The 57671-nt window shown below is 58.0% G+C and carries 52 protein-coding genes (1 of these 52 running past the window's edge); 23 read left to right on the forward strand and 29 right to left on the reverse strand.

The window, feature by feature from the left end:
- The 3 genes from GRI41_RS09045 to GRI41_RS09055 all read right to left on the reverse strand — a co-directional run.
- A partial coding sequence (locus GRI41_RS09045; RefSeq protein ID WP_160604720.1) for a TrbC/VirB2 family protein occupies window positions 1-278 on the reverse strand: 278 nt, incomplete at its 3' end.
- Window positions 279-914, reverse strand: a complete 636-nt coding sequence (locus tag GRI41_RS09050) for a lytic transglycosylase domain-containing protein (protein WP_235901183.1) — start codon at window positions 912-914, stop codon at window positions 279-281. It abuts the gene before it with no gap.
- Window positions 915-1091: 177 nt separating this feature from the next.
- The gene (locus GRI41_RS09055) at window positions 1092-1463 is read right to left on the reverse strand and encodes a hypothetical protein (RefSeq protein ID WP_160604721.1); all 372 of its coding nucleotides are present in this window, start codon (window positions 1461-1463) and stop codon (window positions 1092-1094) included.
- A gap of 290 nt (window positions 1464-1753) precedes the next feature.
- Between GRI41_RS09055 and GRI41_RS09060 the strand changes: the two genes are divergently transcribed.
- Complete coding sequence (locus tag GRI41_RS09060) at window positions 1754-3340, forward strand: hypothetical protein (RefSeq protein WP_160604722.1); 1587 nt, start codon at window positions 1754-1756, stop codon at window positions 3338-3340.
- Window positions 3341-3453: 113 nt separating this feature from the next.
- Window positions 3454-6132 carry a TonB-dependent receptor domain-containing protein gene (locus tag GRI41_RS09065; RefSeq protein ID WP_160604723.1) on the forward strand — a complete coding sequence of 893 codons (2679 nt, stop codon included), beginning with the start codon at window positions 3454-3456 and terminating at the stop codon, window positions 6130-6132.
- A gap of 81 nt (window positions 6133-6213) precedes the next feature.
- Here the strand turns inward: GRI41_RS09065 and GRI41_RS09070 are convergent, their stop codons facing one another.
- Entirely contained in the window at window positions 6214-6882 is a 669-nt protein-coding gene (locus GRI41_RS09070; RefSeq protein WP_160604724.1) for a response regulator transcription factor, read from the reverse strand.
- A gap of 131 nt (window positions 6883-7013) precedes the next feature.
- Window positions 7014-8171 carry an acyl-CoA dehydrogenase family protein gene (locus tag GRI41_RS09075; protein ID WP_235901184.1) on the reverse strand — a complete coding sequence of 386 codons (1158 nt, stop codon included), beginning with the start codon at window positions 8169-8171 and terminating at the stop codon, window positions 7014-7016.
- 127 nt (window positions 8172-8298) lie between these two features.
- Here GRI41_RS09075 and GRI41_RS09080 point away from each other — a divergent pair, with 127 nt between their 5' ends.
- The 5 genes from GRI41_RS09080 (at window position 8299) to GRI41_RS09100 (ending at window position 13788) form a co-directional block, all read left to right on the forward strand.
- A complete protein-coding gene (locus tag GRI41_RS09080) occupies window positions 8299-9495 on the forward strand; it encodes an acyl-CoA dehydrogenase family protein (RefSeq protein WP_160604726.1) in 1197 nt (398 codons plus the stop codon).
- 34 nt (window positions 9496-9529) lie between these two features.
- Window positions 9530-10666, forward strand: coding sequence for an acyl-CoA dehydrogenase family protein (locus GRI41_RS09085; protein ID WP_160604727.1), 1137 nt, complete (start codon window positions 9530-9532; stop codon window positions 10664-10666).
- 66 nt (window positions 10667-10732) lie between these two features.
- Window positions 10733-12475 carry an ABC transporter ATP-binding protein gene (locus GRI41_RS09090; protein ID WP_160604728.1) on the forward strand — a complete coding sequence of 581 codons (1743 nt, stop codon included), beginning with the start codon at window positions 10733-10735 and terminating at the stop codon, window positions 12473-12475.
- A 95-nt stretch (window positions 12476-12570) separates the two neighbouring features.
- Window positions 12571-13263 (forward strand): response regulator transcription factor, encoded by a 693-nt coding sequence (locus tag GRI41_RS09095; protein WP_160604729.1) that lies wholly within the window; start codon window positions 12571-12573, stop codon window positions 13261-13263.
- A gap of 57 nt (window positions 13264-13320) precedes the next feature.
- A complete protein-coding gene (locus GRI41_RS09100; RefSeq protein WP_160604730.1) occupies window positions 13321-13788 on the forward strand; it encodes a hypothetical protein in 468 nt (155 codons plus the stop codon).
- An 18-nt stretch (window positions 13789-13806) separates the two neighbouring features.
- On the opposite strand, the gene GRI41_RS09105 is transcribed toward GRI41_RS09100, so the two are convergent.
- The 3 genes from GRI41_RS09105 to GRI41_RS09115 form a co-directional block, all read right to left on the reverse strand.
- Window positions 13807-15960, reverse strand: coding sequence for a CHASE2 domain-containing protein (locus GRI41_RS09105; protein ID WP_160604731.1), 2154 nt, complete (start codon window positions 15958-15960; stop codon window positions 13807-13809).
- An 87-nt stretch (window positions 15961-16047) separates the two neighbouring features.
- On the reverse strand, window positions 16048-17349 hold the full coding sequence (locus GRI41_RS09110) for a FecR family protein (protein ID WP_160604732.1): 1302 nt from the start codon (window positions 17347-17349) through the stop codon (window positions 16048-16050).
- Window positions 17350-17472: 123 nt separating this feature from the next.
- The gene (locus GRI41_RS09115; protein ID WP_160604733.1) at window positions 17473-18858 is read right to left on the reverse strand and encodes a lipopolysaccharide biosynthesis protein; all 1386 of its coding nucleotides are present in this window, start codon (window positions 18856-18858) and stop codon (window positions 17473-17475) included.
- A 138-nt stretch (window positions 18859-18996) separates the two neighbouring features.
- Here GRI41_RS09115 and GRI41_RS09120 point away from each other — a divergent pair, with 138 nt between their 5' ends.
- Genes GRI41_RS09120 through GRI41_RS09130 form a run of 3 tightly spaced genes read left to right on the forward strand, consistent with a single transcriptional unit; the run spans window position 18997 to window position 22145 of the window.
- Entirely contained in the window at window positions 18997-20244 is a 1248-nt protein-coding gene (locus GRI41_RS09120; protein ID WP_160604734.1) for a hypothetical protein, read from the forward strand.
- A complete protein-coding gene (locus GRI41_RS09125; protein ID WP_160604735.1) occupies window positions 20237-21052 on the forward strand; it encodes an NTP transferase domain-containing protein in 816 nt (271 codons plus the stop codon). Before GRI41_RS09120 ends, GRI41_RS09125 begins: the two co-directional genes overlap by 8 nt.
- Window positions 21042-22145, forward strand: a complete 1104-nt coding sequence (locus GRI41_RS09130; protein WP_160604736.1) for a glycosyltransferase — start codon at window positions 21042-21044, stop codon at window positions 22143-22145. The genes GRI41_RS09125 and GRI41_RS09130 overlap by 11 nt, the downstream gene beginning before the upstream one ends.
- Window positions 22146-22167: 22 nt before the next feature.
- Here GRI41_RS09130 and GRI41_RS09135 read toward each other — a convergent pair whose 3' ends face one another.
- Window positions 22168-23382, reverse strand: coding sequence for an AGE family epimerase/isomerase (locus GRI41_RS09135; RefSeq protein WP_160604737.1), 1215 nt, complete (start codon window positions 23380-23382; stop codon window positions 22168-22170).
- 101 nt (window positions 23383-23483) lie between these two features.
- Between GRI41_RS09135 and GRI41_RS09140 the strand changes: the two genes are divergently transcribed.
- The 8 genes from GRI41_RS09140 (at window position 23484) to GRI41_RS09175 (ending at window position 32128) form a co-directional block, all read left to right on the forward strand.
- Window positions 23484-24428, forward strand: a complete 945-nt coding sequence (locus GRI41_RS09140) for an alpha/beta hydrolase (protein WP_160604738.1) — start codon at window positions 23484-23486, stop codon at window positions 24426-24428.
- Between the two features lie 89 nt (window positions 24429-24517).
- The gene (locus GRI41_RS09145) at window positions 24518-25723 is read left to right on the forward strand and encodes an acyl-CoA dehydrogenase family protein (RefSeq protein WP_160604739.1); all 1206 of its coding nucleotides are present in this window, start codon (window positions 24518-24520) and stop codon (window positions 25721-25723) included.
- 5 nt (window positions 25724-25728) lie between these two features.
- On the forward strand, window positions 25729-27234 hold the full coding sequence (locus GRI41_RS09150) for an acetyl-CoA acetyltransferase (protein ID WP_160604740.1): 1506 nt from the start codon (window positions 25729-25731) through the stop codon (window positions 27232-27234).
- Between the two features lies 1 nt (window position 27235).
- On the forward strand, window positions 27236-28579 hold the full coding sequence (locus GRI41_RS09155; protein WP_328600542.1) for a phosphotransferase: 1344 nt from the start codon (window positions 27236-27238) through the stop codon (window positions 28577-28579).
- A gap of 4 nt (window positions 28580-28583) precedes the next feature.
- Window positions 28584-29864, forward strand: a complete 1281-nt coding sequence (locus GRI41_RS09160) for an acyl-CoA dehydrogenase family protein (protein WP_160604741.1) — start codon at window positions 28584-28586, stop codon at window positions 29862-29864.
- Between the two features lie 38 nt (window positions 29865-29902).
- Window positions 29903-30880 (forward strand): oxygen-dependent tRNA uridine(34) hydroxylase TrhO, encoded by a 978-nt coding sequence (gene trhO / locus GRI41_RS09165; RefSeq protein ID WP_160604742.1) that lies wholly within the window; start codon window positions 29903-29905, stop codon window positions 30878-30880.
- Window positions 30855-31475 (forward strand): glutathione S-transferase, encoded by a 621-nt coding sequence (locus tag GRI41_RS09170; RefSeq protein WP_202388827.1) that lies wholly within the window; start codon window positions 30855-30857, stop codon window positions 31473-31475. Before trhO ends, GRI41_RS09170 begins: the two co-directional genes overlap by 26 nt.
- The gene (locus GRI41_RS09175; protein ID WP_160604744.1) at window positions 31460-32128 is read left to right on the forward strand and encodes a Crp/Fnr family transcriptional regulator; all 669 of its coding nucleotides are present in this window, start codon (window positions 31460-31462) and stop codon (window positions 32126-32128) included. Before GRI41_RS09170 ends, GRI41_RS09175 begins: the two co-directional genes overlap by 16 nt.
- Before the next feature lie 3 nt (window positions 32129-32131).
- Here GRI41_RS09175 and GRI41_RS09180 read toward each other — a convergent pair whose 3' ends face one another.
- From GRI41_RS09180 to GRI41_RS09190, 3 genes are read right to left on the reverse strand one after another with little or no spacing between them, the layout of a single operon-like run.
- Window positions 32132-33499, reverse strand: a complete 1368-nt coding sequence (locus GRI41_RS09180) for a tetratricopeptide repeat-containing protein (RefSeq protein ID WP_328600543.1) — start codon at window positions 33497-33499, stop codon at window positions 32132-32134.
- A 15-nt stretch (window positions 33500-33514) separates the two neighbouring features.
- A complete protein-coding gene (locus tag GRI41_RS09185) occupies window positions 33515-34228 on the reverse strand; it encodes a hypothetical protein (protein WP_160604746.1) in 714 nt (237 codons plus the stop codon).
- 14 nt (window positions 34229-34242) lie between these two features.
- Window positions 34243-35805 (reverse strand): toll/interleukin-1 receptor domain-containing protein, encoded by a 1563-nt coding sequence (locus GRI41_RS09190; RefSeq protein ID WP_160604747.1) that lies wholly within the window; start codon window positions 35803-35805, stop codon window positions 34243-34245.
- Between the two features lie 47 nt (window positions 35806-35852).
- On the opposite strand from GRI41_RS09190, the gene GRI41_RS14410 reads away from it, so the two are divergent.
- Entirely contained in the window at window positions 35853-35984 is a 132-nt protein-coding gene (locus GRI41_RS14410) for a hypothetical protein (protein WP_268893201.1), read from the forward strand.
- A 158-nt stretch (window positions 35985-36142) separates the two neighbouring features.
- Here GRI41_RS14410 and GRI41_RS14510 read toward each other — a convergent pair whose 3' ends face one another.
- The 5 genes from GRI41_RS14510 to GRI41_RS09210 form a co-directional block, all read right to left on the reverse strand.
- A complete protein-coding gene (locus GRI41_RS14510) occupies window positions 36143-36373 on the reverse strand; it encodes a heavy metal-binding domain-containing protein (protein WP_407985547.1) in 231 nt (76 codons plus the stop codon).
- On the reverse strand, window positions 36312-37625 hold the full coding sequence (locus GRI41_RS09195; RefSeq protein WP_160605791.1) for a radical SAM protein: 1314 nt from the start codon (window positions 37623-37625) through the stop codon (window positions 36312-36314). Before GRI41_RS09195 ends, GRI41_RS14510 begins: the two co-directional genes overlap by 62 nt.
- 126 nt (window positions 37626-37751) lie before the next feature.
- Window positions 37752-38525 carry a Crp/Fnr family transcriptional regulator gene (locus tag GRI41_RS09200; protein WP_160604748.1) on the reverse strand — a complete coding sequence of 258 codons (774 nt, stop codon included), beginning with the start codon at window positions 38523-38525 and terminating at the stop codon, window positions 37752-37754.
- 98 nt (window positions 38526-38623) lie between these two features.
- Window positions 38624-39349, reverse strand: coding sequence for a Crp/Fnr family transcriptional regulator (locus GRI41_RS09205; protein ID WP_034960230.1), 726 nt, complete (start codon window positions 39347-39349; stop codon window positions 38624-38626).
- 146 nt (window positions 39350-39495) lie between these two features.
- Window positions 39496-40662 carry an NnrS family protein gene (locus GRI41_RS09210; protein ID WP_160604749.1) on the reverse strand — a complete coding sequence of 389 codons (1167 nt, stop codon included), beginning with the start codon at window positions 40660-40662 and terminating at the stop codon, window positions 39496-39498.
- A 240-nt stretch (window positions 40663-40902) separates the two neighbouring features.
- Between GRI41_RS09210 and GRI41_RS09215 the strand changes: the two genes are divergently transcribed.
- From GRI41_RS09215 to mobA, 3 genes are read left to right on the forward strand one after another with little or no spacing between them, the layout of a single operon-like run.
- Entirely contained in the window at window positions 40903-42156 is a 1254-nt protein-coding gene (locus GRI41_RS09215; protein ID WP_160604750.1) for an acyl-CoA dehydrogenase family protein, read from the forward strand.
- Window positions 42157-42177: 21 nt separating this feature from the next.
- A complete protein-coding gene (gene pdxH / locus GRI41_RS09220; protein WP_160604751.1) occupies window positions 42178-42771 on the forward strand; it encodes a pyridoxamine 5'-phosphate oxidase in 594 nt (197 codons plus the stop codon).
- A gap of 30 nt (window positions 42772-42801) precedes the next feature.
- Window positions 42802-43437 carry a molybdenum cofactor guanylyltransferase gene (gene mobA / locus GRI41_RS09225; protein ID WP_137677627.1) on the forward strand — a complete coding sequence of 212 codons (636 nt, stop codon included), beginning with the start codon at window positions 42802-42804 and terminating at the stop codon, window positions 43435-43437.
- On the opposite strand, the gene GRI41_RS09230 is transcribed toward mobA, so the two are convergent.
- The 3 genes from GRI41_RS09230 to moaB are packed head-to-tail and all read right to left on the reverse strand — an operon-like array spanning window position 43418 to window position 45659.
- Complete coding sequence (locus GRI41_RS09230) at window positions 43418-44602, reverse strand: molybdopterin molybdotransferase MoeA (RefSeq protein WP_137677626.1); 1185 nt, start codon at window positions 44600-44602, stop codon at window positions 43418-43420. The genes mobA and GRI41_RS09230 overlap by 20 nt on opposite strands.
- Window positions 44602-45075, reverse strand: coding sequence for a cyclic pyranopterin monophosphate synthase MoaC (moaC, locus tag GRI41_RS09235; protein WP_034960238.1), 474 nt, complete (start codon window positions 45073-45075; stop codon window positions 44602-44604). The genes GRI41_RS09230 and moaC overlap by 1 nt, the downstream gene beginning before the upstream one ends.
- On the reverse strand, window positions 45072-45659 hold the full coding sequence (moaB, locus tag GRI41_RS09240) for a molybdenum cofactor biosynthesis protein B (RefSeq protein WP_328600544.1): 588 nt from the start codon (window positions 45657-45659) through the stop codon (window positions 45072-45074). Before moaB ends, moaC begins: the two co-directional genes overlap by 4 nt.
- Window positions 45660-45818: 159 nt before the next feature.
- Between moaB and GRI41_RS09245 the strand changes: the two genes are divergently transcribed.
- A complete protein-coding gene (locus GRI41_RS09245) occupies window positions 45819-46568 on the forward strand; it encodes a CBS domain-containing protein (RefSeq protein WP_160604752.1) in 750 nt (249 codons plus the stop codon).
- Between the two features lie 73 nt (window positions 46569-46641).
- Here the strand turns inward: GRI41_RS09245 and GRI41_RS09250 are convergent, their stop codons facing one another.
- The 9 genes in view from GRI41_RS09250 to GRI41_RS09290 are tightly spaced (at most 2 nt apart) and all read right to left on the reverse strand, a layout consistent with a single transcriptional unit that may run on beyond the window.
- Window positions 46642-47097: a molybdenum cofactor biosynthesis protein MoaE gene (locus tag GRI41_RS09250; protein ID WP_034960243.1), complete on the reverse strand. Its 456-nt coding sequence runs from the start codon at window positions 47095-47097 to the stop codon at window positions 46642-46644.
- Window positions 47094-47351, reverse strand: a complete 258-nt coding sequence (locus GRI41_RS09255) for a MoaD/ThiS family protein (protein ID WP_034960244.1) — start codon at window positions 47349-47351, stop codon at window positions 47094-47096. The genes GRI41_RS09250 and GRI41_RS09255 overlap by 4 nt, the downstream gene beginning before the upstream one ends.
- Before the next feature lies 1 nt (window position 47352).
- Window positions 47353-48381, reverse strand: coding sequence for a GTP 3',8-cyclase MoaA (gene moaA, locus GRI41_RS09260; RefSeq protein ID WP_240048969.1), 1029 nt, complete (start codon window positions 48379-48381; stop codon window positions 47353-47355).
- Window positions 48378-49190, reverse strand: a complete 813-nt coding sequence (locus tag GRI41_RS09265) for a peptidylprolyl isomerase (RefSeq protein ID WP_160604753.1) — start codon at window positions 49188-49190, stop codon at window positions 48378-48380. The genes moaA and GRI41_RS09265 overlap by 4 nt, the downstream gene beginning before the upstream one ends.
- Window positions 49183-49938: a respiratory nitrate reductase subunit gamma gene (gene narI / locus GRI41_RS09270; RefSeq protein ID WP_081853355.1), complete on the reverse strand. Its 756-nt coding sequence runs from the start codon at window positions 49936-49938 to the stop codon at window positions 49183-49185. The genes GRI41_RS09265 and narI overlap by 8 nt, the downstream gene beginning before the upstream one ends.
- 2 nt (window positions 49939-49940) lie before the next feature.
- Window positions 49941-50630 carry a nitrate reductase molybdenum cofactor assembly chaperone gene (gene narJ / locus GRI41_RS09275; RefSeq protein WP_034960246.1) on the reverse strand — a complete coding sequence of 230 codons (690 nt, stop codon included), beginning with the start codon at window positions 50628-50630 and terminating at the stop codon, window positions 49941-49943.
- Entirely contained in the window at window positions 50627-52153 is a 1527-nt protein-coding gene (narH, locus tag GRI41_RS09280; protein WP_160604754.1) for a nitrate reductase subunit beta, read from the reverse strand. The genes narJ and narH overlap by 4 nt, the downstream gene beginning before the upstream one ends.
- The gene (locus GRI41_RS09285) at window positions 52150-55887 is read right to left on the reverse strand and encodes a nitrate reductase subunit alpha (RefSeq protein ID WP_160604755.1); all 3738 of its coding nucleotides are present in this window, start codon (window positions 55885-55887) and stop codon (window positions 52150-52152) included. The genes narH and GRI41_RS09285 overlap by 4 nt, the downstream gene beginning before the upstream one ends.
- Window positions 55884-57671, reverse strand: partial view of a nitrate/nitrite transporter gene (locus GRI41_RS09290; RefSeq protein ID WP_160604756.1) — the 3' portion only. 960 nt of this gene lie beyond the right edge of the window; the window shows 1788 of its 2748 coding nt (coding positions 961-2748); its start codon lies off the right edge, out of view; it ends in the stop codon at window positions 55884-55886. The genes GRI41_RS09285 and GRI41_RS09290 overlap by 4 nt, the downstream gene beginning before the upstream one ends.

A 57671-nucleotide genomic window follows, 5' to 3' on the forward strand; every position in this document is an offset into this window, starting at 1 on the left:
CCGGCGACGATTGTGCTCGCGCCGAACAGGATAAACAGCCCGATAATCACGGTCGCGCCAAAGCGCCAGTTCATCCGGCCTGTCAGCATCATGAAGCCGACCGCGGCAACAGCCATTACCGCTATGGTAGTGGCCACCGTGCCCAGCAAGGTCGATTGCATCCAACCAAGCGCATTTACGATCGGGCCAGACCCTTGTGGATCGGCGGCCTGTTGGGCCAAAGCCGCTGTTGGCGACAGTAGTGCAATCAGCGCACCGATCCGCGTAAAAACTCGCATTTATTGTGTACCCCGTGAATGGTTGGACAAACGGCCCATAATGGCCGCTACATATTTCTGTGTTTCGCGGATGCGGGGGATCCCGCCTGCCTTGGCAACACGGCCTGGCCCGGCATTATAGGCGGCCAGCGCATGCTCCAGATTTCCGTCAAACCGGTCGAGCTGCTGACGCAGATAGCGAGCGCCGCCTTCCAGATTGGCAAAGGGATCGTTCGGGTTCACCCCGAGCTCTCGCGCAGTGCCGGGCATCAATTGCGCAAGACCGCGCGCACCCTTGGGTGAAACGGCATTCGCGCGCCAACGGCTCTCTTGCCACACCAGTGCCTCGATCAAAGCCGGGCTGAGATCAAACCGGGCGGATAGCTCCTGGACTTTCGCCATATAGGCGGCGGGCACCAATCCCGCCTGCTTGGCCGCATCGGCTATGGCAGCCTGCGGCACGGTAAAGTCGGCAGTGATTTGAACGGGCGGCGCGGCTTGCGCAAAGGTCGGCGCTGCGGGCGTCGCAGCCGGACCGCCCGCCACCCAGTGCGCGCCGGAATCGCCGATTTCCATCACATCAGCAGATGCCGGACTTGCCGAAAGAGCCAAGGCTCCGCCCAGCACGCAAAGGCACTTTTTTGAAAGAATCGTCATCAACCGCATGCGCGCCCATTGGGCTTTCTTCGTGACATTACGGTGACAACAACGCCGCAGAACGGCGCAGATAGTGACAGTCTTCTACAGGAAAAAGCGAAACGCCCGGCAAGCGGATTACTTACCGGGCGATTTCAAAGTGTCCAACGCACAGAAGGCGTGACTTGATCTCTCAGCTCAGCGCGACGCGAAACGCCGCCCTTCGGTCAATTGGCCCTGGTCGAGCATAGCCAGCGCCTTCTTGGCCAACCAGCGCGAGTCGACCCAGTCGCCCGATGCCGTTTCCAAGCGATATCGCGTTTCAGCTTTGGCCGCTGCTTGCAAAGCAGCACGTGCTTCAACGATCCGGCCCTCTCGCGCATAGGCAATGCCCAGATTGATGAGCTGCGCCGGATCGTCGGCATCGAGCGCATTGCTCGCCTCGATCCTTTCGATCGCCGCAGTGTTCTCTTGCGCGACCATTTCTTCAAAGGCGACATCCACAGCTTCCGCGTTCCCAGCAGAGGCTTGCAGCATTGCAACCGCCGTAATCAGAGTACCAAAAGGCATAGACATTCTCCCAAAATCCGATGTCAAACTGCCTCCCGAACCCGCAATCTGCAATAAAAATGTAACATTGTCATAAAACTGAAACATTGAGCGATGGTCCGCCAATGGTAACTCGCCGGCGTTTGAAACCAGACCAGCAAATCCGTCACAAAAGTCAGCTTGATGACTTAAATCAGTCGCTTTTTGGAATCGGTGGAAACTGCAAAAAAAGAGTCATGTTCCCCTCCTAGCTGGCGAGTCGCGATCTTTCGTTCGCATCCATCAGTTTTCGGCTTTTAGGGGGCTAACCCGTGACCAATTTGCATCGTACTCTTATCCTTGGCTGCAGCGCGCTGGCTCTTGCTGGTTGTGGTGCCGAGGAAATCGCCTCGCCAGGAACTGGCGGCAATGTGATCATCAACAATCCAACACCGACACCCACGCCAACGCCCACCCCAACAGGGACAGCGATGGCGACGGCAGCAACCGCTTGCCCGTTCATCGCGGACCCGCAAGGCCTGACCAATCGCGGTGTCATCACCGGCCCGACAGGGTCCTATCTGCTGTGCCAGTTGCCTGCGCGTTTCAACCGCAGCTCGGCGCTCCAGTTCACCCCTTCCACAGCCGCCGTTCTATACTTGATCGACGGTCAAGTTGATGTCGGCACCGATGGCGGACCAGCGGCTGACGCGTCGGATGGTTTGAGCGATACCAATGTAGAGCTGACCATTGACCCCGGCGTAACGCTGGTGGGGCTCGGTGCTTCTTATCTGAACGTCAACCGCGGCAACACAATCCAAGCAAACGGAACCGCCGCGCGCCCGATCATCTTTACCAGCCAGCAAAACGTGCTCGGTCAAAACAGCGACACATCGTCCGGCGATTGGGGCGGTCTGATCATCAACGGTCGCGCGCCGGTAACCGACTGTCTTTCGAACACAGCGACGCCTGGTTCGGTCAACTGCGAACGCGAAGTTGAAGGCACGACAACACCACCACGTTACGGTGGCAACGTGCCGGGTGACAATTCGGGCAGCGTCCGTTTTGTCCAGCTTCGCTATTCCGGCACGGTCCTCGCCAATGGCGACGAATTGCAAGCGCTGACCACAGGCGGCGTTGGTTCGGGCACCACATTTGAAAACATCATGTCGTTCAACAGCGCGGATGACGGGGTCGAATTCTTCGGCGGGCTGGTCAACATCAGGGGCCTTGTTGTTGTCGGCGCCGAGGATGACTCGATTGACACCGACACCGGTGTGAAGGCCAATCTGCAATATGTCGTCGCAGTGCAGCGCGCTGACACCGGCGACACAATCATCGAGGCGGACTCTTCTAACACATTGGAAGAAAACACCCCGCGTCAAAACACGCAAATATCGAACGCAACCTTCATCCAGCGCAAGAATGACGATCAGGTGGTCCGTATTCGCGGACGCGCAGATTACGCACTGCTCAACACCATCATCGTTGACGCTTCATCGAACGGTACGGCTTGTATCCGTGTCGATGGGGATGAAGCGCTGAACCGTGCAGCGAGTGCAGGGATCGACGAGTCCGGACCGGTCAATTTCCAGTCGCTCGCTCTCGATTGTGCGACGGACTTCCGCGACGGCAGCGGAACCACCGCCGCAGGCGTTCAGGCCCGCTTCGATGCCGGTGCAAATAACAATGCTTCGCTGACCAACACGCTGAGCATGACTTATATCAATGGTGCCAATGAGGATGCACTGACCGCATTCGACCCGACCGGCCTCTCTAGCTTCTTCGAGAATGCCGGCTTTGTTGGCGCGGCGCGCTCTGGCGACACCCGTTTCGAAGGCTGGACTTGCGACTCTTCCAGCATTTCTTTCGGCAACAATAGCGGGGCGTGTACCTCTCTGCCTGTCTACACGTCGTAAACAGTTACCTCCCGGGAGGTCGGGTCTGCCACCGGACTCGGCCTCCTTTTTCACATTCGGGCGCACGCAACGCCCCGCAAAAACTGGACCTTTACGATGAAGGGCTCTTCGACATGACCAAAAGCAAGCGGTTGACGGGACTGCTCCTGCTCACAAGCGCGCTGACCTTCCCGGGCGCTGCCTTGGCACAAGATACCGAGACACCCGAAAGCGGTGCAGCAACGCTTCCCGATCAGGAACAAGCTGCTGAGCCCGAAGACGAAGGATTCGAGGATCCGGATATCTCTATACCGGGCGGTGAAATCGTTGTTACCGGGCGCCGCAACCGCGACGTTATGCGGGCCTCCCCGCAAGTTGTATCGGTGCTTTCAAGCGAAGAGATTGCGCGCACCGGCGAAGGCGACATTGCGGGCGCATTGGGCCGCGTGACCGGACTGTCGGTCGTTGGTAACGGCAATGTCTATGTCCGCGGTTTGGGAGACCGTTACTCGCTGGCATTGCTCAACGGTTTGCCCTTGCCCTCTCCGCAGCCGCTCAGCCGCGTCGTGCCTTTGGACATTTTCCCGACCAACGTGATTGCCTCGTCCTTGGTCCAGAAGACTTACTCGGCCAATTTCCCGGGCGAATTTGGCGGCGGTGTCATCAATTTGACCACCCGCGCCATTCCCGAAGAAAGCTTCCTGAAAATTAGCGCAGGGATCAGCGGGGATACCGAAACCACCTTCGGAAACGGCCTCGACTATTATGGGTCCGATTACGATTATTTCGGCTTTGACGACGGAACCCGCGATGTACCGCCGGCTCTTCAGGCCTTTTTCGACAGCGGCTTGAGAATTTCGGACCAGGCCGTTGATCAACAAGCGATCGTCCGCCAACTCGGCAATCCGAACCTCGTTGTGGTGCAGAAAGTTGGCGAGGTGCGCCCGAACTTCTCCGGAGGCATCACCGGCGGGACCGCTTTCGATATCGGAAGCGACAGCAGGCTTGGCATCATCGCGACCGCATCGGTCAGCAACAAGCTGCGGACCAAGGTTGTATCGTCACAAAACCCGCGGTCGCTCGATTTGCAACTGGACCGCGATTCGCGCAATTTCATCACTGACAACCGGATATTGAGCAATGCGATGCTCGGCTTCGGCTTGGAAGCTGGCGATCATAAATTCCGCTGGACCAACCTGTTCATTCGCGACACGCTGAAACAAACCGGGCTGGGTTTCGGCGAGCTGATCATCGATGGCGACAGCACCATCACGCAAAACACAGGCTGGTACGAACGCCAATTGCTCGACAGCCAGCTGGTGGCGGAGCTGGAATTTGGCGATCTCGGCGTCGATCTGCGCGGCGGCTATGCGCAGACGCAGCGCGAAGCGCCTTACGAATATGAATTCGTGTATGTCCGGACCAATCAGACGAACCAGGACACTGGCGACATTTTCATCAACGTCCTCGATCGCCAGCGGGGAAGCGCCTCTGTTGCATTCTCGCAGCTCAAAGAGGATCTGTATTACGGCGGTATTGATCTCAGCTATCCGCTGGCGGACTGGCTCACGGTTACCGCTGGCTATGCCTATACCGACACCAGCCGCTTTTCCGAGCGCCGCCAGTTTCTGATCGATGGCGATAATATTCCGCCGGGCGTTGGTGCATTGCGGCCCGACCTTTTGCTGGGGGATGCCATAATCGATTTTTACGGCATCGGGTTGACCGAACCCACACAAACCGACCCCGCTTTTCAAGCCGATCTGGAAATTCAGGCCGGTTACGTAAAAACGACGATCACACCCGCATTCGGCCTGAATATCGATGCTGGCGTTCGTTACGAGGATGCCAAACAGTCGGTTGCGACAGTGCAGCGTTTCGATGTTCCCTTCGTCTCGCTCGCCAACACATCGCTCAATAATGACTATTTCCTGCCGGGTGCGACAATCACTTGGGAGATCATCGACGATCTTCAGGCGCGCGCGAGTATCTCCAAGACTATCGCCCGCCCGCAATTTCGCGAGTTGATTTTCCAGCCTTACACAGACCCGGATAACCAGCGGCAGTATATCGGCAATCCGGCGCTGACCGACACAGAGCTGCTCAACGCCGAAGCCCGCATCGAATATTATTTTGACCGCGGAAACCGGCTGTCGGTTGCCGGATTCTACAAGGATCTGGATAATCCGATCGAGCCCTATGTCTCGATTGGTGCCGACACCAGCTTTACCACCCGCTTCGCCAATGCCCCGGGCGCAACGCTGTATGGCGGCGAGGTCGAGCTCCAACTGACCAAGGGCCTTTATGATTGGGGTGGCTGGTTCGACGACAAGCAACTCATTCTGGTCACCAACTATACTTACACCCAGTCCCAGCTGAATGTTGCAACCGGCGACACAACCCGGATCTTCACAGCCGGTGTCGGCGCGCTGGAAAATGATGCATCGCTGTTCTTCAATGATGGCGATCCGCTGACGGGTCAGTCCGATCATCTGCTGAACGTGCAGTTCAGCCTGGAAGATGAAGCGATCCTGCAGCAGTTCACCATCCTCGCCAACTATGCGAGCAAGCGTGTTACGCGGCGCGGCACCGCCGGGCTTCCCGACATTGTCGAGGATCCTGGACTGAGCATCGACTTCGTCGCGCGTCAGGGTGTCGAACTGTTCAAAGTTCCATTGGAACTGAAATTCGAAGCGCGGAACATATTCGGCCGCGACAATTTCGAATTTCTGTCGAACGGAACCGATCGGATCGAAGTCAACAGCTTTGAAGTGGGGCAGAGCTTCAGCTTTTCGATCTCAGCCGAGTTCTGACGAGTATCTTTGGTAGAAGCAAAGGATGGTGTGGGGCCGATTGGTGAAGCTCCACGCCAAACTCCAAACCCTTAGCTCTCGCTAGACTTCGAAAACATATCCCCGGCCGCGGACCGTAGACAGCGGATTGCGAGCGCCCGCCGCAATCAGGGCGCGGCGTAGCCTGCCGATCCACACATCAACCGTACGATCCTGGATGATCGCTTCCCCTTTGCCGATGGCATTGATGATGTCCCGCCGTTCCAGCAAGTGGTTCGGGTTTTCGATAAAGAAGCGAAGCAGCTTGAACTCGGTAGGGCCCAGATCGATTGGCGTACCCTGCCATTTCGCTCTCAACGCCCCGAGATCAATGCTCCAATCGCCTGTTTCGACCTGCCTCGTTGCGTAGCTGCCCCCCTGCGCCTTGGCCGTCATGACCCGGTCGAGGATTTGGTTGCGGCTCGGCCTTCCGACAAAATAATCGTCTGCGCCTGCGCTGAGTGCCCGGCGCCGGTCTTCCAAACTGTCCTGTTCCAGCAGAATGGTGATGTGGGCATCGCTCGTGCGCGGATCGGCACGCAGACGGCGGCACATCTCCAGACCGGACAGCTCCGGCAACAGCCAATCAACGAAAATCCAGACAGACCCTTCGATAAGTTTTGGAGGGTCGCCCGGGATAATCCGGTCAAACTTGTAGGTCTCGTCTCCATGGACGAAATCCTCGCATTCCTCGTCAACTACGCCAGTAGTAAGAATGCTGATGATGCGCATGGGTCACTCACTCCGTCTCGATGCGGAGTCGTGCCTCAATTGCGTGACACGCATATTACAAAACAGAGTTTTGGATGTCAGATGACGAAAACTGTCACCTGTGCGGCAGGCAATGCTCGCACATTCGCCGGCTAGAGCGTTGCTGTATCGACCGGTTCACCAAGCAAAATCCGTCCCGCCAGCTCAAACGTCGCTGGCGCGACCACAAGATGCTGCGTGGCGACATGGGCATCGCGGAATCGCCGCTGCAGATCGCTGCTCAAATAAACCGAGCTTCCGCCCGCAAGCGTATAGGCAGTCTTGCAAATATCGGCTGCAACTTCGGCCATATGCGCACAGGCCAGCCGCAGATCGCCGCGCGCTGCAACCGAAATGGCATCCTCTCCAGATGCTTCTTGCCAGGCCGTTTCGACTTCTTTCTCCAGCAGCGCCTGTGCGCCGCGCAGTGCAGCGCTTGCGCGCGCAATATCTGCTTGCACGGTGGCGCGCTGCGCCTGACTGCGTGCGCCGCCCGCGGTGCGTTTGGATTGCAGCACTTCGGTGATTTCTGACAGCGCCCCGCGCGCATTGCCCAAGGTCACCGAAGCAACGCCCAGCGCCAGCAATCCAAACAGCGGAAATTTGTACAGCGGGTCCGCGAGCCTCGGCTGGTCGGTCGTAAAGCCAACACTGCGCTGCTTGGGAACGCGCAGTCCGGAGACTTTGAAATCGCCCGAGCCGGTGCCTTTCAGCCCCGCGACATGCCACGTATCGATGAACTCCGCTTCGCTCGCCGGGAAAAACAGCATTCGGTGCAACGGCGCACCATTCTCCAACCGCTGCAACTCGCCATCCTTGAAGATCATTGCGCCGCCGCTCAGCCATGCGCAATTGGCCGATCCCGACCCCCATTGCCACTGGCCGTTCAGCATATAGTGATCGCCCATGTCTTCGGCCTTGCCCATCGGGGCAAACACACCGCCATGGATATTGCCGGGATTGCCGTAGATCTCCTGCGCGGCGGATTTCTCCATATAGGCCCCCGCCAAGGTCGATGTGGCGCCGATCATCACGCACCATCCGACACTGGCATTGATTTGCGCGAGGCTTGCGATGAGGTCCATCATTTCGCGCGGAGTGCATTCGAGGCCGCCGAACTCCTTTGGCTTCAAGATATTGAAGAGCCCTGCCCTCGCCAGATCCTCGGCGATGTCGGCGGGCAACCGGCGCGCTTCCTCAATTTCTGCTGACCGGGCAGCAATGCCGGTGGTCATGTCTTCAATGGCTTGCTGCAGTTCCTTGATGCTCATCCCGCACATCTGACCATAGCGGCCATGTTTTGTCGAGATTTAGGCAAATTGACGTAACGGAAGCCCTCTTTTCTGATGCTGACAGTCGTGTAAGCAGCTTGCAAACACATCTCAGGAGAGTCGTCCGATGAATTTGGAATTCAGCCCAGAAGAGATCGCATTCCGCGATGAAGTGCGCAGCTTTATCGCAGAGAATTACCCGAAAAATCAGGAAGGCAGCGGGCTTCGCGACGATATGGCGCCCGAGGATTTGACCGCATGGCACAAGATTCTTGGCAAGAAAGGCTGGTCGGTTCCGGCGTGGCCCGAAGAATATGGCGGCACCGGTTGGACACCGACGCAGCGTTATATCTGGTCTGAGGAAAATGCCCGGGTCAATGCGATCATGCCGCTTCCCTTCGGCGTGTCGATGGTCGGCCCGGTGATCTATGCATTCGGCAATGAAGAACAAAAGGCGCAGCATCTCCCCGGCATCCGCAGCGGCGATGTGTGGTGGTGCCAAGGTTACAGCGAACCGGGCGCCGGTTCGGACCTTGCCTCGCTCCAGACCACCGCTGTGCGCGATGGCGACCACTATGTAATCAACGGCCAGAAGACCTGGACCACGCTGGCGCAACACGCCGATTGGGGTTTCTTCCTGTGCCGCACCGATCCCGATGCGGAAAAACCGCAGCAAGGCATCAGCTTCATTCTGGTAGATATGAAAACGCCCGGCATCGAAGTGCGCCCGATCAAGCTGATCGACGGCGGGTACGAGGTCAACGAGACATGGCTGACCGATGTCCGCGTTCCGGTTGAAAATCTGATCGGAGAGGAAAACCGCGGCTGGACCTATGCCAAATTCCTGCTCGCGCATGAGCGTTCGGGCATTGCCGGCGTCGCGCGTTCAAAACGCGCGGTAGAGCAATTGCGCAGCATCGCGGCGAACGAGCAGCTCGACGACAAACCGCTGATCGAAGATTTCGATTTCGCGCGCAAAGTCAGCCAGCTGGAGATCGATCTGGCTGCGCTGGAAATCACCGAATTGCGCACGCTGGCCGGCGAAGAAGCCGGACGCGGTCCGGGGCCGGAAAGCTCGATCCTTAAGATCAAGGGCACCGAGATCCAGCAACGCCTTACCGAACTGACATTGGAAGCGGTCGGCCATTACGGCACGCCTTATTACCGCGATGTTCCAGACGCCGGATCGAATGAATATCCGATCGGTCCTGACTATGCGCAGCATGCAGCCGCATCCTATTTCAACATGCGCAAGACATCGATCTATGGCGGATCGAACGAGATCCAGCGCAATATCATCACCAAAATGATCCTCGGCCTTTAAGCCCGAAGCAACAGACACCACCCGGAGAACTATCGTGGATTTCAATTTCACCGAAGAACAAAGCATGGTGCGCGACGGCCTGACCCGGCTTGTGCGCGAGAGCTATGAATTCGAAGCACGCCGCAAAGTCATCGAAGGCGATAGTGGTTGGCGCCCCGAATTGTGGGCGCAGATCGCCGAAATGGGTCTGTTGGGCATGCCCTTTTCAGAAGAAGACGGCGGCTTTGGCGGCGGCCCCATCGATTCTCTGGTGGTGATGGAAGAGTTCGGGCGCGGTCTTGTGGTTGAGCCTTACGTTCCCACCGTGGTCTGCGCGGGCGGCTTCCTCAAACATGCGGGCAACGCTGCGCAGAAAGAGGAATATCTCGGCGGCATTATCGATGGCAGCAAAGTGTTTGCCTTCGCCTATGCCGAACCGCGCGGCCGGTATGACTATGCCGATCTGGAAACCACCGCCAAGAAAGACGGCGACGGCTATGTCTTGAACGGCCACAAGGCGGTTGTGATCGCAGCGCCTTGGGCATCGCATCTGATTGTCACCGCACGCACTTCGGGCGAACGGCGCGATCGCGAAGGTGTGTCGGTATTCGTGGTCGATAAGAACGCCGATGGCATTGTTACCCGCGATTATCCCACGGTCGATGGCCGCCGCGCTTCTGAGGTTTATTTCGAGAATGTCCAGATCCCTGCCGATGCGCTGATCGGTGAAGAAGGCAATGGTTTGCCGCTGATCGAACTGGTCACTGACGAAGCGATTGCCGCACATTGCGCCGAAGCCTGCGGGGCGATGAAAGTCGCGCATGAAATGACCGTCGAATATTCGCGGCAACGCAAGCAGTTCGGTACGCCAATTGGCAAGTTCCAGGTGCTGCAGCACCGCATGGTCGATATGTACACCGAATATGAGCAGTCGGTTTCGATGACCTATCTGGCGACGCTTAAGCTGGGCGAAGAGGAAGCCGAACGGAAGAAAGCCGTGGCTTCGGCGAAAGTTCGCATTGGCCAGGCCGCGCATCATATCGGACAGGAAAGCATCCAGATCCATGGCGGTATGGGGATGACCGACGAGCTCGCAATCGGAAGCTATTTCAAACGGTTGACGATTTTCGATTCCGAGTTCGGCAATGTCGACCACCATATGAAGCGACACGTAGCGCTCGCTTCGGGATAAAGCCGCGGGCTGCAATCCTCCAAAGCATATGGATTGCTTTGGGGGAACCTTGCGGTAACAAGCCCTATGGTGATTTTCAGATATTTGGGCATCATGTGGCACGCATCGCGCCAGCGGTCGTTGCTGTTTTTTGCTCTTCTGGTTCTCTCCAGCCTTACAGAAGGCATCGGGTTGGTACTGCTGGTTCCGTTGCTCGGCACGCTGCAGGAAGTCCAATCCCAGCCCACGGGCATCGTCGCTTATATCATCGAAGGCCTGACCTTTGTCGGCGTCCCGATCACGCTAACCGGATTGCTCGGCGCGTTTCTCGCGCTCAACCTGCTGCGCGCGGTCATTGTCTACTTTCAAACGCTGGTGTCAGAACGGTTCCGGCTCGAAGTGCTGGACGGGCTGCGGACGCGCAGTTTCGACGCCATTCTGGAATCGCGATGGGATTGGGTGGTCGCGCAAAAGCGGTCCGATCTGTCGAGCTTGCTGATTACCGAAGTCAATCGCATTGGCGGGGCATTGGTCCAGTCTGTACGCCTGATCATCTCGCTCATCTCGATTGGCGTTTACGTGGTCGTGGCCTTTACATTGTCGCCGGTGATGGCAGCCATTGCGACAGTGTTGGGCGGCCTGATTTTCTTTCTGATGCGCCACCAACACCAGGTTGCGCATCGGCATGGCATGTTGCTGAGCCAGGCAAACAAGAACGTCCAGCAAACCGTTGAGGAGGGGCTGTCAGGTCTCAAGCTGGTCAAAATCCTGCGCAGCGAAAACCGGTCCAGCGCGATGATGAAGGCGATCCGCGCAAAGCTGCGCGGGCGAACTTTGCAATTTGCAAAACTCAACGCGGCAATGGGGCTGATCTTCCAGATCGCAATCGCGCTGGTTCTGGTTGCCATGCTCTATACCGGAATCGAAGTGCTCGAGCTCGAATTGCCGGTTCTGCTGATCCTGATCGTGATTTTTGCGCGCCTCTCTCCGCAAATCCGATTGGTGCAAACGCAAATAAACGGTCTCCAACATACCGAAGCGGTGATGGACAACTACCACGATCTCACCCGAGAGGCGGGCAAGGTCAGCGAGCCGGTTTTGCAAGGCAACGATTGCGAACCCATCACCCTGGGCAAGTCCATAAAACTGTCCAATGTGTCCTACAGCTACAAGACGCGCGACGCGCGTTCTCTAAACGATGTCAGTCTGGAAATTCCGTTCCGAAAGACGACAGCGATTATGGGGACGTCCGGCGCGGGCAAATCGACATTGGCAGATATCCTGATGGGGCTCCTCGCGCCGGAAACCGGAACCGTATCGGTCGACGGGCACGCGCTGGACGCGGAAAGCCGCCTGAACTGGCGCAAGTCAGTCGCCTATATGCCGCAGGATGTTTTCCTGTTCCACGACACAATCCGCAACAATCTGCTGTGGGCCGACCAAAGCGCGAGCGAGGATGATCTGGAAGCGGCCCTCAAGAAAGCGTCGGCGGAATTTGTCTATGCCCTGCCAGAAGGCATCGAAACAATTGTCGGCGATGCGGGACAGCGTTTGTCGGGGGGCGAAAAGCAGCGGATCGCCCTCGCGCGTGCATTGCTGCAAAAGCCCCAGCTTCTGATCCTCGACGAAGCAACCAGCGCTCTGGATCTAGCCAACGAAGCGCGCATTCGGGAAATGATCGAAACGCTCCATGCCGAATTAACAGTTGTTATAATCGGCCACCGCTTGCCGGCACTAGAAAATGCTGACCAGCTAATCGTTCTGGAAAGCGGCACTGTTAAGGCCAGCGGAACATGGGAATCGGTTGTGCAAGAATTGCCAAGCGATTGAACTGTCTGCGTAAACATTTGTAAAATGCCCGCACATTTGCTGGATTGATTGTGTAAAATCATCATAAGCCCGAAAAACTAATTGGAGGGTATAAGATGCGCGTTGCTGTTGCAGATGATGATCCAGAAATTTTGGATCAGATCACCGGCATGTTGGAGGGATCCGAGCACCAATGTGACAAGTTCCAGAACGGGCAGGATTTGATCGTCGCGCTGAAGCGCGAGACATACGATGTCGTGCTGCTCGATTGGAACATGCCGCAAGCCACCGGCATCGATGTCATTGAGTGGGCCGGCGAGGCGCTGAAAAGCCCGCCCGCTTTCATCCTGATGACCAGCCGGTCGGGAAAGTCGGACGTGGTCCGCGGCCTCAAGCAAGGCGCCAGCGACTATATTATCAAGCCCGAGACCGCCGAAGTTGTTATCGCCCGGATAGAAGCCGCGGGGCGCAGGCTGGAAACCAACCAGAAGCCGCGCCATAACGATTTTGGCAATTACAAGATCGACCGTCTCAAAGAGACTATCGAGGTCAATGGCGAAACGCCAAAGCTTACTGCGCGAGAATTCAAAGTGGCCGCGCTGTTCTTCGACAATCTGAACCGCCCGCTATCGCGCAACTATATCTTCCTGCAGGTTTGGGGCGGCAATGTAGATCTGGAAACGCGCACTCTGGATATGCATGTCTCGCGCATCCGGTCCAAATTGGCGCTTCGTCCGGAAAACGGATTCGCTATTCAAACCGTATTTGGTTTCGGCTATAGAATGGATGCGTTCGAAAACAGTCAATAGGGGATCGCCTTGGAGCCGGGCCACTCAGCAATTCGGCAATTTACGGTTCTTCCGGCGATGGCTTTGCTGCTTTCGGCGTGCGCGGTCCATTCACCGCCAGCAATCAATTCCAGCGTTTCGACCCTGCAATCCGCCAGCGCGATCAAATTTCCCGAAGCGGATGATCGCGGCGGGTTGCGTGCACAGTGGCAAGAAGCGCTAAAAACCGCATTCGCAGCGCATTCGGTAATGCAGCAGGCCGATGCCCCTTTCGTCGCAGAACTTGCTCTGTCGGTGAGGGACGCGGAGACCGGCCTTGCCAGCACCGAACAGAACACCCCTGAGATCGACTGGCGATCCTCGCCGCGGTCAAACCGGCTGTTTGACCGATGCAAGGCGCAGCGGATGCGTGGTACGCTGGTGATCTATCGCCGCAGCGACGGGGCGATTGTCTATCGCGGCGAAAGCGAGTCGGATGATTGCGATTTTGGTGCTGACGCTTTTCAGGCAATGGCGGACCAGCTCGTCTCCGATGCAATCGGCTGAACGCCGTCAGGGGTTTGCCTAAGATTGCTTCACCGGAAGGCTGATACGGAAGCACGTACCCGTATCGGGTCCGGAACGAACCTTTATCTCTCCGCCATGTTTCATGACCGCGCGCTGCACAAAAGTTAGACCCAAGCCCACACTGGGCCCCGCCTTGGTATTGTGCGCGCCGAATCTCGCAAAGGGATCGGCTTGCCGTTCGGGCGGAAGGCCGGGGCCTTCATCAGACACTTCCAGCACAACTTTGTCATCCTGATCTTGAGCGACGCGGATGACAACGACCGCGCCCGAGGGGGAAAACTTGATCGCATTGCCGATCAAATTGTCCAGCATTCTCGCGATGAGCGATGCTTCCACCTGGGCGTAAACCGGTTCGTCCTGGTCGGGCTGCTCCAGCGTGACACCGTGCTTGCGGGTCGCCGTAAATGCCCGGTCGCAGGACTCCTGCGCCAAAGACACCAGATCGGTGTCTTCGAAAATCAGCTCGGTTTCTTCCAGCCGTGCAAGCTGGACGAAATCATCTGCCAGTTTCAAAGTACGCTGCGCTTGCAGCCGGATTCTTTCGAGCCGTTCGTCCCCTTTAATTTGCTCTGCAGATTTCTGCGTCAGACCAACAATAGCCACCTGCGGCGTCCGCATATCGTGCGACAGAAACTCCAGCATCTCGCGCCGGTCGGTTTCCTGCCGCCTCTGCTGCGATATATCCCTGAGGACAACAACATCACCATCGGCAAATTCACCCTCGGCAGCTGACTTTGAAATGTCCGACAGCGCGCCACTTGCCATCAGGAATGTTCGCCCGTCAGCGCTGCTGACTTCACCGGCCTTATGATCAATCGACGCCGCGCCGCCCATGAAGAATTCGGCAAAGACAGGCTCTTGTGACAGATCCCATTCGGGAAACAGCTTCGCCGCCTTGTCATTCCACATATCCACTTTGCCATCACGGTTGAGCACGAAAATGGGATCGGGCGCTGCTTCAATAATCTGGTGCAGAAATTCGAAACTGCTGTTCACATTGCGAACCAGGCTCTTCATCCGGCCGACTTGCCGCGCGACCACATCGAACCCGCCGGAACCGGCTTGATTGTCAGCATGACCGGTCAGCGCAAGCGCCTCGGTTTCCAGAAAATTGCTGACAGAGGTCAAGCGTCGCCAACTCCACAGCGGATAGGCAAGGATCATCGCCAGCACAATCGGGCCGGGCGGGATCCAGCTTTTCGCCAGATGCACAGCGGCGACCGAACCCAGCAATGTCACCGCGATCAGAACCAGAGTGGCGATCAGGTTGGTCCGCGGCGGGAGCTTCCAGAAAGCCAGAAACTGAAGGACAATCAGCAGACATGCCAGCGCAGCCGCCCACCAGATTCCCGTCTCTGAAATAAAACCGCCGCCGCGCAGGGTGTTGAGCAGATTGGCCTGCGTTTCCACACCCGGCATCAGCGTGATCTGCCCTGCGGCGACCGAGTACCGGTCTCCCATCCCCTGTGCGGTGGCGCCGATTATGACAATCTTATCGGACAGGAAGCCGGGCGGCAGCGATCCATCGACGACACTGGACGCCGATGCGGTCGAAAAACTCCCTGCTGGGCTCATCGGAATAACCGGCCATTTTTCTGCGGCTTCGGGCACGGCCACTGCGTCCTGCCCGGCTGGGCCGGACAGCGATTGCACTGCAGCGACGGTCAATTGCGGGTAAGCTTTGTCGCCATCGCCGATATACAGGGCAAAGCGCCTCAACACGCCATCGGGGTCAGGTTCGGTCGAGACATGCCCCACCCCGCGCGCTCCGCCGACCAGTTCAGCGAGCGGATAGACCGGCCCGATATCCCCGCTGTCGGAGGTTACCCCGAATGTATGCGGCAGGATGACATTCCCCGCCCGCTCTATAGAGTCCGCGAAACGCCGGTCGGCTTCGGGATCGGTCGGCTCGAGAAACAGCACATCATAAATGATCTGTCTTGCACCATCCTCGCTCATCGCTTCGACCAGCCGCGCATGAACATCCCTTGACCAAGGCCAGGGCCCGAGCGCCGCCAGACTGCGGTCATCAATCGCAACGATTACAATGTCTTCAGACGCCGAGGGACCAGCCAGTGCGGTCGAGGAATCGAGGATTCGCGTGTCGATCCGGTCGGTGACACCCGCGTGCAGAGACCATATGGCAAGCAAACACGCGCCCAGACAGAGGGCCAGCCATTCCAGAAACAAGCGATTGCGCAGCACTCACCCTCCGAACAGGATTGCGGAACCCGCCTGCTAGTTCGAGACGGTTAGCTTTTGCTCCGGCGACCAGACTTTCAACAGTCCGTCCGCATCTACCTGTATGGCAGCAACACGCCACACATATTTGCCGGGTTCAAGCCCCGTCACGATCAGCCCACCGTCCTGAACCCCAACCTCGTCGACTATGGGATGACCGGGAGCCTGTTCATTCCACAGTTGGAATGCGTAACTGCTGTCGCCTTCGCCTTCCCCCAGCCAAGCGAATTTGAAACCGTCAGCGAGCACTGAAGGCGATGCCTCTGCTGACACGCCCAGCCGCTTGCGTTTGAAAGAATATGCCTCGGAAGAGAAACCTTCCACACCTGTTGGCGAGACGCCGCGTGTGCGGACAAAAAATGTACCGTTGGGCAAGCTGGAGAATTCCGCTTCTGTGCCCGCGTCAACATTCTCTTCGATGATCTCGGTGAAACCCGCATCGTTTGCAATCTGCGTACGGTACTGTGAAGCGCCGCTGAGCGGGACAATCTCGAAACTGACATTCTCGCGCGTTTGCACCGATCCGGGATCGGTAATCGCGGGTTCGGGCAGCAGGGCTTCGGGATCACCGACACCAGCTTCTGTCAGGGGAACGCCAAAACCGCTTTCGGCCAAGCCGCTTTGCCCGCCGGCATCAACCGCCACTGCGCCTTCGGTGACTTCAGCGATGCTGGTCCGCGCATCGTCATCATGCGCCACGCGGAATTGGGTACCGCGAACAGCGGTGACCGCCATCGGCGTTCTTACCCGAAACCGTTCTTGCCCGCGCAGCTTTGGAGCAACCACTTCTCCGCGACCCTTGGAAATCCGGAAATCGACATCCAGCGTGTCGCCCAGAATATACTGCCGCGCGCGAACAAGCTGCGCAGAGGTGTTAGAGGGGATCGAGACAACCGCACCGCGATCACCCTGAAACCTGATAAATCCGTTGGCGCCCGTCACCACACGATCGCCTTCTTTCAAACTCGCGCCGATAACCGGAGCTTTGTCCGAAACCCGAGAGGGACCGCTGAAGCTGCGAACTTTCAATTCGACATCGCGATATTTGAGGAGCGAACGCGGGATACGGATCAACCGCCCGGTGGCGATCAGATTGGAATTGCGAATGTTGTTCTGCCGTGCGACCTGACTGACGACATGGCGCCCGACAAAATAACGGTCCGCAAGCGAGAACAGCGTATCCCCGCGCTTGACTCTGTAGCTTATCGTTTCGCCATCATTCGCGTCAGCCTGTGCGGGCGCGAATGCAACGACCATGCATAGGCAAGCGGCAATAAAGGCTCTGGCAAAAGCGGTCATAATGGCTCCCAAAAATCGCGATGCGATACGCTCTTCGCGGGATACTACACGAAAAAGCAGCGAAAAATCCAAAAAAGCGCCGGGAATTTACAAGGGGTTACAAATTTCCGCTTGGCTCACGCTTCACAAGAATGACAGCGGCCAGACAAGATTGATCAGGAACAGTGCCACAACAGCAATAACCACAAGTGCGACATGTTTGATGCTCAGTACTTTGAACCCATAGAGCGATCGGACCATCCACAGCCGCATGGCAGCCAGCGCGAACATCGAAATCGCAAAGCCGATTGCCGCACCCAGCGCGCCGAATTTCTGCGCGAGTATCCAGACCAGACCGATCTCTAGCGCCAGCGATGCCAATACGAGGCGCGGCGGCCAAGCAGGGTTGCGGTAAACCATCGGCAGTTCGCATAGGCCAAAACCGCCATCGAACAATTCGCCGATCAGGATCACCAGCAAGACCAGTAATCCGGTCGCAAAACCGGCCCCCAGCCAGCTCAGCAGTGTTCCGCCAAACACCGCGAGCAAGCACAAGGCCAGCAGCTGCACCGCGAAAATCAGCAGCCCCAGCCGCGCCAAATGCGAACCGATCGTCTCAAGCGATTTGCTCTGCGCGATGATCGGCGCGAGTACGGGTTCGTACAAATGCCGGACTTTCTCGATTACCGTGCTGATCTGCCGGGCCATGTAATAGACCGCCGTTTCCGCAGGCCCCGCAACAACAGCCAGAATGATGACATCGATCCGCCGGAAAGCGAACAGGCCGGTATCATTGAGCGCGGTTGGCCAGCTCAGCTTCGCCAAATCGATAACGCTCTTGCCGATAGGTTTGCCCGACCGTTTGAAAAAATGCGCGCCAAAGGCCCGCTTGAGCGCGAATATCGCCGCGCCCGCGGTGAGCAGCAGCGATAGGACATAGGATGACAGCAACGCCATTTGGGACGTGACGATCTGACCCGAAGGCAAGCTTGCACCGATAAGGCCGAAATAAGCTGCCACGCTCAGCAGCAGGAAACTCCACGGCCGCACGAACGCCTTAACAAACATGTCCCAAAACGCCGTGCGGAAATGCCGGGTTGCGGTGGTTGCAACTTCAGCCAATGCGATCAGCGGGATGCCCAGCAAAACGAACTGGAAACCGGCCAGATCTGCCGAGGCAAAGAGCGGCCATGAAATCCACAGGACAACCACCAGCACGGTCGATAAAGTGCCAGCAAGCACCGCCGCATTAACGATATGCCGGCCCACATCGTCGTCGTCGCCGTTTTCTCCGCCCAATTTGCCAAGCAAGGTTTTGGACAGGCCGAAAGTCGCCAATGTCGCGAGCAGCTCTATCATCGCGACGGTTTCGCCCATCCGCCCGAAATCTTCGATTCCGTACATTCGCGCGACGAATGTGATCAGCAAAACGCGCGCGAAGATCCGCACGCCCGAGCCTCCGAGCAATTGCAAGGCCCCACGCCGCAAATCTCTGCGTTCGCCTGCTATCGGCGGTTGGTCGGCAGTCATTTCGGGGCTTTCAGAGTTTTGCAGCGAGTGCGAAGTTGCGGTCGATACCCTTGATACGGGTATGAAGCGTCACTAAGCGAGCTAGGAAAAATTCACAATGCGTATCCAGTTTTTTGACCTTGGCGGTATCGACCTGAAATGAACTCTCCTCGTCCAATCGATACACCGGGTTCGGCGGACGCATCTGCGCCGTTAAAAGTCGGCTTTCTTTACAATCACGATGAATTGCATCAGGTCGCGCATACCGCGCCGATTATTTCCGCGCTTCAACGCCAATATCCCTCGATCACGGTCGAAATCCTCTCTTCCAGCGAGGCGCAGACAGAGGCAGTGAAGCGCCATCTCGATCCGGCGCTACCCGAACCGAAAATCCACGCGTTAAAACGCAGCAAGGCACTGAGTTTTGCCGAAAAGCTGATTGGTTCCGCCGCCCCGCTTGGCCGCATCGGATTTCTCACGGCCAATCGCGACTTGCTGGGCAGCTATGACGCTTTGGTCGTGCCCGAAACCACCACCACCTTGCTCAAGACCAAGCTAGGACTGACAGATACCCGCCTGATCCATATCCCTCATGGCGCAGGAGATCGCAGTATCTGCGTGTCGCCCGATATCGCGCATTTCGATTTCGTTATGCTGCCCGGGGAGAAAACCCGCGCGCGCATGCTCGAATCACGGGTCGTGAGGGAAGGCGCCTCCGCCGTGGTGGGCTATCCCAAATTCGATTCCCGCACCGCGACCGGTGAAACGCCGATTTTCGACAATGATCGTCCCACGGTTTTCTACAATCCACATTTCGATCCGAAACTGTCATCATGGTTCAAATTCGGCATTCCGATGCTCGAATATTTTGCCAATCAGGACAGATATAATCTGATCGTCGCGCCGCATGTGATGCTGTTCCGGCGCAAGGTTCTGGCTTCGGTCGAACATCGGGTGATGAAAATCCGCAAAGCAATACCCGACCGTTTCAAGTCGCTGGATCATATCCATATCGACGAGGGCAGCCTGAACAGCGTCGACATGACCTATACCCGCATGGCCGATGTCTATGTCGGCGATGTCAGCAGCCAGGTGTATGAATTTATCGAGCGGCCCCGCCCGGCGATCTTTCTCAATTCACATGATGCAGATTGGCGGAATGACGAGAGTTATTTCTTCTGGAATTTCGGCCCGGTTGTTGATGATTTCGCTGATTTCGAAGCCGCGCTGAACCTTCCCGCTGCCGAGCAGGCAGCCTATGCAAAGAGGCAGGCCGAAATATTCGCCGATGCGATCGACATTAAAGCTGATGCAAGATCTTCACACCGCGCGGCGGATGCCATTGCGGATTTTCTGAATCGCGAATTTCCTGATCGCGCTGTCCGCAAAGAGGCGTCAAATGTCTGAGAGCGGCTGGACAGCGATTGTCCTGGCGGGGCAGCGCCCCGGGGTCGATCCGTTGGCGCAGGCGAGCGGCGAGACATTCAAGGCGCTGATTGCGATTGACGGCCAATCCATGCTCGCGCGGGTTTGTGCAGCTTTGCTGGCCAGCGAAAAGATCGCAAATCTGGTTATTCTGGCGCAGGATCCGGAGAAACTGCTGGTCGGGGATACTGCCGCGCTGGCCAATAATCCCAAAGTGCGATTGGCCGCCAGCGGCGCAGGCATAGCGGCAAGCATTGCCAAGATTGCCGGCAGCGATACTGCCCCCTGGCCGGTGCTGGTGACCACTGCGGATCACGCCTTGCTGACCACCGGAATGGTGGAAGAATTTCTGGACAATTCGGGCGGGGCTGATCTCTCAATCGGTGTCGGCGAAAGATCGGTTGTCGAGAAATCCTATCCGGCGACCAGACGTACATGGCTGAAATTTTCCGACGGCCATTTTTCAGGAGCCAATTTGTTCGCGCTGCGCAATGACAAGGTCATGCGGGCACTGAACCTGTGGTCCACCGTCGAGCAGGACCGCAAGAAGAGCCTGTCGATCCTGTCGCGCTTCGGCCCGGTGCTGCTCTTCCGCGCGCTGACGCGAACAATTTCCTTCGCCAATGCCGTGCGCAAAGCCGGTGGGCGCCTGGGTGTGGAAGCGAAGCCCGTTGTGATGTCGCAGGCCGAGGCCGTAATCGACGTTGACAAGCCCGCCGATCTCGAACTGGTTAAATCTATTCTGGCCAATGCCCGGAAAGCGGATGCCCAAGGCGCCAATGTCCGATAATCAGCGCCCGATTGTGCATTTCCTGTTCGAACCGGCGAATGGCGGGCTCGACCGGGTGGCGATTTTGCTAGCCAATGAAATGGCCGCGCGCGGCTTGCCTGCCGAATTGTGGCTATCCAAACGCGAAGGTCTGCTAGCCGATCTGATTTCGGACAAGGTAACGGTGCGCATGGTGCCGACAATCGGATTTGGCAGCCGCGGCTTTAAACTGTTCGCCCAAACACCCGCGCTTGCCCGGATGATCCGCAAATATCGGCCACAAGCGATCTTTTCCGCGGGGAATCAAAGCAATTTGTCGATTGCTTGCGCGCGCAAATTGGCCGGGGCACAAAGCACCAAAATTATCCAGAAGATCACCAATCCGGTGGTTCGCCCGACAATGGGAAGGTTGCGCGGTGCGCTGCGTGCGCAGCGTTTCCGCCTGACCGCAGCCTTGGGTGATCTTTGCCTGACATTGAGTGAGGCCGACCAGCGCGCCTATGCGCGGATGATGCCCACTGTCGCGGACCGGTTTCGCGCGGTGCGTAATCCCTATGTGACCGAGCGCATGCTGGAAACGGGTGCCGGACGGACAAAAGAAACGGGCAATATGCTTCTTTCGGTCGGGCGGTTTGAATATCAAAAAGACCACGCGACTTTGCTGAGAGCGCTGGCGCGGATCCGCGACATTCCATGGCATATGCGATTGCTCGGCAATGGATCGCTGGAGGGGGAGCTGCGCGAACAGGCCGTGCAGCTTGGCATTGCTGATCGCGTCAGTTTCGAAGGGTTCCAGCCCGATCCGACCGCGATCTATGCGCAGAGCGATATTCTCGTGCTGTCTTCGCGCTGGGAGGGCCTGCCGGCAGTGCCGCTCGAAGCATTGGCCTGCGGCTGCGATGTGGTGACAACCGCTTGCGCGGAAGGGCTAACCGATGTGCTTGCACCGCTTGGCCGCGACATCGCACCAATTGGCGACGACGCAGCGCTGGCTGCCGGTATCAAAGCGGCGCTTGAACGCTCGACCCGCCCGGCACAAGGCCGCGCAATCGCAGAGCGCTACTCGATTTCATCATCGGTGGACCATCATCTGGAGCTGCTCGGCCAGCTCTAGTCAGTCGCCCCGCACAGGCCGGTTACTGGTGCGTAGCGAGCTCGCGCGCAAAATCCATCAATTCCTTGAATGCCAGGAAAACATGGTACCCGGTCGCGGGGGTAATATCGGTGATCAGCGGGTCGCGCGCGGGTGAAATCGTGTCGATCCATGCCCCCGGTAACGCACCGTCAATATGGTCGGCGAACAGGTTTTGCGCCGTGGTGACAACCATCACGGCGCGTTCGTCCGACGGCTGCGCGCGCCACTGCGCAATATGCGCTTTGAGCATTTCGGTCGGCCCCCATGTCCGCTGCTGCGGCGCGACTACCGCTCTGTGCAAATTCTGCGACAGCGGCAGATAGCCAAGACCATCGATCAGTTTCAGACCGCCCGTATGCATGGCGTCTGCAAAACCTTCCGGAACCGCACCGCCGAGCGCGCGCAAACGGCCCAGAATCCAGACCCATTCGAACATATGTCCGGCTTCCGTGCGATTCTCGGCATCTTCGACGCCATCAAATTCAACCAGCAAACCCAGATCATCGCGGAAAAAGCGTTGCCGGAGGAAGCCTACAATTGTTTCTGCGCGTTTCAGCGAGGCCGGATCACCGCTCGCCTCGAACCAAGCGATCGATGCTTCGGTCAGATGCATATGCGGATTCTGCGCGCGGATTGCGGGCGCGGGCAACTGCTCTTTATAGCCGCCTTCCTCTGCCGGACGGATCAATTCACTATCGATTGCTTGCGATAGCTCTTCCCCGGCTTGTCTCGCACTTTCGAGCCCCAATGTGCGATAGGCCGTGGCAAATGCAAGCAATGCAAAGGCCGTATCATAGGCCTGCGCAGTATCATCAGTCAGGCCGCGACCGGGGCGAACCATACGGCCATAAAGGCCATCATCACGCCGGCACTCCTTTGCGAGTACCGCAACGGCGCGCTCTGCCAATTGACGCGATTGCTCTCGATCCCACCCAAGTTCGGCGGCGAGCGCAAAGGAATATCCCATCCGTGCTTGCACGCGCACACGGCTGTCTTCCCCTGTGACAGGTCGGCCATCAAGGCTGAGCCTTTCGAAGAAGCCGCCATCGGGACTGGGAGCCTGTTTGGCCCAAAAGGGAAATGCGGAACCGAGCATCCAGCGCTCGGCACGTGCCGCGAGTTCGGCAGCAAGAGCCGGCGCGCGTGCTGCGTCGGTCACATTTGCCCCCCATTTGCCAAATATCTGTTCCATCGGCCCAGCATAGGCCGATTTCATGACTTAAGCCCTAATGAGAGGAAATAACTCTGTCCAACGCGGTTTCGCGCTTTGACCTTCCGCCTAAACACCCTACCATCTGCCTGAAACGGGGGCTTTCATTGACCAGCTTACTTCGCACAATTCCCACCGTGATTTTGGCAGTTTCGGCGTTGCTACTGGTTGGCCAGCCATCTGCGCGCGATGTGGACCAACAGCCCCGATCATCGGCCAGCACGCCCGAAAAACCCGCGTGGTCTGCCGAGCCGATGGCGGATGGACGAAGTAAGTTCGAATTCACCGGCTGGGCCGGGCCCGATCTACCCGTTTGGGCCTATGTCCCCGCAGGAATAGACCGGAAAACCGCGCCGGTTCTGATTGTCATGCACGGCGCCAAACGCGACCCGCGCCGTTATCTGGAAGAATGGGTACCTTTTGCCGATCAGGATGGATTTATCGTGATCGCCCCCGAATTTTCCCGAAACGACTTTCCCGGCTCGCGGAGCTACAATCTCGGCAATATGTGGGCGCGGGGCGGCAAGCAGATCAATCCGCAAGGCGAATGGTCCTTCGCCGCCATTGAACCTTTGTTCGATTTCGCGGTGGCCAAGCTGGAAGGAAAACAGCAGCAATACACGCTCTATGGTCACTCGGCCGGCTCGCAATTCGTGCACCGGTTCCTGTTCATAACGCCCGAAGCGCGCGTCACCCGCTATCTTCCCGCCAATGCAGGTTGGTACACTGCCCCCGATCCGGACATTGCGTTCCCCTATGGCCTCAAAGGTCTGGGCGTGTCGGAAGCGATGATGAAAGAGGCGTTGGCGCAGGATGTCGTGATATTGCTGGGTGATGCCGACACCGACAGGCATCACGAAAGTCTGCGGCGAACCAAACCGGCAATGGCGCAAGGCCCGCACCGCTTCGCGCGCGGCAAAAGCTTCTACGAAGCGGGTAAAAAGCTGGCCGAAGAGCTGGGCACCGAGTTCAACTGGTCTTTGCGGGTCATTCCCGGCGTGGCGCACGAAAATGGCGGGATCGCCGCAGGCGCACATGATCTGGTGAAGTGAAAACAATTTCGATTTGAAATCGACATTGGCGCTTGCTTCAGGCAGGTTCACCCAAACAACCGCAAAAGAAAACAAGAGCATCACTGCCGATGATGGACAAACCCGATCCGCGCCCGAGCCAAGGCTATATGACCGAAGAGCGCGTGATGATTCAGCAAATGGCGCGCGATTTTGCTGTCAATGAAGTGCTGCCGATTGCCAATGCACTGGACCCCGAAAAGGGCGAAATTCCGCAGGATCTGGTCGACCGGATGGGGGAGCTGGGGTTTTTCGGAATCCTCATTCCCGAAAGCTATGGCGGATTGGGCCTGGGGTTCTTTGAATATTGTCTGGTGGCAGAAGAATTATCGCGCGCGTGGATGAGCGTGGGATCGCTGATTGCGCGGGGCAATCTGTTCTACAAATCGGTCCCCGGCCTGACCGAGGAAGAACGCGATGAGCGGATCCGCCGGATGGCCAAGGGGCAATATCTGGGCGCATTCTCCATGTCCGAACCAAGCGCGGGTTCGGATGTTGCCGCTGTCCAATGCAAGGCCGTGCGCGATGGCGACGAATGGGTCGTTACCGGCAGCAAATATTGGTGTACCTTTGCCGACCGGGCCGATTTCATGCAGGTCGTCTGCCGGACCGAGAATGATCCCGACGCACCGCGCTGGGCCGGGCTGACATCGCTAACATTCGAGAAACCGCGCGGAGAGTTCCCGCAAGGCGTCTCGGGCAATGCCATTCCGAAAATCGGCTATCACGGATGGAAGACATTTGAACTGGCCTTCGACGGCGCACGGACCCCGGCCGGCCCGAAAAGCGATGCAGAGGGCAATGCGTTCAAAGCCATCGTGTCCGGTCTGGAAGGCGCAAGGGCGCACACCGCCGCGCGTTCCATCGGGCTTGCCCGCGGTGCGCTGGAAGATGCGATTGCCTTTGCCAAGGAACGCGAACAATTCGGCGAACCGATTGCCAATTTCCAGGCCATCCGGTTCAAAATCGCGACCATGGCAACCGAAGTCGAAGCCGCGCGGCAACTGATGTATTTCGTGTGCAACGAACTCGATTCCGGTCGCCGCTGCGACAAGGAAGCATCGATGGTCAAATATTACGCTGCCGAAATGGCAGAGCGCGTGACCAGCGAAGCGCTGCAAATTCTTGGCGGGGCAGGTTACACCACTTTGCACGCGGTTGAACGGCATTGGCGCGATGCGCGGCTGACCAAGATTTTCGAAGGCAGCAGCGAAATCCAGCAGCGGATCATATCCGATGTAATCCTTGGCAAACCCGTTCCCACGAAAGCGAGCTGATCTGCATGCCCAATGACCCTGCCCATACGCCTGTCATCATTGGTGTCGGCCAGATCAATGACCGGCCTGATGATCCTAAAGACGGCCTTGACCCGATAGGTTTGATGGCCGCGGCGCTGCAGCGGGCCGACAAGGATGCCGGCGGCGGGTGGATCGACAAGGCAAATTCGCTGGCGGTGGTGTGCCCGATTTCGCACCCCCATCTCAATCCGGTGGTCGATGCTGTTGCAGAGGCGCTGGGAATAGCGCCCGAACATCGCGTGCAAACACCAATGCCAATGGGTGACAGCCCGATAAAGCTGCTCAACGAAGCCGCCAATGCGATCGGTGCGGGCGAGATAGAAGTCGCGGCAGTAGTCGGCGCAGAAGCTTTGCGGACAGCCGCGCAGCTGGCAGCGCTGGCCAAAGGCGGCAGCGCGTCCGATCACAACAGAATGCGCTCGCGAAAGAACCGCTCTGCCCCCGGCTATCATGCGCAATATGGCCTGGTCGCACCGGTCGATATTTACCCGCTCTATGAAAACGCCACACGCGCGGCATGGGGCCAATCTTTGGCCGAAGGACAGGCGGAAAGCGGCGCAATTTGGTCGCTATTCTCCAAGGTCGCTGCGCACAGCGATGGCGCCTGGATCAAAGCGGAAAAATCGCCAGGGGAAATTTGCGAAGCGTCGATGGACAACAGGCCAATCGCTTTCCCCTATACCAAATTCATGGTTGCCAATTCATCGGTCAATCAGGGCGCGGGTTTCATCGTTACCAGCCTCGAACTGGCGCGCGAAAATGGCGTGGCAGAGGACCGTATCATCTATATCGGCAACGGCGCGGCGGCGCATGAGGATGACGATATCCTGCTGCGCGACCGCTATGACTATTCCGCGGGGATGGAAGTCTCGCTGACCGAGACTTTGCGGCTCAACCAAATGGAAGTCGGCGACATCGACTTTGCGGAGCTTTATTCGTGCTTCCCCTGCGTCCCCAAAATGGCGCGGCGGGTGATCGGTTGGCCCAAGGATCGCGAGGCCACGCTGTTTGGCGGCCTGACTTTTGGCGGAGGCCCCATTGGCAATTATATGAGCCACGCAGTGGTCGCTTTGGCGGAGAAATTGCGGCGCGAAGGAACCAGCGGCTTGCTGTTCGCCAATGGCGGCTATGCAACGCATAATCACACAATTGTGCTGTCCAATCAGCCGGTTGCCGGTGCGATCTTCCCGCGCAGCTTTGACTATCAGGCGCAAGCCGATGCCAAGCGCGAACCGGCACCTGTGGTCGACGAAGCCCATGAAGGCGAAGGCACGGTCGAGAGCTATACCATGTTCTACAACCGCGACGGATCGCCGCGCGATGGAGTTGTCGCTGCGCGCAATGGACAGGGCGCACGCTTCCTCGCCAAGGTTGCAGGCGATAACGAAGCCATGATCGCTTTTCTAACCAATGGCGCCAGCGAACCGGTGGGGACCAAAGGATTGGGCGAACGAGGCGAAGACGGTCTGCTCTATTGGAGGGCGGCGTAATTTGAGCGATTCCATCCAGCCCCTTCTGCAAGAGATAATGCGCCGCGCGATTGGCGAAGGCGAGGTGACCGATTGCATGCGCCTGACCGGCGGGGCGACAATGGAAAGCTGGCGGTTCGTATTCGCTGGCGAACCCTATGTCTTGCGCCGCGCGCCAAGTCTGGAATTCATGGCCGAGCGGCCCTTCGGCCACGATAGCGAAGCGGCGATTGTCCGCGCGGCCCATGCAGCAGGCGTGACCGCGCCCGAAGTTGTGGCCGACCTGGAGCCTGAAGACAGCCTCGGCAGCGGCTTTATCATGCGCGCGCTCCCTGGAACGCCCGATCCGCGCGCCATTTTGGCGATGGAGGATGCCAGCGGCTTGCTGAAGGAAGCGGCACGTGATCTGGCGCGCATCCACGCGATAAAGCGCGATGCTTTGCCCGATAATGTGCCCGAGCTCGACTATGCCGAGGGAATCGCGGGGCTGCGTCAGCAATTCGAGGAAGCCGGCGGGGACCGGCCGATCATCGCGCTGGGGCTCAAATGGCTTGCCGACAATGTGCCCGAGACGGTCGAACCGGTGCTCAATCACGGCGACTATCGGCTGGGTAATCTGCTCGCAGAAGGCTCGCGTCTGACCGGCGTGCTCGATTGGGAACTGGCACATTTTGGCGATCCGCATGAAGACTTGGCGTTTGGCTGCATGGCCGTATGGCGCTTTGCACGATATGACCGGCCCGCGCTGGGGCTGGGTTCGCTGGAAGACTATTTCGCTGCTTACGAGGCCGAAAGCGGGCGGAAAGTCGACCGCGAGCGTTTCCGCTTCTGGACGATCTACCGCACCGTGTGGTGGGCGCTTGGCTGCCTACGCATGGCGCAAATCTGGCGCAGCGGCGAAGACCGGATGCTCGAACGCGTCGTGATCTCGCGCCGCACCAGCGAGCAAGAGCTGGACCTGCTGATGCTGCTGGAGGAAGACGCGCCGGAGGAAGCGCAGTCCGAATACTCACATTGGTTCGACGATTTAGAAGATACTGAATCTGGCGAAGCAACAATGCCGGAGGTTCTTACGGCTGTGGCTGAGTGGATTGGTACAATCAAAGAACAGTTGCAGCCACATGATCAGTTCCAGGCCGCTGTCGCACGCAACGCCCTTGGCATTCTGAAGCGCGAAGAGATGGACGGAGGCTGGGATCTCCACTTTCATGAAAGAGCAATAGACCGTGCTGAAGATGGGATTGGTAGAATAAGCACAGAGGCACTCAAGACTCTACGCATGCGGGCCATGGCGAAAGTCAAAGTGGACTCCCCCAAATACCCCGCCCTTACCGTCGCGCGAAAGAAATGGACCGGAGAAGATTAAGCCCATGATGTTCGAACTGCCCGCTGAAATCACCGATTACCTCGCCGAACTCGACAGCTTTATCGAGGCCGAGATCAAACCCATTGAGCAGCGCGACGACAATATCCGTTTCTTCGATCACCGGCGCGAAAACAGCCGGACCGATTGGGACAATGGCGGCTTGCCGACCGAAGAATGGGAAGATCTGCTGCGCGAAATGCGGCGCGTGGCGGACGCGGCGGGGCATTATCGCTTTGCCCTCCCCAAAGAATTCGGCGGCAAGGATGGCAGCAATCTGGCGATGGCCGCGATCCGGCATCATCTGGCGCATAAGGGGCTGGGCCTGCACAACGATCTGCAGAATGAAAGCAGCATAGTCGGCAATCTGGTCCAGCCGCTGCTGGTGCGCGATTTCGGGACCGAAGAGCAAAAGCGCGACCTGATCCCCGGTATGCTCGATGGCACAATCCGCTGGAGCTTTGGCCTGACCGAAGAGGCGCATGGCAGCGATGCCACATGGATGGAAACCCGCGCGGTGCGCGAAACGCGTGACGGCGTAGATGGCTGGCTGATCAATGGCGAGAAAATGTGGACCACCGGCAGCCATGTCGCGACGCATTGCATGGTCTTCGCCCGCCATTCGGGAGAGGATGGCAGCCCCAAGGGCATCGGCTGTTTCATCGTCCCTTACGGCACCGAAGGCTTCACCATTGGCGAGTATCTGTGGACTTTCAACATGCCCACCGATCACCCCAAGATCGCGCTCAACAATGTCTGGATTCCGGCAGACTCCATTCTTGGTGATCTCGATTACGGGCTCGCCTGCGCGCAAGGCTTCGTCCACGAAAACCGCATCCGCCAGGCCGCTTCCTCGCTCGGCGCGGCGCAATATTGCATCGACGAGGCGGTGAAATATGCGGGCGAGCGCAAGCCTTTCGGCAAGCCATTGTCGGTCAATCAGGCGATCCAGTTCCCGCTGGTCGAGCTGCAAACCGATGCGGAAATGCTGCGCCTGCTGATCTGGAAGACGGCGGCGGAAATGGATTCGATGCCCAAGCCCGATGTCGCCAAATATCTCTCCGACAAGGTCTCCATGTGCAACTACAAAGCCAACCGGCTTGTCTGCGAAGCAGCCGACACGGCGATGCAAGTGCACGGCGGAATCGGCTATTCGCGGCATAAGCCCTTCGAGCATATTTACCGCCATCACCGCCGCTATCGCATCACCGAAGGGTCCGAGGAAATACAAATGCGCAAAGTGGCCGGGCATCTGTTCGGCTTTATGGGGCCGGGCAAGCGGGCATAGATTCTACCAATTCGCGCAATTCCGCCTATATGGCGGGCATGACGCAGCCTGCTAGCCAATCCGATTCCGCAATCGACCCGATCTGTGTTGCCGCGCTGTATCAGTTCACGCCATTCGAGGATCGCGAAGCTGTCCGCACGCCGCTCGCCACATTATGCGAGGAACAGGGCGTGCGTGGCACTATTCTGGTCGCGCATGAAGGGCTGAACGGAACCATCGCCGGCTCGGATGATGCAATAAATGCCGTGCTGGACCACATTCGTGCGATCCCCGGATGCGAGAATATCGAAGTCAAATTCTCGCGCGCGCCGAAAATGCCGTTCTTGCGGATGAAAGTGCGGATCAAGAAAGAGATCGTGACGATGGGTCAGCCCGATCTCGATCCGGTGGGCGATGTCGGGACCTATGTTTCGCCGCAAGACTGGAACGATCTGATCGATGATCCCGACACCATCGTGATCGACACGCGCAATGATTACGAGGTCGGGATCGGCACTTTCACCGGTGCAATCGATCCCGAAACCACCAGCTTCCGCGAGTTTCCCAAATGGTTCCGTGCCAAACGCGCCGAGTTTGAGGCAAAAGGCAAACAGCCCAAAATCGCGATGTTCTGCACCGGGGGAATCCGCTGCGAAAAATCTACTGCCTTCCTCAAGAGCGAAGGCATGGAAGATGTCTATCACCTCAAAGGCGGGATCCTCAAATATCTCGAAACCGTGCCCGAGGAAGAAAGCCGTTGGGAAGGCGAATGTTTCGTGTTTGACGAGCGGGTGAGCGTGAAGCACGGGCTGGAAGTCGGCACGCACACTTTATGTCGCGCCTGCCGCAATCCGATGGGGCCGGAGGATCTGAAATCCGATCTGTTCGAAGACGGCATCAGCTGCCCCAATTGTTACCACACCAAGAGCGACGAACAGCGCGCCCGATATGCCGAGCGGCAGAAGCAGGCCGAGCTCGCAAAGCAGCGCGGCGAGGCGCATATTGGCGATGATGCGCAGGAGGCCGCCAGTGGCTGAACCCATTCTCTACAGTTTCCGCCGCTGCCCCTATGCGATGCGCGCAAGAATGGCGCTGGCGATCAGCGAGACTGCGGTTGAGCACCGCGAGGTTGTGCTGCGCGACAAGCCCGAGGCGATGCTCGAAGCCTCGCCCAAGGGCACCGTTCCGGTAGTGGTGCTGGATGATGGCACGGTAATCGACGAGAGTATCGATGTGATGCGCTGGTCGCTGGGGCAAAGCGATCCCGAAGATTGGCTTTCGGGCGATGATCGTGAATTTATTGCGATGATTGACGGCCCCTTCAAACACCATCTAGACCGGTACAAATATTCCACCCGGCATGACAGTGACCCGGCAGAGCATCGCGCGGGTGCCTATGCCATTCTGGAGCAGCTGGAGGAACGGCTGGCCCAAAGCCGCTACCTATGCGGTACATCGCGCAGCATGGCGGATATCGCGACTTTTCCCTTTATCCGGCAATTCGCCAATACCGACCGCGAATGGTTCGATGCGCAGCCCTTGCCGCATCTGCAACGCTGGCTGGGCGAACATCTTGAAAGCGGGTTGTTCAAGCAGATCATGGTCAAACACAATCAATGGAAAGCTCCCTGATGGATCAGGCGGAGCGCATCTCTGTTGTCCAGGCAATCTTCGGCTGCGATACCGCCGAGGCAGAGGCGCTCAATGCGAGCCTGCGTTTCACCACAGCCGAACCATCGCGGACAATTGCATTGCAAGGCGACGAAAGCCGCGATTGCCAATTCGTTATTGCCGGATCGGTGGGTCTGCGCGCCCTCGGCAGCGAGGGGCAATATACGCAAGTCGCTACTGTCGAACCGGGCGAAATCTTCGGTTCCTTCCCTGATGCCGGAACGCACAGCGTAGAAGCAGTGGCGCAAGAGGCGGTCGAAATGTTGGTTATCGGCACCGCGCAGCTTCGCGAATTGGCGCGCAGCCACGCCGCCATCGCCAGCGGTCTGGCCGCATTATATGCGGGCCAGCTTGCCAATGTGCTGGGCCGGTTGGCCGCGCGCGTTACGCTCAGCGCCAAGGGCCGCGTCTATAGCGAATTGCGCGATCTGGCGGATGGTGACGGCCGGATAGCCCCCGTGCCGGTGGTGTCGGCTCTTGCGGTGCAAGCGCAGACATCGCGCGAAACGGCGTCGCGGGCAATCAGCCAGTTGGAACGTCGCGGGGTGATCGAACGGGCCGCATCGCATTGGCAGGTGACATCGCTGCGGATGCTGGAAGAGCTTGCCTTCTAGCTCTCAAAACAGCGCATAGAGCGGCATCAAACCGCCTGCCCAGCGCATATCGCCCGCGCTTTCCACGCGCAGATCGAACCCGCTGCCAAGCAAGCCATACCCCGCCGCATGCGTCGCCACGCATTGCCCGGGAACTGCGCATTCGAGCATCGCAGAAAGGCGCTCGGGCACCGGGGCCGGGATCTCATCCGAATGCGACACGATCCAATCCACCGCGCATGATTCGGCGCGCGCGCCCATCGCTGCCCAAGCATCCGCCAGACTTCCAAAAATTTCCAGCCCGGAAGCGGACAGCACCGCAGCCCGCAGCGATCCGGAAGCTGTGGCAGGTCGGGAAGGTGCACGATCCCCTTTGCGGCGTGCCTTCAGGATGGCAGCCTCGCCCGGATCAGAGATCGCATCATTGCTGCCCACGATCCGCAGTCGCCGCGCATTTGCCCGCAGCTGGGTGGCCGAATGTTGGGCCATGCCCGCGGCCACCGCGTCCCCTCTTTCCACCGCTGCCGCATCGGGCGCATCGGCGTGATCAAGGCAGCAAATACTCTCGGCCTGGTCCATCAGCCGATCGAAGCGGGGCCCCCACGCATCATCGACAATAGTCACCGAGGCAGCGCGGAAGGTCGCCCGATCGCAGGGCAAAATAACATGCAATTGCGCGCCGCGCGCCAGCAATGCCTCGCCAATCCAGATATCCGATCCCGCGGCAAGCGCGCCGAATCCGAAGCCGATATTCTCCCGCTCCAGCCATTCGGAAATCTGGCGTGGGGCCGCCTCATCGCTTTGCGCGACATTCATGATCCCGGAAAAATGCACCGCCGATGGCGGCCGCAGTTGATCAAGCCATGCGGCATCGCAGCCGAGCTCAGCGCACAGCAATTCAAATTGGCCGATCGTGGCCGCATGATCTTCCCAAGCCGCGGGCTGTTTGGTGACCGCGCCACGCAATGCCGCGCGCGCTTGCGCTTGCTCGCCAAGTAGAAGCAATGCCTCCGCCCGCGTTGCCCCAAGCCAATAAGGCGTTTCCGCCTCGTCAGGATTTTCGTCGAGCGCCTTCAGAACATCGCGGGCCAATTTCTCTGACTGCGCCTTTTGCCCTGCCAACAAGTAAAGCGAGGCGGCGTTGATCAACGGATAGCTGCCATTGTCGATCGCGCCCGCCTTCGCATAAATCGCCGCAGATTCCGCGAATAGCCCCGCCCGCTCCGCGCCTTCAGCCAGCTTCGCCCGATCCTTCACCAGCCGCGCCTGCAATGTAAGCGCGCGCTGGTCGGTGTCTGAATCGAGCAATCCGTTTTGCTCCATCACAGACCAAGCCCGCTCGAGAGAACCCGAGCGGGCCAGACGGATTATATGGGGGTAGGGAGAAACCATTACACTTTTATCGACTTATGGCGTTCCGCCACCTCCCGGCCCGTTATTGGTTCCGGTCGGATCGACAAGTACCCGCAAAGAAGTACCGTCTGCTAGCTTCACTTCCATAACCAGATCAAATTTATGTGAAACCTTATCATTTGCGCCGAGCTCATTTCCATCGCTGTCAGCGCTCATCAGATTAACAAATGCGAACGCGTTGCGCCGCCCCCCAGTACCGACATGGCGGCCTTCGAAATAGGAGTGGTTTGGATTTCCGGTCGTCGTGATGAGAACGGGATCGCGACCCCGATCAAATTCCCAATTGGGATGATCAAAAATGACCACAATCCAAGATATCCAGTTCCAGGAAAAATTCGCACCCACTGACGAAAGTTCCACCAGAGAATCTCTATCGAGATTCCCATCCAGATAGTCTTCGGTCAGCTGGTTCAGATTACCGGGCGGGATTGCGCGGGGTTTTTGTGCATTCGTCGGCATGCTTTGCATCTTATGATGCTCCCAAGAAGTGTTTCCTTCCTGCCGATACCAGTGGTGGGCGACCGAAATTGTGCCGCTATCGTTCAGCGAGAATCGCAGGAAGTATGCGCAGTTCGGTTGTTTCTTATATCGACCATTCGTGTGGTTAGGGCGGTTCTGGCTCAGATCTTTTCCAGATATCTTATTCGTGAGCGTCAGGATTTCCGAGGTTCCGTCATCGATTGGAAGCAGTTTTGGTATCAGTGTCATTTTTTTGACTCCTGTCATTTAAGGTTGGCCTGAACAATATTGAGCAACTCCGCCCACTCATTGTTGTTAGGGTCAGACTCGGTCAGCTGCGTAATTTCTGTCAGCAATGTCGGATCCCAAGTTCGAAGAATTTTGCATTTGCATTGGGCTCTTCGAATTTCGAGCAACGCATTTCTATTGACCAGCTCACGGTATTTGAAATTCCGGTTCTGGGGCTGTCTGCCAAGCAGTTCATCAATTATTGTGCGCTCTTGCTCTCTTACAACGCGTGCTTGCTGCCATTCCCGCTGAAAAAAATGGCTGTCTGATTCCCACGCCTGTGCATTGCCAAGCTCTATCAAGGGTGTGGCCGATGTGTTGGTCTGCGACACAGCTTCTTGAAACATCGCAACCGCATGTTTGAAATGCTTCTCGGCCGATTCTGGTTTGCGGAGCAAGCGCAGCTGTACGATTCCCAGATTGTTTTGTGCGTAGCCGACTTCCATCTTGCTGCGAGTCTTGGCTGGTTCGATTTCTGATAGTCGCATCGCCAGTTCATTGTAGGCTTCATATTGGACGAGCGCGCCTTGAGCATTTCCTTGCAGCTCATACACTCTTCCAACCCAATACTCGCTTTGTGCATGCCCGAATATTCGGTCGGGCACGTTCGGGTTTTGAGCGAGCAATGCCCTTGTAACGCGGCTCGCTTCCTCAAATTTTTCCAGAGCGGAACCGAAATCTCCTCGGGTAATTTCGTCCTCTCCCATTGCGTGAAGAATACGTGCCCGTCGCTCTAAACTCTCAGCGGGCAAGTCATCCAAGTCGGTTTGCGCTTCGAAGAATGCCATCGCTCGTTCATTGACGCCGTTCATCACATCCAACCGTCCGACTCCTTTGAGTTCGGTCCGCAAATCGGTCAGCATGTATTCAATCAAACCTTCAGCCTCGGCCCTTTGGGTTTGCGCTTCGTTGCGCTGCTGGATTGCGAATGTCGTCATCAGCGCCATCACTACCATCGCGGCAAGGGCAGCGACTGTGATCGCGGTCACGCGTTTGATCTGGCGTTGGGCGTCGCGATTGACCAGCGAGTCGAGCGGGACACCGGCGATCCCGGCGACAATTTTCAGGAAGCCCAACCGCGGGCCATCGCCTTCCTTGCGCAGATCGGCGGCAAGCGGCTCGCGCCCTTGTTGCAGCGGTTCCGGAAATGCCTCATTCGGCTCCCCGCGCAGAATCGCCGCGAGTATCGGCCGGTCCGGATGCAACTCGCGGAACAATTCAATTTCGCGCGCGACCCAGGGTGATTTGCGCGCATCAGGCGAACACAGCACAACCAAAGCTTCCGACACAGCCAATGCCTGCTTGACGCTTTCGGTCAGATCCTCGGCGGCGGGCAAGTCCTCACGGTCCCGGAAAATAGCGCCCACGCGCCCATCATCTTTCGCCTCACCCGCCTTTTCGCGCAGATGCTTGGGAAGCCGATAGGTTTCCAGTTTGCGATGCAGCTTCTGCGCCGCTGCCTTGTCGGCATGGCTGTAACTCACGAAAGCCTTGAACCGGCTCCCCGTCCGCACTTGCGGGATATTCTGTTCGGCCAAAGCAACCCCCCTGCCTTTGCTCGTCGCAAAGCGTAGCAGGGAATCAGATGATTACCAGAACCGTAAAACCGGCACGGATGGCCGCGAAAACATGCGGTTGCACGGCACGCCCGCCACCGGCCAATGCCACAGTCGCAAGCGAACAGCGCCAAGCCGCCGGATTGACCGAATTGTGTTAGAAATGGTGCCCAGAAGAGGACTCGCATAGTTGGCATAAGCAACTGATATTACATTGATATTCTTTGGGACGGATGAAGACGGCCCGCAAAAAGGCCCACTCGGCCCGTTTTATCATCACAACCAATTGATAATTCGAGGTAATTTTTTTGCGCACTAATTAGCTGGAGTGTGAACACCCGAAAACCGCTTTGTGCTCATCAAGCGCCAGCGCTGCGCTCTGAGGCACAAGCGCCATACCACAAATAGGGCATGAGCCAGGTGAGACCTGTCTTACATCGCAACCCTCGTGCTTTTCATGGCGGTAGTGCTGATTATTGACGGGTCGATTAAACCGCTGAACTAAAACGGCCGGGCGGGTGATCGCGATAGGGATCGAACAAGGCTGCAATCGCCCGTGAGTATGGAAGCCCCTGAGGTGTTATTGAGATGACACCCTCTTCACAGCACGCGAGACCTCGCTCAAGAAATGGCATCAAAAACGGCATTACCTGGGCTTCAGTTTCCGAGGATATCTGAGCCTTCCCCGAACACAGGAGTTGCTCGATCACCTGGCCCCGAGTGCGGTCATCCGTTGATCTGGACCTACCTCGCACGGTGGCTAGACGGCCATCCGATGCTAGCATACGGTATCGGCCGCTATTCTTCTCGTTCTGGGCGAGGAGGGTCTCGAATGAACTGATGGCCGATGCACCCAAGCCTATCAAGGCGCGCGCATTGTCATCGGTGAAGCCTTGGAAATTACGCCGGAGAGTTCCCGCTTGAGCAGCGATTGCAAGCGGATCGTTTTCCGAGCGTGCGAAATGGTCAAACCCGATGGCACTAAAGCCGTTGGAGCAAAGAAAACTGAACCCGATTTGCGCCATTCCGAAACGCGCGGCCCGGTCAGGCATGAAGCGGGCATCGACCGCGCGTTGCCGCGGCACCACATGCGGCATGTGCGCATAACCAAACAGGGCAATGCGGTCGGCACCGAACGCCACTGCCCGCTGCAAGCTTTCGGACAGATCATCGTTGGATTGCTGCGGCAACCCGTACATCAAGTCGAAGTTGAGCGATGTCACGCCAGCGTTACGCAAAAGATCGGTCGTTTCGGCTATCAATGTCTCAGATTGGACACGCCCTATCGCTTCCTGGCAATGCGGCGCGAAGGTCTGAACGCCAAGGCTTGCGCGATCGATCTCAAGCACTCTTATGACCTCGGCCCATTCACGAGACATTGTGCGTGGATCAAGTTCGATGGAGAAAACCGGATCAGAGATTCCGAAGCGGATGATCAGACCATCGACGAGGCGGACGAAATCCGTGGGTGCGAGCGCATTGGGACTACCGCCGCCAAATGCAATTCGGCGCACCTGCGAGTTCGAAGGGAGCAAGCGCGAGACCGTCTCGATCTCACGATGCAGCGCTTCGAGATATGATTCCAGTCTGTGTCGGCGTCCTGCAGCACCCGTGTTACAACCACAGTAATGGCAGATCTTTTCACAAAAAGGGATATGCACGTAGAGCGAGACGTCTCCGGACGTGCTCTCAATCGCAGTGCTGTAATCGCCTGCGTCGATCGCCTCGAACTCGGCTGCAGTCGGAAAGCTGGTGTAGCGCGGGACAGGCTGTTCGAGCAATTCGGGATGGTAAGGCCACATGGCCAACGGATGCGCTCTCCCTTTTCGGAAGTCCTTGATCTGTATCAAATCATACGACGCGCCGGTCGCAACTTCCAAACACCAAGGCAATGCAGAGCATTTCCACGTGCCGGGTCGGCGTCGCTCTCAGCTCAAGCCGGAGAGATGACCTGCCTCTTGCTTGAGCGCGGCAAGATCAAGGATTTTGACCTGCGATCTCCCAGAAGTGGAGACGAGGCCCGCATTTCGCAGTTCCGTCATTTGGCGGCTTACGGTTTCGATCGTAAGACCAATATTGTCGCCGATATCACGACGAGACATGGGAAGGTCGAGCAGGGCTCCATTTGAGAACGGAGCTCCGATACGCTCCGCCATACTGACCAGGAACGTCGCGACCCGCTCCCGCGCAGTCTTTTGCCCAAGAGCAAGAGATTTTTCGCGACAACGACTGAGGGCGCGCAGCAGGTGACTCAGGAAATTGTTGTTGAGCGTCTTATCGCTTTGAGCCAGACGAATAAATTCCGTGGCCGGAAAGGCGACAAGCTCGCAGTCCTTCAAAGCGCAGAGATTATAGGCATGCGTTTCTCGTGCGGGCACGTAGATGAAGTCGTCCTTGAAATAGAACCCCATCACCTGCGTGCGTCCGGCTGACGCACTGGCTATTAGCTTGACCGCACCGTCGACGACAAGAACCACCTGGCTGGCGCTGTTATCTGTTACTCGAGAGTCTCCGGAGCGAGCGCCGACATATCTGGTAAGCGCCTGCAGACGAAGATGCGTTGCTTTGTTAGCGCCAAGAGAAGCCACAGGTGCTGTCGCTCCCGTGAAAACGATCGAAGTCGGCGAGGCCGCAGCTGATTGCTTTGCATGCATCAGCGAAATCTGGATGATCAACGAGGCGACGTCATTGATTTCGGTCAAACCGAACGTTTCGTATTCGGTCTCGTGGAAGCACCGGTTGGTGCGAGGGTCCGAAACTGAGAACACAACCAGCTGCTTCTCCGCTAGCTTGGAGCGGACTAACCCCCTCGTTCTGCGAGAGCCTTCAACGAATTGATTGTCAGTTCGCGTCGGCCTGGAAGACCGATCAACCCATCATTCTTCAGCTTGGTCATGTGCCGACTAACCGTTTCAATCGTGAGGCCAAGAACGTCAGCCATTTGCTGGCGGGAAAGAGGTAAAGTCAGCGATCGCTCATCACCCAGTTCCGACTCTTTGCAGTTTGCAGGAATTAGTCTTTCTGCCGTCTCGACAAGATAGGTGGCCAATTTCTGCTCGGCATTCATCCGCCCCAGCAGCACCATCCAGCGCCGCGTGCGATCCAATTCGGCCAGCGTCCGCTCAAGGAGCTTGTGCTCAAGCCGGGGGTGCTCTCGGGCAAACCTGTCGAAATCGGTGCGCCGAAATACACAGACCTGCGCATCGGTAATCGCCTCGACGCCATAGGGTGTGGTCTCACCGAAGGGTCGACCTAGGAAGTCCGACGGATAGACCATCCCAAGGATTTGTTCTCTTCCATCCGCCGTCTGCGTCGAAAGCTTGAGGACACCTTCCACCACATTGGCGACGATGATCGCGTCATCGCCTTCCCAAAGTAACTGTTCACCTGCTTGAAGCCGTTTTCGCCGACCGATTGCGTTCAGCAATCCTAATTCATCCTCGTCGAGGTCAGCACAGATCGCACGGTTGCGAACAGCACAAGCCTGGCAGAAGTTTAATGAAGGCTCGATTTCGAGAGAATCCATATTGTTGGAATAGCGCCTTTAATTAGGCTCGCCAAGCCAAAGAGGTTTTTGGCCCGGAAACAACCAAGAGAAACTCTGAGAACTGTCACCCACCGCTCACCAAAAGAGGGTAGCAGCCTGTGAGCCATGCATTCGTGACTGGACAGCTATTTCCCCAGAGCCCCTTTTCTCGGCGAACTGAGTATCGGGCCAAAGACAACCAGGAAGAGCCCGAATGCTCCTAGCCACCCAAAGCCCGCAACAACAAGAAGAACAAAGGACTGCCCAATTTGCAGCCCGGCCACGACGCGAGCAATAGCAGCTAGGGTAATCAAAACGCATGCCGATGCGATGGCCAAATTAAAACTCGGTTCGCGCGCTGTCATTGCAAGCGACGTGCGGCTCATCACGCCAAGTATCATCGTCGCCATCGCCCCTGTCGAAAGCGCATGAATTGCAGGGCTCTCGCTGATCCATCCGAATTGCGCGGCTCCGAGGAGGAGCAGGCCGAGTGCGAGCCAAAAATATCCCAGGTGAAGAACAAATACCGGTAGGCAAGGCAAACAGCGCCAGCCCTGCCACCTGGCCAACCGCGCGAAGTTGGCAAGGCCCGCGAGCATCAGCAGGGTTCCGGATGCGCCGCTTGCGCGAGCAAGAATCCAGACGAGCAAGCCGCCAATCGTGACAGCCATGACAATGGCGTCTGTCAGGTCCGGCTGGGTCGGGGTGGGGTCCAGCCTGACTTGCTTCAGCAACCAATTGTGCGTGAAGCTGGGAATAAGCCGCCCTCCGATCAGCATGACAAGAGCAGTGACGAGAGCTATTCCCGCTCGCCACCCCAGGCCCGCGCTATCGATCCATTTTGCCATCTCCATCCGATCAAGAATGTCGGCAAAACCAAACGCCGCAATAACCATGCAAATGGTGAGACTTCGTTTGCGACCGTGGGTCTCTTCGCGCCCGATCAGAAAAGAGAGAAAAAGGTAGAACCCTCCATCGAGGGCAATAAGGGCCGCACTCGTATCCGCCAGGCCAAACGGGAGAACCCGCCCTACACACCAAAAGAAAAATAGCGTTGCAAGCGGCCATCCGGCGATGGGCAAGCGTCCGGTCCAGTTGGGCGCGGACGTTAGCGCAAAGCCAGCGATTGCCGCTCCGACAAATCCGAACAGCATCTCGTGGCGATGCCACGCCAGTGCGTCAGACACGAAACCGCCAGGGATTTGTCCAAGTAGATATCCCAGCCACAGGCTCATGGCGAAGACAGCCCAAAACGCAGCGCCGAGAAAGAACGGGCGAAAGGCCCCTCGGAAAATCGTTGGTCCGCTTTCCATACGGCGCCGCCGCAATGCGAGGCGCTCCGCGTTGCTCCGCATTCGCTTAACTCTCCTGATCTGAAGCCTTGCAGCACGAGTTCGAGGCGAGACCAGTCCTCGAGGCCGCAACTTGCCCAAATTCTCGCTGGTACCTAGCCCCACACTTACCTCGCCGGGCTTTGACCAAGATCAATTGAAATCGGAGCTTTGCGTCTATCTCTAAGCGTCCAAACCCTTCTACAGCAAAGCGCTCTCTCGATGGACTTCAGCCTTTCAAACGATCAATCCCATTGGCGGGACCGCGTACGCGACTTCATGCACGCGCATATTTATCGCGCAGAAGAAGTATACCGAGACCAACTGGGCAAGCATGAACACGAGCGTTGGCAAGTGCCGCCGGTTGTTGAAGAATTGAAGGCACGGGCCTATTCTGCGGGATTGTGGAACCTGTTCCTGCCGCCGTCGGACCATGATGACGGAGACTATCGCGGAGCAGGGCTCAGCAATCTCGACTATGCGCTGTGCGCGGAGGAAATGGGCAGGGTCGGCTTCGCTTCGGAAGCGTTCAACTGCTCGGCCCCCGACACCGGAAACATGGAGGTGCTACACCGCTACGGAACGACAGAGCAAAAGACACAATGGCTACGGCCTCTGCTCGACGGGGAAATTCGGTCAGCATTCCTGATGACCGAGCCCGATGTCGCTTCCTCCGATGCAACCAATATCCAGACCTCGATCCGCCGCGAAGGTGACGAATACGTCATCAACGGGCGCAAATGGTGGTCTTCCGGAGTTGGTGATCCACGCTGCAAGCTCGCCATCGTCATGGGCAAGACTGACCCGGACGCGAACACGCACCAGCAGCAATCTCAGATCCTCGTTCCGCTCGACTCGCCGGGCGTGGAGATTGTGCGCATGCTACCAGTATTCGGGTATGACGGGGCTCCACACGGCCATGGCGAAGTGGTGCTGCGCAACGTGCGGGTTCCTGCGGCCAACATTATACTGGGTGAAGGACGCGGTTTCGAGATCGCTCAAGGAAGGCTTGGACCCGGTCGCATTCATCACTGCATGCGCGCAATCGGTGCCGCCGAGCGCGCACTAGAGAAGATGGCCGAACGTCTTCAGTCGCGCATCGCATTTGGGAAGAGACTGTCCGAGCAGTCGGTATGGGAACAAAGGCTGGGAGAAGCACGCCTCGATATCGAGATGACAAGACTGCTGTGTCTTAAGGCCGCCGACATGATGGACAAAGCAGGCAATAAGGCTGCCAAGCTCGAGATCGCTCTGATCAAAGTCGCTGCACCCAGAACGGCTCTACGGGTTCTCGATCACGCAATGCAGGCGCATGGCGCGGGTGGGCTCTCAGATGATTTCGGCCTGGCTGAAGTCTATGCCGGTATGCGCGCGCTGCGGATTGCCGATGGACCTGACGAGGTTCACTTGCGATCGATCGCCCGTATTGAGCTGGCACAGGTTGGATCGCGCTTGGCGGAATGGCGAGATCGCTGACGCGTCAGATGGGATCGAACCATGACCAGGCAAGCTGCAGATCCTTTCGCCAAATTCACCGACTGGTTTTCTCAGGCCACGCGCGAGCTAGGGGCTGAGCAAGCCTCGGCAGTCAATCTGGCGACCGTATCGGGCGAAGGGAAGCCATCCAGCCGAATGGTCTTACTCAAGGAGCACGATGAGCGAGGCTTCGTATTCTATACCAATCTCAAGAGCCGCAAAGCCACCGAGCTGGCCGAGAATTCGGCCGTGGCGATGTGCTTCCACTGGTCAGACCTTGGCAAGCAAGTGCGGATCGAAGGTCGCGCCATGTCAGTGAGCGATGTTGAAGCAGATCGCTACTTCGCGACCCGCCCGCTGGCCAGCCGCTATGGCGCATGGGCATCCCAACAATCATCGCAGCTCAAGAACCGGCGCGAGCTGGCCGGGCGGCTGACCAGCGTAGTCGCCAGGTTCAAGTCTTGGGATGTTCCTCGTCCGCCATTCTGGTCAGGTTTCCGGGTTCGTGCCGAGCGGATCGAATTCTGGAGCAATGCCAGGTTCAGGCTGCATGATCGCATTTGCTATCAACGCACCTGCGATGGCGCATGGCAGCAATTCCTGCTCTATCCATGATTTTAGGCATGCCGAGGACCTCTTGAAACCATGGCGCATACAAATTTGGAAAAGTCAGTCGCCAGCAAGGTTGATTCAACTGTTCCGATCGTGATCGCCGCCGGGGGCAACGGTTCGCGTATCGGTGGCTCTAAACATGCGCGGCTGCTGGCAGGCCAATCGCTTCTTGATCGGGCGATCGACTGGGCCAACACACATGCCAATAAAATTGCAATTGCGGTGCGCAGCGTCGATCAAATCGTGATCCCGGGCATACCGCTCTTGACCGACGAGCAAGTCGATATCGGTCCCATCAGCGCGTTGAGCAGCGCATTTGCGTTCGCGGCGACGCACAATCATCTCCGTGTGCTTGTCATCGGGTGCGATATGCCATTCCTGCCCGATGATCTCCTGCTTCGGCTCAAGGAGGCAATCGGGGAAGGCGGTTGCGCAATGCCAGTCAGCGCTGGAAAGGATCATCCGATGGCGGCCATGTGGCGCGTCGATCGGCCAGTATTGAAAGATTATATCGCCAATGGAGGACGATCGCTCTGGAGCTTTGCCGAAGCGTCAGGTGCGGTGCGGGTTTCGTGGGAATCCGAGCCCAAGCAAGACCCCTTTGCCAACATCAATGACGAGAGAGCGCTCACAGAAGCGAGGCATCGGCTCAAAAGGCAAGCGCGCTAACATGCTCTCCTGCGCGGCAGACTGGCGCGTTGGGCAGACGACGAATAAGCCAGTCCGCCTGCATCAATGCACGCTGCGCACCGCTATCCTGGTTGGTGACCGGGACAAGGCCGTCTTTCTCCCAGCTGGCGCGAATGAAGGTTTCCCGCCCCCCTGTCGTCGGTAGTTCCTCCGCCAGAACCATTTTTCGCCAGCAATTGACTTCGGCAATCGATTGTCCCTGCAGCCGCGCGAGCAGTGGCATCAGGAACAGACGCGCAGTAACCATGGCGGAGGTTGGATTGCCGGGAAGCCCCAAGACCCACTTGCCTTTGGCGCGTCCGAGCCAGACCGGTTTTCCAGGCTTGATCGCAGCTTTCGCGAACACCAATTCCAGTCCATGCGGGGCAAACATCGGCTTGGCGAAATCGCGTTCGCCGACAGATGCGCCGCCCGTTACTATAACCACGTCAGCACAGCTGAGCATTGTACCGGCCAGATCCTCAAGCGCGGGAAGATCGTCGGAGGCCAATGCTCGTTCGATCACCTCAGCCCCTGATGCGGCAGCCATGGCGGCGACCCCGTAGGTTACGCTCTCGGCAATGGCGTCAGCGCGCGTGTATGCAGTTCCTGGCACCATCAACTCGTCGCCCGTGCCGATGATGGCCACACGCGGCTGCACGCTCACGCTAACGGTGGCAAGGTCGGCTGCGGCCGCAGCAACCATTGCCCGGGCTCCCAGACGGGTGCCCGGCGATACGAGCCGGTCACCTTTGCGGAAGTCGCTGCCCGGCGGACGAACGTGCCAGCCTGGCCCATAATCCTCCTTGAAAACCACCAAATCGCCATTCCGCTCGGCATATTCCTGCATGATGCAGCGGTCACTACCCTGGGGCATGGGAGCCCCGGTAAAAATCCGCACAGCGTCGCCGGGCTTTAAAGCATCAGTAAAGCCCGTTCCGGCTGCAGATTGCCCAATAACCCGCAATGCCTCGCCGGGACGTGTGGCACTATCGATGACGGCATAGCCATCCATCGCGGCAACTGCGCTGAATGGAGCATCCCGTCTGGCGTCCAGAGCTCTTGTGAGAACACGGCCGGCTGCTCTTTCGAAAGGTACGACCTCTTCACCAAGCGTAGTTGCTTGGTCGTTTATCAGTCCAATCGCCTCGTCGAAAGGAATCATCACGTCCCCCATGAGCTCGATTTGCCACCTGTCTTCGAAGTAACCTGGACCGCTTCGATCTGCATTGTTTGATCAATCGCCTTGAGCATGTCGAAGAGCGTGAGCGCAGCGATTGAGACTGCCGTAAGCGCTTCCATTTCAACACCGGTTTTCCCATCGCAGCGCGCGACGCCTTTTACAACGAAGCCCGGCAGGCTCTCGTCGAGCGTCACCTCAACCACGACGCTGGAAAGAGGAAGGGGATGACATAGCGGGATCAAGTCCGCCGTGCGCTTCGCACCCATGACCCCTGCCAATTCGGCAGTCGAAATCACGCTGCCCTTGGGCGTCCGGCCTTCCGATACCGCGACAAGCGTTGCCGGTGCGCACCGAAGGCGACCTAAGGCCTCGGCGCTCCTCCTCGTCGGCAATTTCTCGCCGACATCAACCATTCTTGCGCGACCTTCTCGATCGAGATGAGTAAGGTCGGTCATGCGCAAAGGTGTCTCAGGCGGGGTACCTGGCCTGCGATCGAGCAAGGACGATAACGGCTATCGAACTCGAGCGCGAGAATGCGATCCCAAGCATCGCGGCAGGCTCCTGTGGAGCCGGGAACACAGAATATGAACGTGTCATCGGCCTGGCCTGCGAATGCGCGGGATTGCAGCGTGGAAACGCCGATCGTGTCCATGCTTACCTGATGGAAGACGACGCTGAAGCCGTCCATCACTCTGCGCAGCAACGGACCTACGGCTTCAGGCGTGACATCGCGGGGCGTGAATCCGGTTCCTCCGGTGCTGACAATAACGTCCACGTCCGGATTTGCGACCCAGGCAGATACCTGCTTGCGGATTGAGTCGACCTCATCAGGCACGATAGCGCGGCCTGCGAGATGATGCCCAGCCTCCTGGAGGCGTGTGGCGAAGAGCGCGCCCGACGTGTCGGTCTCCGGTGTCCGCGTATCCGATACGGTAAGAACTGCAACCTTAAGTGGATGAAACTCCAGGCTATCGTCTATTCCGGGCACGACATACTTCCTTTGATTGACTGGTGTTTTCTTTGTCCGGGATTTGCTCACGCGTATTTGACGCGGATCAATGACTGACTGGTGGCTTTATGGCATGATAATCAAATGGAGGTGACCTCACATACTCCAACTGGGCTTCGAGGCTTTGCAGCCAGCCGTCTCGCGACCCACTGAGAATGAAGTGATGCCTCCGCCATCAAGGAGGTTATTATGACCAAAGCAACCAATACGAAGCCTGCCACAAGACGCAGTGATGATAATGGCCAGGGAACAGGCCCCCCTACCCCTGCAGAACTCAAAGCCTGCAACATCATGAGCGGATCGGTGATCTCGATACACACGGATGTATCGATCCATGACGCTGCAGAAATGCTGATCGATCACGGAGTCAGCGCGCTGCCCGTCGTTTCCGGTCGCAAGGTTGTCGGCATTCTAAGCGAAACCGATTTGCTCCACCGGGAGGAGTTGGGCAACCCGCCCGACACCTGCGACGCTGATTCCCCGGAACCTGAATGCGTGAAGGCATTCGGACACACGGTTGGCGAGGTCATGACACCGGTCGTCGTCAGCGTCGAAGAGACCACCACCCTGTCCGAAATCGCGAACCTCATGGATGAACATCGGATCAAGCACCTGCCGGTCCTGCGCGACGACAATCTCGTCGGTATCGTCAGTCGTGCTGATATCGTGCGAGCGCTGATCGTGCGACCAGTAGGCTCGCATGGACCGATGACCAATGATGACGACATCATTCGTGCACGGGTGATCGAGAAGCTTCTGACCATTAAGGGTGCAAGCGCGTGGCTGACTGACGTGGCCGTTTCAGAGGGCGTCGTTACCCTGACAGGAACCGTGCAGGACGAGGACGCACTGCTGCCTTCGCGCGAGGCTGTAGCGGCGATCCCATTTGTCAAAGCGGTCGATGATCACCGCGCAATCACTCAAGCATTCTGGGGCTGAACCAAACAAAGCAAAGGCATATTGCAGCGCGTTTTGTCGCAGGCTGCATCGCAGCTGATCCGGATGACGTGCTTCACCAGCGCGCAACATCGCTCCTGTCCGCATCGGTCGGCTCGATCCAGGCCGAGCCGTTTGCATGCTCCTCGCGCTTCCAAAAAACTGCTTCTGTCTTGAGCCTGTCCATCAGATAGTCGGCCGCTTCGAACGCCGCTCTGCGGTGGGGTGAGGCCGTTGCCACAAACACTATCGCCTCCAGCGGTTTGATCCGGCCCGCGCGATGAATGACATGGCTTGCGGTTATTGCGAACTTTGCGTGCGCGTCTGCTGCGATTTGCTGCATAGAGGCCAAAGTGACGCCCCGGTAGCTTTCAAGGACCAGCGCGTTGATCGGCAAACCGTCCTTGGTCTGCCCTCTGGCTCTTCCGGTGAAGCTTACGACGGCCCCTTCATCACCGATCCGCCCTGTAAACTGCGAAAGGCATACAGACGGATCGAACACCTCCTGCTTTACTTCGACAAACGCCGTCATCCGCCCGAAACCGGAGGAAAAAGCGCCGCTGTATCGCCTTGGCGAATGATCGCATCATCGGGTACGATCGTCTCGTTGACGCAAGCCCGAATGCGACCGCCAGCGAGGATCGGTGCGAGCAAGGGATACGCACTGCTTACCGCCTCGAAGAGCTCCCTGACCGGCAAGCCGCTAGGTGAAATGTCGAGCGTGACAGAGCCCCCGTAGCTGTCTGCCAGCTTGCCGCAAAGTTCAACATTAAGCGACTGGTTCAATTCAACCTCCGATGGATGCCAGGTGCGGCGTGGCACCGCTATTTCCTTGATGAAGCCGATGCGCCGGAGCCTTGGTCGCTGTAAGCTTGCGGATGCGTTCGATCAGTTCGTCCCCTGCGCCATCGTTCTGGAGCAGAGGGCGCAGATTGATGCCAGCATCGCCAAACAAGCACAGATGCAGTTTTCCAAGCGAAGAGACGCGCAGGCGATTGCAACTGGAACAGAAATCCTTCGAATAAGGCGCGATTATGCCGATCCGTCCTTTCGCGTGCTCATGCCCGAACTCGACTGCCGGACCGGCGCCAGCCTGTCGCGGAAGGCGCGACCACCCCAGAGCCTGCAGGCGGTCGATGACAGACTGACCCGTGACGTGCCGCTCGGCAAAGAACTCGGCATTGTCGTTGGTACGCATGACTTCGATAAACCGGAGTGAAAGATCGCGCGACGAAACGAAATCGACCATTGCCTCGAGTTCCCGGTCGTTGATACCGCGCATCAGCACCGCGTTGAGCTTAATGCTGTCAAAACCCGCTGCTTGTGCCGCGTCGATACCAGCGAGGACTTGCCGCAACCTGTCATGCCCGGTGATTTCGGCGAACCGGGCCGGATCGAGCGAGTCCACGCTTACATTGATCGCGCTGATCCCTGCCGCCCGCCAGGCGGCTGCCTTTTCTGCCAGCCGATACCCGTTGGTCGTCATCGCCACGCGCCGGATGCCCGGTACATTTGCAACTGTCCGGGCGATCTCGTCGAAGTCGCGGCGCAAAGTTGGCTCGCCGCCTGTCAGGCGCACCTTCCACAGCCCGAGTCTGGCAAAGGCTGTCACAATACGGCGCACTTCGTCGGCGGAAAGCTCAGTCGGGCGACTGCAGGGCTTCTTGTAGCCGTCGGGCAGGCAATAGGTGCAGCGAAAATTGCAGACATCGGTCAAGGACAGGCGCAGATACTCGAACCGCCGTCCGATCCCGTCGAACAACTGGTCAACACGCCGGTCACTGGCAGGGGCACCGAAGTCGCGATTATCTGTCACTGAACCAATGGTCCTTCTGCTGCAACCAGGTCCACGCCCTCGATCTCCGTCTGGCTCGCCAGAATCGACAGATATTGCGCAACGGCTTTCCGATAGCTGGCTTCTTCGAGATAATTGCGGATCGATTGCTCGACCGCTTCGAACGGCAGTTGCTTGCCTTCCGCCCGCCGCCCAGCACGGATCACGTGAACGCCGAATGGCGATTTTACCGGAGACAAGCACAGCTCGCCCTCGGATAAGGCAAACAATGCTGTTTCGAACTCGGCGACCGTTTGTCCTTTTCCGATCTGGCCGAGATTGCCGCCTTGCTCTTTCGATGGACAGGCAGATTTGGCCTTGGCCAGTTCGTCAAAGCGCGACGGGTCCTTTTCCAACTCGCGGATCGCCATCCGCGCATCACCGACGGCCAAACTGTAATTAAGAGTATCGTCTGGGCTGGCAGAAAACAGGATATGTTCCGCTTCGACCAGCGGTTCGCTGGCGAAGCGATCTCGGTGCTGGTCGTAGAAGCGTTTTGCTTCCTCTTCGTTTGCCACAGGAACGTCGACTTCCTGGCTAAGCAGGGCATCGATCCGGGCATCTTCGTCTGCGAGCTTGCGACCCTCATCATCGAAGCGCTCGTCGGCAGAGATTTCTAGCCGGTCAGCTTCGGCAAGCAGAAGCTGACGGATCGCCAGCGCTTCGGCCGCAGCTGTCCAAGCGGCCTCGGCGTCGGGAGCCGGATGATTTTGCGCTTCGGCTGCGATTGCGGCTTCGGCGATCTTCACACCGCCAACACTGACCTGTACGCGTTCCATCACATCATCCATGTCTCAGATCCTTGCGTGAACGGACGATCTGATAGCCACCGCGCCAGATATAGCGGACAGGTGCCGAGAAGATATGGACGAGGCGGGTAAACGGCAGCAGCAGGAAAATCAGCATACCAAGCACAAGATGTGCTTGATAAGGCCAATCGAGTCCGGCGACATAGCGACCGACGCCTGGTTCGAAGGTAAAAATGCCCTGCGCCCAGGCAGACAGCCGCAACATCACTTCAGCATCATGGTGCGCCAATGAAAACGGGACGGTAGCGAGTCCCAATAATAGCTGCACGAACAGGATGACCAGGATGGCATTATCGGCAAATGCCGAATTTCTGCGAATGCGTGCATCGAAAAAACGACGGTGCATCAGCAGCACCAGACCTGCAAAGCAAATGAGGCCGGCAACCGATCCGGCATAAATGGCCACCAGTTGCTTCGCCTCTGCCGAAATAAAGTGCTTATAAATGCTGTGCGGCGTCAGAAGGCCGACAAAATGGCCCATGAAGAGGAAAAGAATGCCGATATGGAACATGTTTGAGCCCCACATGAGCTGCTTTCGCCGGAGCAGTTGGCTCGATCCGGCACGCCATGTGTAGGGCTCTCGATCATAACGGAAAATGCTGCCGATGATCATTACCGCCAGCGCAATATAGGGCAGCGCGCCAAACAGGAATGTGTTGATCCACAGGTCGATCGGAATGGATGGCAAGGCTTCATGGCCAGCAGGAACGGCGGCGGGTGGATTGGACATGATCAGGCTCCTTGTTCGCCACGCATCGCGGCAAGCTGGCTGGCAGCGACGGGGCATGCAGCATTAGGGTTGGGAGCGGCTTCGGCTCCAAACCGGATTTCTTCTTCTTCCCACTGCGCATCGAGCGCCTCGAGATCCTGCGGGTCGTCAACCGGAGAGAGCGCCTGCTGCGCCTCTTCGTCCATTTCCACTCCGGCAATGGCGCAGAGCGCTTCGAACAGCGGCGCATAGTCCGATTCCCGCTCGGCCAGACGCGCGGCTATGGCCACCATAACCACGCCCGGCTCTGCGAGCGCTTCGCGGGCAGCCTGCTCCGGCAGGGTTGAGCAATAGTCGAGGAACAACGGCAGGTAGTCGGGCAGCTCATTGCCGCTGGGTTCCAGTCCCGCCGCAAGATAACGTTCGCGCAGGTCGACCATTGCCTGGCCACGGTCGCGGCTTTCACCATGGACGTGTTCGAACAGGTGCAGGCTGTGCGCCCGGCCCCGGTCGAACAGTTCCACATAGGTCTCCTGCGCATCATAGATGTCGCTGGTCGCCAGCCGCGTGAGTAGCGGAGCAAGCGACTTCACCGACGCGGGCGTAAGCGAGGTATCGGCCTCCAGCCGCTGGCGGATTTCGCCGATAACAGATTGCAGGTCCTTGGTCGGATATTGCAGCAGCAGTGACATCAGGTGAAGCGATTGCATCATAACACCTCCGTTGGGGTCTGGAGTTTTTTGCGGGTTTGGGTTGCGAACAGATTGGTCTTGCTTGACCCACCCGAGCACCCGTTGCCGAAGGAGAAGCCGCACGAACCGCGTTCTTCGAACATGTCCTCGGCATCCTCGCGGTGTCCGGTCGGGATCACAAAGCGATCCTCGTAATCGGCCAGCGCCATAATTTTGTACATTTCCTCGATCTGCGCGCCGGTCAGCCCGACATCGGTGGCAATGCTTTCGTTATGGACGCCGTCGATCGATTTGGCCCGCATGTAGCCGCGCATGGCGAGCATGCGCTCGAGGCAGACCGCAATCGGTTCCTCGTCGCCCGCTGTGAGAAGATTGGCGAGATACTTGAGCGGAATGCGCAAAGACCGGATGTCGGGCATATTGTTGTTCACGGAAATCTGCCCGGCGTTTGCCGCAGCGTTGATCGGCGACAGCGGCGGTACGTACCAGACCATCGGCAGGGTCCGGTATTCGGGGTGCAGCGGGAAGGCGACCTTCCATTCCATGGCCATCTTCCACACCGGCGAATGCCGCGCAGCCTCAAGCCAGGCTTCGGGCACTCCGTCCTTGCGGGCCTGTTCAATTACCTCGGGATCATTGGGATCGAGGAAGATATCGAGCTGGGCCTGATACAGATCTTCGACATTTTCCGCCGATGCAGCTTCTTCGATACGATCAGCATCATAAAGCATCACGCCTAGGTAGCGGATGCGGCCAACGCAGGTTTCAGAACAAACGGTCGGTTGACCAGCCTCGATACGCGGATAACAGAACGTGCACTTTTCCGATTTGCCGCTTTTCCAGTTGTAGTAGATCTTCTTGTAAGGACATCCCGATACGCACATGCGCCAGCCACGACAGGCCTCCTGATCGATCAGAACGATGCCGTCTTCCTCGCGCTTGTAGATCGCGCCTGAGGGACAGGCCGCGACGCAAGTCGGGTTGAGGCAGTGCTCGCACAGCCTTGGCAGATACATCATGAAGGTGTTTTCGAACTGGCCGTAAATCTCCTTCTGAACACCTTCGAAGTTGTAGTCCTCCGAACGTTTGGAGAACTCGCCGCCAAGAATTTCTTCCCAGTTCGGACCCCATTCGATCTTCTCCATCCGCTTGCCCGATATCAGGCTGCGCGCGCGTGCGGTCGGAAAGGCCTTACTCTCACCCGCCTGCTGAAGATGGGCGTAGTCGAAAGTGAAGGGTTCATAATAATCGTCGATCTCTGGCAGATCGGGATTGGCAAAAATCTTCGCCAGCACCCGCCACTTGCCGCCCATCCTGGGCCGGATTGATCCTCCTGGAACCCGCTCCCAGCCCCCTTTCCAGCGTTTCTGGTTCTCCCAGTCCTTGGGGTAGCCAATGCCGGGCTTGGTTTCGACATTGTTGAACCAAGCGTATTCCATCCCTTCACGGCTGGTCCATACATTCTTGCAGGTGACCGAGCAGGTGTGACAGCCAATGCATTTGTCGAGGTTCAGAACCTTGCCGATTTGCGCGCGAATTTTCATGCTACGGTCTCCCCTTCAGGCAGAGCTTCTTCGAGCCAGTCGACCTTGCTGAGTTTGCGGACGATGACATATTCATCGCGGTTTGAGCCCACCGTGCCGTAATAGTTGAAGCCGTAGGCAAGCTGGACATAACCGCCGATCATATGGGTGGGTTTCAGTACAGCGCGCGTCACTGAATTATGAATGCCGCCGCGCTGGCCGGTCAGCGGCGAGCCGGGCATATTGGTGAGCTTCTCCTGCGCATGATACATGAACAGGGTGCCTTCCTTCATGCGCTGCGAGACCACCACCCGGGCTACCAGTGCGCCATTGCTGTTGAAGGTTTCCACCCAGTCATTATCAACCAGTCCTGCCTTGGCGGCATCGACCTCGCTCATCCACACGATCGGCCCACCACGTGACAAAGTCAGCATCAAGAGGTTGTCGGTGTAGGTCGAGTGGATGCCCCACTTCTGGTGCGGAGTGATGAAGTTCAGGATTACGTGCGGCGCATCCTTGGCTTCATCGAGCATCGGCTTGACCGCCTTCGTATCGATCGGCGGGCGATAAACGCAGAACCCTTCGCCAAAGGCGCGCATCCATTTGTGATCCTGATAGAGCTGCTGCCTCCCGGTCAGCGTGCGCCAAGGGATCAACTCGTGCACGTTGGTATAGCCTGCGTTGTAGCAGACATGCTCGCTCTCAAGCCCCGACCATGTCGGCGAGGAGATGATCTTCCTCGGTTGGGCCTGGATGTCGCGGAAGCGGATCTTCTCCTCTTCCTTGGGCAATGCAAGATGAGTGTGATCGCGGCCGGTGTTCTTCGAAATCGCTTCCCATGCTTTGACTGCGACCTCGCCATTGGTCTCCGGCGCCAGCATCAGGATCACTTCAGCAGCATCGATAGCGGAATCGATACGGGGCGCACCCTTGGCCGAGCCCTCCTCGCTTCTGGCTCCGTTGAGCTTGCGAAGGTTCTCGACCTCGGTTTCAGTGTTCCAGGCGATCCCCTTGCCGCCATTACCGAGCTTGTCCATCAGCGGCCCAAGCGAAGAAAATCGCTCGTAGAGCCCCGGATAATCGCGCTCTACTACGGCAACCGTCGCCATCGTCTTGCCGGGTATCGGCTCGACATCTCCATTGCCCCAATCGGCCACATCATAGGGCTGCGCGATCTCGTTCGGAGTATCGTGCTGGATCGGGGTCAACACCACGTCCTGTTCGACGCCAAGCACTTCGGGCGCCACTTCGGAGAATTTCTTCGCTATCCCCTTGTAGATGTCCCAGTCGCTGCGCGATTCCCAGACCGGATCGACTGCAGCCGACAGCGGGTGGATGAACGGGTGCATATCGGACGTGTTGAGATCGTCTTTCTCATACCAGCTCGCGGTCGGCAGCACGATGTCGGAGTAGACGCAGGTCGTCGACATGCGGAAATCGAGCGTTACCAGCAGGTCAAGTTTGCCTTTCGGCGCATCGTCATGCCACTTTACTTCCTTCGGTTTCTGCGCGCCGGTTTCACCCAGGTCCTTGCCCTGCACGCCGTGGGCTGTGCCAAGCAGGTGTTTGAGGAAGTATTCGTGGCCCTTGCCAGACGACCCCAGCAGGTTGGAGCGCCACACAAACATGTTGCGCGGCCAATTGGCTGGATCATCCGGATCGAAGCAAGACATTTCAAGCTCGCCGGATTTGAGCGCATCGGCAACGTAGTCTTTGGCCTCCTTGCCTGACGCCTTGGCGGCCTTGCCCACTTCGAGCGGGTTCGTCTTCAATTGCGGCGCTGACGGCAACCAACCCATCCGTTCGGCCCGCACATTGTAATCGATCAGGCTTGCATCCCAATCACCCTCGGGCGCGGTTGGCGACAGGATCTCCTCCACATCGAGGGTTTCGTATCGCCATTGGTCGGTGTGTGCGTAGAAAAAGCTCGTGGAGTTCATCTGCCGCGGCGGACGGTTCCAGTCCAAGGCGAATGCCAGAGGAAGCCATCCTGTCTGCGGACGCAGCTTCTCCTGTCCGACATAATGCGACCAGCCGCCGCCAGACTGGCCGACGCAGCCGCACATCACCAACAGGTTGATAATGCCGCGATAATTCATGTCCATGTGATACCAGTGGTTGAGCCCGGCTCCGAGAATGACCATCGATTTGCCGTTGGTCGTCTCGGCATTACCCGCGAACTCGCGCGCAATCGTAATGATCTGGTCTGCCGGCACGCCGGTAATCTTCTCGGCCCAGGCGGGAGTGTAGGGCACCATTTCACTGTAATCACGGGCGACATGCTCGCCGCCGAGGCCCCGGTCGAGGCCATAATTGGCGCAAAAGAGGTCGAACACAGTTGCGACAAAGGCTTTGCCTTCTTTCAGCTGCAGCTGGCGTACTGGCACGCGTCGCTTGAGCACGCTGGGATGGTCTGTGCCCTGGAAATGATCATGCTCGCGGTTGCCGAAATACGGAAAGGCTACTTCGATCGTTTCGTCGTGATGGGCATCGAGGATGTTGGTAAGGCGGAGCACCGTGTCGTTTCCGCGGCCATCTTTTTCCTCGAGATTCCATTTGCCCTGTTCGCCCCAGCGAAAGCCTGCCGAACCATTGGGCGCAACGACTTCATCGGTGTTTTCATCGATTGCGACTGTCTTCCAGTCGGGGTTGTTCTCCTCTTCTAAACCGTCAAGGAAGTCAGCCGCACGCAGCAGGTTCTCGGGTACGTAGGCGCCATCTTTCTCGACCAGTCGCACCAGCATCGGCATGTCGGAATATTTGCGACAGTAATCCTCGAAATATTCCGCCTGACGATCGAGGTGATATTCGCGCAGGATGACATGGCCCATGGCCATCGCCAGGGCCGCATCGGTGCCTTGCTTGGGATTAAGCCAAAGGTCAGCAAACTTGGTGGCTTCGGCATAGTCAGGTGAGACAACCGCCACCTTGGTGCCGCGATAGCGGGCTTCGGTCATGAAGTGCGCATCAGGAGTTCTCGTCTGCGGAACGTTCGAACCCCACATCATCAGGAATCCAGCGTTGTACCAGTCGGCGCTTTCGGGAACATCGGTCTGTTCGCCCCAGGTTTGCGGGGATGAGGGAGGAAGGTCGCAATACCAATCGTAGAAGCTCATGCAGGTACCACCGAGCAGCGAGAGATAGCGCGAACCAGCGGCGTAGGAGACCATCGACATCGCCGGGATCGGCGAGAAACCAATGACCCGGTCAGGGCCATAAGTCTTGGCAGTGTAGGCGTTCGCCGCAGCGATGATCTCGTTGACTTCATCCCATGTCGAGCGAACAAATCCGCCATGGCCGCGAATGGCCGTATAGCTCTTGCGCTTGACCGGATCCTCGACGATCGACGCCCAGGCTGCAACCGGGGTGCGAACCACCCGCGCCTCACGCCACAGCTTGAGCAAGCGCGAGCGTATCATCGGATATTTCAGCCGCTGGGCCGAATAGATGTACCAGCTATAGCTCGCCCCGCGCGGACAACCGCGCGGCTCATGGTTGGGCAGATCGGGCCTTGTTCGCGGATAATCGGTCTGCTGCGTTTCCCACGTAATGATCCCGCCCTTGACGTAGATTTTCCAGGAACACGAGCCGGTGCAGTTCACTCCGTGGGTGCTGCGCACGATCTTATCGTGCTGCCAACGCCTGCGATAGCTATCCTCCCAGTCGCGGTTCTCATTGGTGGTGACGCCGTGGCCTTCGGAAAAGGCGACTTTCTTCTGGTTGAAAAAGGTCAGGCGGTCGAGAAGCTTGCTCATGCGGTTGCTCCCTTGAGCTGGTTGGTTGGTTCAGCGGGGACAAGCGCCCGGCCACGTTCGATATCGTGCAGCAGGCCGCCGCGACGGGAATAAGCCCACCAGGTCAGCGATGCGCAACTGGCGTAGAAGATGAAGAAGCCCCAGAGCGCCGCCATTGGAGAGCCGGTCGCCGAGATCGCGCTGCCAAAGCTTTTCGGGATGAAGAAGGCCCCGTAGGCGGCGATGGCGGAGGTGAAGCCGACAATCGCTGCCGATTCCTTCTCCGATTGGCGCAGGCTTGCTTCCCGAGTCAGCTGCGGCATCAACCGCGGCACTTCCTGACGCATGATGTTGGGGATCATCTGGAAAGTGGAGGCATTGCCCACCCCGGTCATGAAGAACATGAAGATGAACGCTGCGAGGAAGCCCCACCAGCTGCCCGCTTCGATGAAGTACGCCACTGCGAGCACACCGAGCATCATGAGGACGAAAACCCAGAAGGTCACCCGCGCCCCGCCCCAGCGATCCGAAACCCATCCGGTCGCGGCACGACTGAGAGCACCGACCAAAGGCCCCAAGAAAACGAACTGGAGCACATCAATTTGAGGGAACTGGTGTTTGGCAAGCAAAGGCAGACCGGCCGAAAAGCCGATAAAGCTGCCAAAGGTCCCTGTGTAGAGCCAGCACATGAGCCAATTGTGCTTGCGCTGGAAAATCACGGACTGCTCGGCGAAGCTGGCCTTGGCATCGGCAATGTCGTTCATCCCGAACCATGCCAGCATGGTCGCAACGATAATGAACGGCACCCAGATGAAGCCGGCATTCTGCAGCCACAACTCGCCGCCTTCCGCGGTCTGCTGCGGTTCGCCGCCCAAGATGCCGAACACTCCAGCGACAATGACAAGCGGTACGGCAAACTGCATCACCGAAACGCCAAGGTTGCCAAGCCCGGCATTGAGGGCGAGCGCGTTGCCCTTCTGTGCCTTCGGAAAGAAGAAACTGATGTTGGACATCGACGAGGCGAAATTGCCTCCGCCAAACCCGCACAGCAGCGCCAGCACCAGGAAAATGACGTAAGGCGTCTCCGGGTTCTGGACTGCATACCCAATCCCGAAGGCCGGGATCAGTAGCGATGCGGTGGACAAAGTGGTCCACAGTCGACCCCCGAAAATCGGGACCATGAAACTGTAGAAGATCCGCAGTGTCGCCCCAGAAAGTCCAGGCAAGGCTGCCAGCCAAAACAACTGGTCAGTGCTGTAGTCGAAGCCGATGGAAGGCAACTTTGCGACCACGACCGACCACACCATCCAGACTGCAAAGGCCAAGAGCAGGGCCGGGATTGATATGAAAAGATTGCGCCGGGCAATTCTCTCGCCGGTTTGTTCCCAGAACTCGGAGTCCTCCGGTCTCCACTCCGCGAGCACCTTGCTCGGCTTCGCTGCTGCATGCTTCTTCTCTTCGTGCAGATCGGCCATTTCTGGGAATTCAGGCAGCGAGCGGTTATCCATCCCTGCTGCCTTCTGCTCCATCTGCCGAATGGCTATATGCATCCATGCGAGGGCAATGCCGACGAGGGCAAACAGCACCATGAAGCAGCTGGTCCAGATTCCGGTGAGATCGCTAACGGCGCCAAAGACGATCGGCAGGATGAAGCCACCCAGGCCGCCAACCATGCCCACCATGCCGCCAACCGAACCCACGTGGTCGGGGTAGTAGACCGGGATATGCTTGTAGACCGCTGCTTTCCCAAGCGACATGAAGAAGCCCAGCACGAACACCGTGATGACGAAGGGAACCAGGCTCAT

Origin of the sequence: Pontixanthobacter aquaemixtae, from assembly GCF_009827395.1 — a bacterium.
Taxonomy (GTDB): Bacteria; Pseudomonadota; Alphaproteobacteria; order Sphingomonadales; family Sphingomonadaceae; genus Pontixanthobacter; species Pontixanthobacter aquaemixtae.

Excerpts from the sequence above, each read along its gene's own strand:
- GRI41_RS09135 (WP_160604737.1), bottom strand. The coding sequence starts at position 23,382 with ATGAAATCGGCCTATGCTGGGCCGATGGAACAGATATTTGGCAAATGG.
- GRI41_RS09265 (WP_160604753.1), bottom strand. The coding sequence starts at position 49,190 with ATGGATGATGTGATGGAACGCGTACAGGTCAGTGTTGGCGGTGTGAAG.
- GRI41_RS09160 (WP_160604741.1), top strand. The coding sequence starts at position 28,584 with ATGATGTTCGAACTGCCCGCTGAAATCACCGATTACCTCGCCGAACTC.
- GRI41_RS09130 (WP_160604736.1), top strand. The coding sequence starts at position 21,042 with ATGTCCGATAATCAGCGCCCGATTGTGCATTTCCTGTTCGAACCGGCG.
- GRI41_RS09065 (WP_160604723.1), top strand. The coding sequence starts at position 3,454 with ATGACCAAAAGCAAGCGGTTGACGGGACTGCTCCTGCTCACAAGCGCG.
- GRI41_RS09250 (WP_034960243.1), bottom strand. The coding sequence starts at position 47,097 with ATGACGGCGTTTGTCGAAGTAAAGCAGGAGGTGTTCGATCCGTCTGTA.
- GRI41_RS09100 (WP_160604730.1), top strand. The coding sequence starts at position 13,321 with ATGGCTTTGCTGCTTTCGGCGTGCGCGGTCCATTCACCGCCAGCAATC.
- GRI41_RS09120 (WP_160604734.1), top strand. The coding sequence starts at position 18,997 with ATGAACTCTCCTCGTCCAATCGATACACCGGGTTCGGCGGACGCATCT.
- pdxH (WP_160604751.1), top strand. The coding sequence starts at position 42,178 with ATGACCAGGCAAGCTGCAGATCCTTTCGCCAAATTCACCGACTGGTTT.
- GRI41_RS09195 (WP_160605791.1), bottom strand. The coding sequence starts at position 37,625 with ATGTGGCCTTACCATCCCGAATTGCTCGAACAGCCTGTCCCGCGCTAC.
- GRI41_RS09115 (WP_160604733.1), bottom strand. The coding sequence starts at position 18,858 with ATGACTGCCGACCAACCGCCGATAGCAGGCGAACGCAGAGATTTGCGG.
- GRI41_RS09185 (WP_160604746.1), bottom strand. The coding sequence starts at position 34,228 with ATGACACTGATACCAAAACTGCTTCCAATCGATGACGGAACCTCGGAA.
- trhO (WP_160604742.1), top strand. The coding sequence starts at position 29,903 with ATGACGCAGCCTGCTAGCCAATCCGATTCCGCAATCGACCCGATCTGT.
- GRI41_RS09175 (WP_160604744.1), top strand. The coding sequence starts at position 31,460 with ATGGAAAGCTCCCTGATGGATCAGGCGGAGCGCATCTCTGTTGTCCAG.
- GRI41_RS09125 (WP_160604735.1), top strand. The coding sequence starts at position 20,237 with ATGTCTGAGAGCGGCTGGACAGCGATTGTCCTGGCGGGGCAGCGCCCC.
- GRI41_RS09055 (WP_160604721.1), bottom strand. The coding sequence starts at position 1,463 with ATGCCTTTTGGTACTCTGATTACGGCGGTTGCAATGCTGCAAGCCTCT.
- mobA (WP_137677627.1), top strand. The coding sequence starts at position 42,802 with ATGGCGCATACAAATTTGGAAAAGTCAGTCGCCAGCAAGGTTGATTCA.
- GRI41_RS09205 (WP_034960230.1), bottom strand. The coding sequence starts at position 39,349 with ATGGATTCTCTCGAAATCGAGCCTTCATTAAACTTCTGCCAGGCTTGT.
- GRI41_RS09075 (WP_235901184.1), bottom strand. The coding sequence starts at position 8,171 with ATGAGCATCAAGGAACTGCAGCAAGCCATTGAAGACATGACCACCGGC.
- narJ (WP_034960246.1), bottom strand. The coding sequence starts at position 50,630 with ATGATGCAATCGCTTCACCTGATGTCACTGCTGCTGCAATATCCGACC.
- GRI41_RS14410 (WP_268893201.1), top strand. The coding sequence starts at position 35,853 with ATGATTACCAGAACCGTAAAACCGGCACGGATGGCCGCGAAAACATGC.
- GRI41_RS09150 (WP_160604740.1), top strand. The coding sequence starts at position 25,729 with ATGCCCAATGACCCTGCCCATACGCCTGTCATCATTGGTGTCGGCCAG.
- GRI41_RS09050 (WP_235901183.1), bottom strand. The coding sequence starts at position 914 with ATGACGATTCTTTCAAAAAAGTGCCTTTGCGTGCTGGGCGGAGCCTTG.
- GRI41_RS09180 (WP_328600543.1), bottom strand. The coding sequence starts at position 33,499 with ATGGTTTCTCCCTACCCCCATATAATCCGTCTGGCCCGCTCGGGTTCT.
- GRI41_RS09245 (WP_160604752.1), top strand. The coding sequence starts at position 45,819 with ATGACCAAAGCAACCAATACGAAGCCTGCCACAAGACGCAGTGATGAT.
- GRI41_RS09215 (WP_160604750.1), top strand. The coding sequence starts at position 40,903 with ATGGACTTCAGCCTTTCAAACGATCAATCCCATTGGCGGGACCGCGTA.
- GRI41_RS09285 (WP_160604755.1), bottom strand. The coding sequence starts at position 55,887 with ATGAGCAAGCTTCTCGACCGCCTGACCTTTTTCAACCAGAAGAAAGTC.
- GRI41_RS09095 (WP_160604729.1), top strand. The coding sequence starts at position 12,571 with ATGCGCGTTGCTGTTGCAGATGATGATCCAGAAATTTTGGATCAGATC.
- GRI41_RS09070 (WP_160604724.1), bottom strand. The coding sequence starts at position 6,882 with ATGCGCATCATCAGCATTCTTACTACTGGCGTAGTTGACGAGGAATGC.
- GRI41_RS09230 (WP_137677626.1), bottom strand. The coding sequence starts at position 44,602 with ATGATTCCTTTCGACGAGGCGATTGGACTGATAAACGACCAAGCAACT.
- GRI41_RS09110 (WP_160604732.1), bottom strand. The coding sequence starts at position 17,349 with ATGACCGCTTTTGCCAGAGCCTTTATTGCCGCTTGCCTATGCATGGTC.
- GRI41_RS09210 (WP_160604749.1), bottom strand. The coding sequence starts at position 40,662 with ATGGAAAGCGGACCAACGATTTTCCGAGGGGCCTTTCGCCCGTTCTTT.
- GRI41_RS09145 (WP_160604739.1), top strand. The coding sequence starts at position 24,518 with ATGATGGACAAACCCGATCCGCGCCCGAGCCAAGGCTATATGACCGAA.
- GRI41_RS09090 (WP_160604728.1), top strand. The coding sequence starts at position 10,733 with ATGGTGATTTTCAGATATTTGGGCATCATGTGGCACGCATCGCGCCAG.
- GRI41_RS09080 (WP_160604726.1), top strand. The coding sequence starts at position 8,299 with ATGAATTTGGAATTCAGCCCAGAAGAGATCGCATTCCGCGATGAAGTG.
- narI (WP_081853355.1), bottom strand. The coding sequence starts at position 49,938 with ATGTCCAATCCACCCGCCGCCGTTCCTGCTGGCCATGAAGCCTTGCCA.
- narH (WP_160604754.1), bottom strand. The coding sequence starts at position 52,153 with ATGAAAATTCGCGCGCAAATCGGCAAGGTTCTGAACCTCGACAAATGC.
- GRI41_RS09170 (WP_202388827.1), top strand. The coding sequence starts at position 30,855 with ATGCGCAGGAGGCCGCCAGTGGCTGAACCCATTCTCTACAGTTTCCGC.
- moaC (WP_034960238.1), bottom strand. The coding sequence starts at position 45,075 with ATGACCGACCTTACTCATCTCGATCGAGAAGGTCGCGCAAGAATGGTT.